This is a genomic window from Nonomuraea sp. NPDC048826 (assembly GCF_043198225.1).
Classification (GTDB): Bacteria; Actinomycetota; Actinomycetes; order Streptosporangiales; family Streptosporangiaceae; genus Nonomuraea.
On sequence record NZ_JBICUQ010000004.1, the window covers coordinates 389,745 to 446,576 of the forward strand.

The window sequence follows — 56,832 nt, forward strand, 5'->3', positions numbered from 1 at the left end:
GAGGGGACACCCACCCCGCGCAACACCCTCACCCGCCCGGGTCAGTCCCGGCCCGGGAAGAGCATCCCCTCGTGGCGCCCCCGGTCAGTCGAGGGCCCGGGAGGGGACACCCACCCCGCGCAACACCCTCACCCGCCCGGGTCAGTCCCGGCCCGGGAAGAGCATCCCCTCGTGGCGCCCCCGGTCAGTCGAGGGCTTGGGAGAGGGTGTCGTAGATGGGGAAGAGGGGGGCCAGGTTGGTGCGGCGGAGGCGGCGCAGGACCTGGCCGTCCTGTGCCACCAGTGCCATGGTGCCGTCGCGTTCGCGCAGGTCGGCGAGCTGGCGCACCAGCACGCCCAGCCCTGTGGTGTCGATGAAGGTCAGCCGGCTCAGATCGACGACCAGGCACGGCCCGTGTGTCCGCACCGCCTCGGCGAGGCAGCGGCGGACGTCGGCCACGTTGTCCACGTCGACCTCTCCTGCCAGGCTGACCACGATCCGCTCGCCGTGCTGCCGGCGAGTCATCTGCAGCAGTTCCAACGCCATGCTCCTCACGCCCCGTGACAAGGCGGCCCGCGATCGAAGCTACACCGCCAACCGATTTGTCACCGACTGTTTTACGGAGAACGCGGTGCGTGATATTACTTCGGACGGTAGCTTCGGGGTCACGCTGCGGTAGGGAGCCTCTCGTGGTCCGCGTCACCGGCTCAGCCACCGACCCCGAGCTGGGCGATCATGTCTGCCTGCCGTTCCTGGGCGACCGGGAGCGGCGTGACACGACGCGGCTGTTCGCGCTCAACGGGCTCCGCCGCCGGACGAAAGTGCTGATCATCACGCACACCGACTCCCCCGACCGCACCCGGGCCTGGCTGACCCCGCTGGTGCCGGGGTTCGACGAGGCCGAGTCGGCCGGCCGCATCGAGATCGTCGGCAGCGCCGCCACCCATCTGACCGGCGGCAGGCTGGATCCCGGACGGGCGCTCGACGGCCTGGCGAGCGCCCGCGAGCGGGCCCGCGCCCAGGGGCATCGGGGGCTGTACGCGCTGGTCGACGCCTCGTGGGGGGTGCACGACCCGCCGGGGCAGGCGGCGTTCGAGTCGGCGGTGAACGCGCTGTTCGGGCAGGGCGGGCTGGCCGCGGTCTGCCAGTACGACCGCGCGCTGTTCCCGCGTGAGGCGCTCGACCGGGTGACCGCGGCGCACCCGATCTCGCCCGAGCAGGCCCTGCTGCGCCACATCACTCTGTCGTCGCCGCCGGGAGTGCGGCTGTGGGGCGACGTCGACCTGACCAACCGCCAGGCCTTCGCCTCGATCCTGGCGCCGCTGCGGGAGGAGCCGGAGGACGTGGTGATCGACGCCACCGGGCTCGACTTCATCGACGCCGGCTCGGCGCAGCTGCTGGTGGCGACGGCCCTGGCCCGGGGGCCCGGCCGGACCGTGGTGGCCTGCGGGAGCCCGCTGGCGCGGCTGCTGCACCTGTTGAAGGCGGGCGACGCGCTGGGCGTGCGCCTGACGGGTGATGTGTAGACAGGTGCTCTCGGCGACGTTCGCGCGCGGTGGGATCACGCTGCTGCGCAGGACGGTCATGTCCTGCGTCGCCGAGGAGGGGCTGGCGGGCCGGCGCCTGGAGGACTTCGTGGTGGTGGTCAACGAGATCACCACGAACGCGGTCCTGCACGGCGGGGGCGGCGGGCGGCTGCGCCTGTGGTGGCGGCACGGGCGGCTGTGGTGCGAGGTCTCCGACGACGGGCCTGGCCTGCCGCCCGGCTGGACCACCGCGACGCCGCCGCCCACGGGGTTCGAGGCGGGCGGGCGCGGCCTGTGGCTGGCGCGGCTGCTCTGCGACCAGCTCACGATCGTGTCGGGACCGGCGGGCACGACCGTGACCTTCGCGGCCCCGCCGGCTTCCCCCCGAAGCGGCCCGTGAGCCGGTCAGGAGCGGGCGGCGGAGATCCAGGAGGCGTGCAGGTCGGCGTACACGCCCGGCTCACGCACCAGTTCGGCGTGCGGGCCGCGCTGGACGAGCCGGCCGCCGTCGAACACGAGGACCTCATCGGCGTTCTCGGCCGTCGACAGGCGGTGCGCGATGGAGACGGCGGTGCGGCCCCGGGTGACGCCTTCCAGGGCGCGGGCCAGGCGCACCTCGGTGGCCGGGTCGACGGCCGAGGTGGCCTCGTCGAGCAGCAGCAGGTCGGGGTCGGCCAGGTAGGCGCGGGCCAGCGCGACGAGCTGGCGCTCGCCCGCCGACAGCGACTCGCCGCGCTGGCCGACGGGGGTGTCGAGCCCGGCGGGCAGCCCTTCGAGCCAGTCGGCCAGGCCCAGCTCGGTGAGGGCGAGCGTGATCTCCTCCCGGGTGGCCGACGGCTTGCCGTACCGGATGTTCTCCTCCAGCGTGCCGTCGAACAGGAAGCCGTCCTGCGGCACCATGACGATGCGCCGGCGCAGCGAGGAGAAGCGGATGTCGCGCAGGTCGTGCCCGTCGACGAGGACGCGTCCCGAGACCGGGTCCATGAGGCGGGTGAGCAGCTTGGCGAAGGTGGTCTTGCCGGACCCGGTCTCGCCCACGACGGCGACCCGGGAGCGCGGCGGGATGTCCACGGTGACCTCGCGCAGCACGGGCGGGCCGCCGGGATAGGCGAAGCCGACGTCCTCGAAGGAGACGGAGATGGGGCCGCGCGGCGGCGTGGCCCCCTCGTCGCCGGGGTCGGCCACGTCGGCGGGCGTGTCGATCACGCCGAGCACCCGCCGCCAGCCGGCGATGGCGTTCTGCGCCTCGTTGAGCACCTCGGTGGCGGTCTGCATCGGCGACACGAACAGCGTGATGAGGAACAGGAACGCGACCAGCTCCCCGGCCGTGATGGTGCCGGACAGGCCGAGCCGGACGCCGAGCAGGACGATCCCGGCGATGGCCAGGGCCGCGACGATCTCGGTCAGCGGGAACACGAACCCGACGATGGTCTGCGCCTTGACCTGGGCGGCCTTGTTGGCGTCCACGGCCTCGTCGATGCGCTCGGCGGTGCGCCGCTCGGTGGCGTAGGCGCGGATGACGGCGGCGCCGACGACGGACTCGCTGACCGCGGCGAGCATGTCGCCGGTACGCTCGCGCACCCGGGTGTAGGCGGCCGACAGCCAGCGCTGGAAGCGCGGCAGCGCGATCATCAGCGGCACGAAGCAGGCCCAGACCAGCAGCGTGAGCTGCCAGGAGTAGACGAACATGAGCACGGTGGCGATGAGCAGCTGCCCGAACGCCATGATGATCATCAGCCCGCCCCACTGCATGAACGTGCTGATCTGGTCGATGTCATTGGTGACGCGGGAGACCAGGGCGCCGCGCCGCTCGGTGTTCTGGGTGAGCACGGACAGGTCGTGCACGTGCCGGAAGCCGCGCACCCGCAGCGTGGCCAGCGACGACTCGGTGGCCTTGTAGAGCCGGACGTTCATCAGGTAAGCGGCCAGCGCGGTCAGCAGCACCGCGGCGGCGCACACCACGACCATGCGGGTGATGTACGACAGGTCCGGGCTGCCGGCGGCGATGCCGGTGTCGATGGTCTGCTGCACGGCCAGCGGCACGATGATCTTGCCGCTGGTGGCGATGACGGCCAGCAGCAGCGTGACGCCCAGGCCCTTGCGGAACTCGGGGGTCAGCGACAGGCCGTACCGGACCACCGCCCAGGCGGACCTCTCGCCGCCGGCGCCGATGCGCCCGCTGTCGACGGTCATGCGCTGACTTCCTCCTCTTCGAGGCCTGCCGGCCTGTCCTTGTCCACACCCGGACCGGGTTCCGCGTCCGCGTCGAGTGCGGAGCGTTCCAGCTCCTCGCGCTCGTAGGCGGTCACCAGGTCGCGGTAGCCGTCGCAGCGGGCCAGCAGCTCCTCGTGGGTGCCGCGGTCGGTGACCCGGCCCCGGTCGAGGAAGACGACCTCGTCGGCGAGCGCGATGGTGGCCATCCGGTAAGCGATGACCACGACGGTCGACGCCTCGGCCCGGTCCCGCAGCCCGTACAGGATCCTGGCCTCGACCTGCGGGTCGACGCTGGACGTGGCGTCGTCGAGTATGAGCAGGCGGGGCGCGCGGACGACGGCGCGGGCCAGCGCGAGGCGCTGGCGCTGGCCGCCGGACAGGGTGGCGCCGCGTTCGCCGACGCGGGTGCCGAGGCCGTCGCCGAGCCGGGCGACGAAGCCGTCGGCCTGCGCGACGCGCAGCGCCTCCCACACCCGCTCGTCCGCGACGGGCAGGTCGAGCGCGATGTTGCCGCGTACGGTGTCGTCGAACAGGAACGTCTGCTGGGGCACCAGCGCGACGGACTCGGCGATCGCCCCGTAGGGCAGGTCGCGCAGGTCCACGCCGTCGAGCCGGACCTGGCCGCGGTCGGGGTCGACGAGGCGGCCCAGGAGCTGCACCAGCGTCGACTTGCCCGCGCCGGTGGGCCCGACCAGGGCGACGGTGCGCCCGGCGGGCACGTCGAAGGTGACGTCGTGCAGCACCTCGGCGTCGCCGTAGGCGTAGGAGACGCCCTTGACCTCCAGCGAGGCGGGGCCGTCGGACCGGGCCGCGGCCTCGCCGTAGGTCATGGAGCCCTCGGCCTCCAGCACGGCCTGCACCCGGTTCCAGCCGACGACGCTGCGCGGCAGCTCCGCCAGCACCCAGCCGAGCGCCCTGATCGGGAACGACAGCAGGGTGAACAGGTAGGCGACCTGGACGAGCTGCCCGGAGTCGATCGCGCCGGTGGACATCCGCAGCGTGCCGACGGCCAGGACGGCGAGCACGCCGAGCGTGGGCAGCGCCTCCAGCATCGGGTCGAACAGGCCGCGCACCTTGCCGACGGCGATGTTGGCGTCGCGCAGCTCGTGGGCGCGGCGGCGGAACCGGTCGGTCTCCAGGTCCTCCCTGCCGAGCGTCTTGACGACGAGCGCGCCGTCGAAGCTCTCGTGGGCGATCTCGCTCACCTCGGCCCGCAGCTGCTGCGCGCGGGTGACGAGCGGGCTGAGCCGGCGCTGGTAGACGAGGTTCAGCAGGGCGATCGCCGGGAAGATCAGGAAGCCGACCAGGGCGAGCACGAGGTCGGTGAGCAGGATGCCGACCGCCGCGGTGAAGAGCATGACGACGACGCCGACGGCCATGGGCAGCGGCGCGAGCGGCGCCCACGCGGCCTCGGCGTCGGCGCTGGCGTTCGACAGCAGCTGGCCGGTCGGGTGGCGGTGGTGCCAGGCGAGCGGCAGGCGAAGGTACTGCTTGGTGACGTCGCGGCGGGAGCGGGCCTGCATGCGGTACTGCATGAGGCCGGCCAGGATGCGGCGCCCGGCCACGCCCAGGGCCTTGAGCAGGGCGGTGCCCATGATGAGCAGCACGCCTGTCCAGAGGGTGCCGGTCGCGACCTCGCCACGCTCGAACGCGGCGAGCACGACGTTCTGGGTGGCCCAGCCGAGCGCCCAGGCCGAGGCGACGGTCATCCCTCCATAGACGGCGCTCGCCAGCACCGCGGAGGTGAACACCACCTTCTCGGTGCGGATGGCCACCCCAAGGACGCGCAGCCCCTGGCGCATGACGGCCGAGGTGACCTTGTTCGCCACTCGGAAAGATCCTTTCAGCGCCCGACATTTCTACGTAAGTCCCTATCACGTCTGATCGCCTCGTTATTCCCACAGGTAGGGTTGGCGCTGTGACTCACGCCCGTAGCGAACGCGCCGCACTCTGCGACCTGCTGGACCGGCTCGGCCCCGGAGAGCCGACGCTCTGCGAGGGCTGGGACACCTACGACCTGGCCGCCCACCTGGTGCTGCGCGAGCGCCGGCCGGACGCGCTGCCGGGCATCGCGCTGCCCGCCATGGCCGGCCGCACCGCCTCCGTGCAGCGGGCGCTGAAGGCCAAGCACCCGTTCCCGCAACTGGTGGACCTGGTCCGCAAGCCGGGCGGCGTGTACGGGCTGCTGCCGTTCCTGGACTCCGCCGTCAACACGATGGAGTACTTCGTCCACCACGAGGACGTGCGGCGCGCCCAGCCAGGCTGGGCGCCGCGCGAGCTGCCCGCCGACTTCGAGGACCTGATCTGGAAGCGGGTGTCGGGGATGGCGAAGCTGATGCTGCGCCGCTCCCCCGTCGGCGTGGTGCTGCACCGCCGCGGCGGCGGCGCCCGGTCCGTGGTGCTGGGCGGCGCCCAGCAGGGCCCCAAGGTCGAGGTGAGCGGCACGGCCAGCGAGCTGCTGCTGTTCTGCTTCGGCCGGCAGGCTCACTCCCGGGCCGAGATGACCGGCGACGCCGAGGCGGTCGAGCGATTGAAGGGCTCCCGGCTGGGCATGTGACCGGCGGCCGCGGCGTGGTGACCATTGTCACGATGCCCGCTCACCTGCGATGCCCGAAAACCCCTGCGCATAAGGCGCTCCCGTGACGCCGGCAGGCCGTAGCATGGGCCATGAACGAGCCCCCCGGTTAGGATCATGAACATCTTCACAGAAGATGCAAGGTGATCGCCCAGATCCGGGTATATACGGCTGGGAACGGACTGCAGGAGGCCCCCCATGCAGGTCAAGAAGGTGCTCACGTACGTCTTGGTAGCGTTCGTGGTCTTCTACCTGTTCACCCGGCCGGCCGACGCCGCCGCCGCGGTCAACGGAGTGTTCGACGGGATCATCAATGGAGCCAATCAGTTGGCTGTCTTCTTTACCAACGTCTTGACCTGATAGTCGGTCCTGTCTGCGGGAGGTGCTTCCCCGCGCCGCCGAGTCGTGTTACGCAGGCAGGATGACAGATCGTCCAGGCGCCACCACGCTCCACCAGCCCGACCCCGCGGTCAGGCGCATCCTCGAGCGAGCGGAGCTCGAAGGCGTGGAGTTGATCCGCTTCATGTACGCCGACCACGGCGGCGTCATCCGCGGCAAGGCCACGTCCCGGTCGCGGCTCGCGGAGCGGCTCACGTCCGGCATCGGGCACACGGTGGCCATGATGGCGATGAACATGCTCGACCAGTTGCAGGAGGTCGAGCACCTGGGTCCGGTCGGCGAGGTGCGCATCGTCCCCGACCCGTCCACCTATGTCACCCTTCCCCACGCGCCCGGCGCGGCCGCGATGCTGTCGGACCTGCGCCTGCCCGACGGCTCCCCGTGGGCGGCCTGCTCGCGCTCCTTCCTCAAGGACGCGGTGGCCGCCCTCTCGGCCGAGGGCTATCTGCTGCAGGCGGCGTTCGAGCCGGAGTTCACGCTCGGCCGCCGGCTGCCCGACCCGTCCGGCGGGCCCGACCGGCTGGTGCCGCTCGACGACTCGCTCTGCTATGCCGGCACCGGCTTCGACACCGCCCACGACTACACGATCAAGCTGATCCGCGCCCTGGAGACCCAGGGGCTGCGCGTCGAGCACTGCCATCCCGAGCTCGGCCCCGGCCAGCAGGAGCTGTCGGTGCGCCACGCCGACGCGCTGCGCGCCGCCGACAACCACATGATCTACCGCGAGACCGTGCGCGGGGTCGCGATGCGGATGGCGATGTGGGCCTCGCTCGCCCCCAAGCCGCTGGCCGACCAGGCCGGCAACGGCGCGCACCTCCATCTGTCGCTGTGGAAGGACGGCGTCAACGTGTTCGGCGACGACGGCGACGTGCGGGCCGGGTTCATCGGCGGCCTGATCGCCCACCTGCCCGCGCTGACCGCGCTGACCTGCGGCAGCGTCAACAGCTTCCGCCGGCTGGCGCCGCGCATGTGGTCGAGCGCGTACGCCGTGTACGGCCCCGACAACAGGGAGGCGGCGATCCGCGTCTGCTCGCCGCTGGGCGAGCTCGGCGAGCCCAACCTGGAGCTGAAGCCGTCCGACTCCTCCGCCAACCCCTACCTGTCGCTGGGCGCGGTCATCCACGCCGGGCTGGACGGCGTCCGACGCAAGCTCGACCCGGGCGAGCCGGTCGAGATCGATCCCGACACCGTCCCCGGCCGCTACCCGCGCCTGCCCGCCTCCCTGGAGGAGGCGCTGGACGCGCTGGAGGCGGACGAGGTGCTGATGGAGGCGCTCGGCGCGCTGCGGCGCGACGCCTACCTCACGGTCAAGCGCTCGGAGGCGGCCGCGTTCGCCGGGCGGGACGCCTCCTACGAGTGCTTCCAGCACCTGCGGGTGTTCTAGCGGACCCCTCTAGCGGACGGCGTGGCCCGCCTGGCGAAGGGTGTCCTTCACCTCGGCGATCTTCAGCGTGCCGAAGTGGAACACGCTGGCGGCCAGCACCGCGTCGGCGCCGGCCGCGACGGCGGGCGGGAAGTCCTCCAGGCGGCCGGCGCCGCCGCTGGCGATCACCGGCACCCGCACGACGGCCCGGACCGCCCGCAGCATCTCCAGGTCGTAGCCGTCGAGGGTGCCGTCGCCGTCCATCGAGTTGAGCAGGATCTCGCCCGCGCCCAGCTCCTCGCCCCGGGCCGCCCACTCCACCGCGTCGATGCCGGTGCCGCGCCGGCCGCCGTGGGTGGTGACCTCGAAGCCGCTCGGCGTGCCCGGGGCCCGCCTGGCGTCCACCGACAGCACCACGCACTGCGCGCCGAACCGGCGCGACGCCTCGGTGAGCAGCTCCGGCCTGGCGATCGCGGCGGTGTTGAGCGACACCTTGTCGGCGCCGGCGCGCAGCAGCCGGTCGACGTCGTCCGCCGACCGCACGCCGCCGCCCACGGTGAGCGGGATGAACACCTGCTCGGCCGTCCTGCGCACGACGTCCAGCATGGTGTCGCGCTCGCCGGACGAGGCGGTGATGTCGAGGAAGGTCAGCTCGTCGGCGCCCTCCTCGTCATAGCGCCTGGCCAGCTCCACCGGGTCGCCCGCGTCACGCAGGTTCTCGAAGTTGACGCCCTTGACCACCCGCCCGGCGTCGACGTCCAGGCAGGGGATCACCCTGACGGCTACGGTCATGCTCGTTGTGCCTCTATCTCGATCTCTACCAGCATCCGCGGGTCGACCAGGCCGGCCACCCGTACTCCGGTGCAGGCCGGCCGGACCGTGCCGAACACCTCTGCGATGGCCTTGCCGACCTGGTCGAAGTGGCGCTGCTCCACCACGTAGTAGCGCACCATGACGACGTCCTCGCGGGTCAGCCCGCCCTTGACCACGGCTTCGAGCGCGATCTCCATCGCGGTGAGCGCCTGGCGGTAGGCGTCGCCCACGTGGCGGACCTCCCCCTCGACGGTCGAGGTGCAGCCCGACACGATGACCCGATCTCCGGCGATGACCGCTCGCGCGTATCCGTACTTCTCCTCCCAGATGCCGCCCGAAAACACCCGTATGCCGGTGCTTTCCATGCTCATGGCACCCATCACGCCCCCTCCCGACAGGGATCTAACTCCGGACCGTGGCCAGTGCGCTCTCCAGCGTGAACGCCTGGGCGTACAGGGCTCTGCCCACGATGGCTCCTTCCACGCCGACAGGGACGAGAGAAGCGAGTGCGGCCAGGTCATCGAGGGAGGAAATGCCGCCGCTGGCCACGACGGGCTTGTCGGTGCGGGCGCAGACCTGCTTGAGCAGGTCGAGGTTGGGGCCCTTGAGTGTGCCGTCCTTGGTCACGTCGGTCACCACGTAGCGGGGGCAGCCGTCGGCCTCCAGCCGGTCGAGCACCTCCCACAGGTCGCCGGCGTCCTCGGTCCAGCCGCGGGCGGCGAGCGTGGTGCCGCGCACGTCCAGGCCGACCGCGATCTTGTCACCGTGCTCGGCGATGATCTTGCGGCACCACTCGGGGTTCTCCAGCGCGGCCGTGCCGATGTTGACCCGGCGGCAGCCGGTGGCCAGGGCCGCCGCCAGCGACTCGTCGTCGCGGATGCCGCCCGACAGCTCCACGTTCACGTCCAGCCGGCCGATCAGGTCGGTGATCAGCTCACGGTTGGAGCCGCGGCCGAAGGCCGCGTCCAGGTCGACCAGATGGATCCACTCCGCGCCCGCCGCCTGCCAGGCCAGCGCGGCGTCCAGCGGCTCGCCGTAGCCGGTCTCGGTCCCGGCCTCACCCTGGACGAGCCGTACGGCCTGGCCGTACGCGACGTCCACGGCGGGGAGCAAAACGAGCGACATCAGGTCCTCCGGTCGAAAGCGAGAGTCACGAGCACGGGCAGCAGGAGCAGGGAGAAGACGAGCACGGCGAAGCTCAGCAGCGGCGAGCCCCACAGCAGCCAGGCCAGGAACTGCACGATGAGGAAGGCCAGCGCGACGGCGGCGTTCTGGGCGCGTTGGCGGCGGGCCAGCAGCCCGCCCTGCCGCGCCACCCGGACCGGGCGCGGCACCAGACGGCCCAGCGCCGCCCTGCGGCGGGCGGCGCGGGCCTGACGTTCCTCGTTGCGGCGGGCGGCCAGCGCCCGCTCCGCCTCGCGCTCGGCGCGGCGGCGCGCCCGCTCCTTACTCAAGGGTGCCGAGCCAGTTGCTCAGCAGCGCGGCGCCGGCGTCGCCGGACTTCTCCGGGTGGAACTGGGTGGCCATGAGCGGGCCGTTCTCGACCGCGGCCACGAACGGCACGCCGTGCTCGGCCCAGGTGACCACGGGCTCGGCGAAACCGTCACCGGTGCGCAGCTCCCACTCGCGCACCCCGTAGGAGTGGACGAAGTAGAAGCGGGTGGCGGGGTCGATGCCGTCGAACAGCACGCTGCCCGCCGGGGTCTTGACGGTGTTCCAGCCCATGTGCGGCAGCACCGGCGCGTCGAGCCGCTCGACCGTGCCGGGCCACTCGCCGCATCCGGTGGTCTCCACGCCGTGCTCGACGCCGCGGGCGAACAGGATCTGCATGCCGACGCAGATGCCCAGCACCGGCCGGCCGCCGGACAGCCGCCTGCCGACGATCTGGTCGCCGCGCACGCCGGTGAGGCCGGCCATGCACGCGGCGAACGCGCCGACGCCCGGCACCACCAGGCCGTCGCACTCCAGCGCGGTGTCGAAGTCGGCCGTGACGGTCACGTCGGCCCCGACCCGGGCCAGCGCCCGCTCGGCCGAGCGCAGGTTGCCCGACCCGTAGTCGAGCACCACGACGTTCTTGCTCACCACCACATCACCCCCGCGAACAGCGCCATCGCCGCGCCCAGCCCGCACACCGCGGCCCCGGCCTTCATGCCCTGCCTGAGCAGCGAGACCACGCCGCCGATGAGGAACAGGCCGAGGAACACCATGATGACGGCGATCACGTTCTCCGTCATAGCACGCCCTTGGTGCTCGGCACGCCGGTCGCCCGGGGGTCGAGCTCCGACGCCGCGCGCAGCGCCCTGGCCAGGGCCTTGAACTGCGCCTCCACGATGTGGTGCGCGTTGCGTCCGTACGGGACGCGGACGTGCAGGCAGATGGCCGCCTGGGCGACGATCGACTCCAGGATGTGGCGCGTCATCGTGGTGTCGTAGTCGGGGCCGATCATCGGGGCCATGCCCTCCGGCTCCGAGTGGACCAGGTAGGGGCGGCCGGACAGGTCGACGGTGACCTCGGCGAGCGACTCGTCCAGCGGGCACGATGCGCTGCCGAACCGCCTGATGCCCGACTTGTCGCCCAGCGCCTCGCGGAACGCGGCGCCCAGCGCGAGCGCGGTGTCCTCGATCGTGTGGTGGGAGTCGATGTGCAGGTCGCCCTCGGTCTTGACGGTCAGGTCGAACAGCCCGTGCTTGCCGAGCTGCGCCAGCATGTGGTCGAAGAAGCCGACCCCGGTGGACACCTCGACCGCGCCCGTGCCGTCGAGGTTGACCTCGACCAGGACGGACGTCTCCTTCGTCGTGCGCTCGACGCGGCCTACGCGACTCACAGAACTCCCTCCAGGGCGGCGCGGAAGGCCGCCATCTCCTCACCGGTGCCGATCGACACCCGAAGCCATTCGGGCGGGCCCACCTCGCGGATGAGCACACCTCTCTCCAGCAGGCCCTCCCACACCGCCCGCCGGTCGGGGAAGCGCCCGAACAGCACGAAGTTGGCGTCGGAGTCGGCGACCGCCAGACCCTTGGACCGCAGCCAGCCGACCGTGGCGTCGCGCTCGCGGCGCAGCGCGTCGACCGTGCCCAGCAGCTCGGCGCGGTGCTTCAGCGCCACCAGCGCCGCCGTCTGGGTGAGCGTCGACAGATGGTAGGGCAGCCGCACCAGCAGCAGCGCCTCCACCACGGCCGGGTGGGCGGCGAGGTAGCCCAGCCGGGTGCCGGCCATGGCGAACGCCTTCGACATGGTGCGGGTCACGATCAGCCGCGGGTGACGCGGCAGCAGGGTCAGCGCCGACGGCGTGCCCTCGCGGGCGAACTCGGCGTAGGCCTCGTCGACCACCACCATGCCGGGCGCCGACTCCAGGATCGCCTCGATCGTCTCCAGCGGCTGGGCGGTGCCGGTCGGGTTGTTGGGCGAGGCCACGAACACGACGTCGGGCCGGTGCTCCTCGATCGCCGCCACGACCTTGCCCGGGTCGAGCGAGAAGTCTTCCTCGCGGGCGGCGTGGATCCACTCGGTGCTGGTGCCGGTCGTGATGATCGGGTGCATCGAGTAGGAAGGCTCGAACCCGAGCGCGCTGCGGCCGTGGCCGCCGAACGCCTGCAGGATCTGCTGGATGATCTCGTTGGAGCCGTTGGCCGCCCACACCTGCTCGGTGGTCAGCCCGTGACCGAGGTAGGCGGCCAGCCCGGCGCGCAGCTCGACGGCGTCCCTGTCGGGATAGCGGTTGAGCTCGCCGGAGACCCTGCCGACCGCCTCGGCCAGGTCGGCGACGAGCGCCGGGGACGGCGGGTGCGGGTTCTCGTTGGTGTTGAGCCGGACCGGGACGTCGATCTGCGGCGCCCCGTAGGGGCTCTTGCCGCGCAGGTCGTCGCGGATGGGCAGGTCGTCGAGCCTCATGACGGCACCTGCCAGTCGAAGCGGGCGCGGATCGCGGCGCCGTGGGCGGGCAGGTCTTCGGCGTCGGCCAGCACCGACACGTGGGCGGCCGCCTCGGCCAGGGCCTCGCGGCTGTAGTCGACGACGTGGACGCCGCGCAGGAACGTCTGCACCGACAGCCCGCCGGAGTGGCAGGCGCAGCCGCCGGTGGGCAGCACGTGGTTGGAGCCGGCGAGGTAGTCGCCCAGCGAGACCGGTGCGTACGGGCCGACGAAGACCGCCCCGGCGTTGCGCACCCGCGCGGCCACCGCGGCGGCGTCGGCGGTCTGGATCTCCAGGTGCTCGGCCGCGTAGGCGTCGACCACCTTCAGACCGGCGTCGAGGTCGTCGACGAGGACGATCGCGGACTGGCGGCCGCCCAGCGCCTCGGCGATGCGCTCGCTGTGGCGGGTGGCGGCCACCTGGGCGGGCAGCTCCTTCTCCACGCCCTCGGCGAGCTCCTCGCTGTCGGTGACCAGGACGGCTGCGGCGATGACGTCGTGCTCGGCCTGGCTGATCAGGTCGGCGGCGACGTGCACCGGGTCGGCGGTGGCGTCGGCCAGGATCGCGATCTCGGTCGGGCCGGCCTCGCTGTCGATGCCGATGCGGCCCTTGAGCAGCCGCTTGGCCGCGGCCACCCAGATGTTGCCGGGACCGGTGACCATGGTGGCGGCCGGGCACTCCTCGGTGCCGTAGGCGAACATGGCCACCGCCTGGGCGCCGCCCGCCGAGTAGACCTCGTCGACGCCGAGCAGCGCGCACGCGGCCAGGATCGACGGGTGCGGCAGGCCGCCGAACTCCCGCTGGGCGGGGCTGGTCACGGCCAGCGAGGGCACCCCGGCCTCCTGGGCGGGGACGACGTTCATGACCACCGACGACGGGTAGACCGCCCGGCCGCCGGGGACGTAGAGGCCCACGCGGTCGACCGGAACCCACCGCTCGGTGACGGTGCCGCCGGGCACGACCTGGGTGGTGACGTCGGCGCGGCGCTGGTCGCGGTGGACCAGCCTGGCGCGGCGGATGGACTCCTCCAGCGCGGCCCTGACCTTCGGGTCCAGCTCGTCGAGTGCCCTGGCGATCGCCTCGGCGGGCACCCTCGTGGTGGAGATCTCGACACCGTCGAACCTGGCGGTCAGCTCCCGTACGGCTGCCGCCCCGCGATGGCGCACGTCCTCGCAGATGGGCCGCACCTTCTCCAGGGCGGCCTCGACGTCGAGCTCGGCGCGGGGCAGCACGTCACGCAGGTCCGGTGGAAGGGACCCGCGCATGTCGATACGGGAAATCACCCTCCCAGTCTACGGAGTCCGACCCCTGAATCCGCTTCCGTCCACCATGCGGACACCTCGGGCGTGCCCCCCGGTGGGGAGGGTGGGCCGTGAGGCTGCCGCGGGGGACAGCCTCACGGCCGCTCGCCCTGACCCGGGCCGAGTGTCAGGGCGAGGCGCCGTGGAGGTGGAGACCACGGCTCAGAAGAGCTCGGCGCTGATGCTTCCCCACATCGGGGAGAATTAACACGCGTCTTTGGACGATCTTTTCCTCGATCCGCCACACTTTGTGCGTACTTTGTCATTACTTGTCTTTTACCTAGGTCTTTGTACGATTCGTGCATGGCAATCTGGCGCGCCCCCGGCGGCATCGTGGTGGAAGCCATCGTGCTCGACGACCGGCCGCTCCTGCGCATCTCCCACGACATCGGCGGCCGCCTCTACCTGCAGGGATACTGCGCCAGCGTGACCGAACTGGCCGGCCACGGCGTCGACCTCGGCCAACTCGTCGAGGACGAGCTCCCCACCGGCTGACCGAAACCGGCCGGGCGACCGGTGTTACTTCCACGACCCGGCCGGGGTATGCCACGGGTCATGGCGCCGCTGCCCACCTACGCGCCGATGCTGGCCCAGCCCGGATCGCTGCCCTCCGTCCACCAGGACGAATGGGCCGTGGAGATGAAATGGGACGGCGTCCGCGCGATCGCCTACATCGCCGACGGCACCGTGCGGCTCATGTCGCGCAACGCCAAGGACATCACCGCCGCCTACCCCGAGCTGCAGCTCATGGCCGGCGCCACCGGGCGCCGGCCGGCCGTCGTCGACGGCGAGATCGTCGCCTTCGACGAGGCGGGCCGGCCCAGCTTCGGCGCGCTCCAGCCGCGCATGCACCAGCGCAACCCGGTCAGCGCCGCCGAGCTCGCCCGCGCCGTGCCGGTGACGTTCATGGCCTTCGACCTCCTCCACCTCGGCGACGACCCGGCCATCCAGCTGCCCTACACCGAACGGCGCGAGCTGCTGGAGGACGTCTTCACCCCCGGCTACCGCTGGCAGGTGCCCGTCCGCTTCCACGACCACGCCGAGGAGGCCTTCGCCTCCTCCCGCCGCCTCGGCCTCGAAGGCGTCGTCTGCAAGCGGCTCACCTCCCCCTACCGTCCGGGCAAGCGGACCGGCGAATGGACCAAGGTCAAGAACGTCAGCGCCGTCGAGGTCGTCATCGGCGGCTGGAAGCCCGGCGCCGGGCGCCGCGCCGGCACCATCGGCTCCCTGCTGCTCGGCTCGTACGACGACGAAGGCCGGCTGCTGTTCGTCGGGCACGTCGGCACCGGCTTCACCCAGGCGATGCTGCGCGACCTGCACCGGCGCCTGGCCCCGCTGGAGCGGCCCGACCCGCCCTTCGCCGAGCCGGTGCCCCGCGAGCACGCCCGCGACGCCCACTGGGTGCAGCCCGTCATGGTCGGCGAGGTGCAGTACGCCGAGGTGACCGGTGAGCACCGGCTGCGCCACCCGTCGTGGCGCGGCCTGCGGCCCGACCGGCAGCCCGGCGAGGTCCGCCACGGCGGCCCCGGCTCCGGAGGCGCCTCCGCCGTCAGCTGACCGCCGCCCTCAGCCCTCGCGGGCCGTGGCGGGCCAGGCCGGCTCCGTCAGGGTGCGCGACAGCAGCCAGGCCGGCACCGCGACCACCGCCAGGCAGCCCAGCGCCACCCGCAGCGAGGCCGTCTCCGCCACCCAGCCGACCAGCGGGCTGGCCAGCCCGCCCGCGCTCACCGCCAGCCCCAGCGTGACCCCGCCCGCCGTGCCCACCCGCCGCGGCAGGTAGTCCTGCCCCAGCGTCACGTGGAGCGAGAACGGCGCGTACAGGGTGATCGCCGCCGCCGCGACGAACACGTACATCAGCGGCCCCGGCGCCAGCACCACCCCGGCCACCGCCGGGACGCTCGCCGCGTACGCCGCCCGCATCGCCCGCACCCGCCCCCACCGCGCCGCCAGCCTGCCGCCCAGCACCGTGCCCACGGCCCCGCCCGCGAACAGCACGAACAGCGCCACCGCCCCAGCCGCCCCGCCCCCGGCGTACAGGGCGACGAACGCGCTCAGCCCCACGTACACCACGGACCGGAAGACGATCACCAGCGTCAGCCGGGAGAACGACGCCCAGTCGTCCCGCCCCGACGCCTCCGCCGCCGCACCCCGCGCCGCGCCGCACCCCGACAGCGCCCGGATCACCGGCAGCGTCACCAGCGCGCCCACCACCCCCGGCACCACCAGCCACGGCGAGGCGCCCAGCCCGCCCACCGCCAGCAGCGGCGTCACCAGCACCGGCGCCGAGGCGAACCCCAGCGTCCCGCCCAGCGAGAACCAGCTCATCCGCACGTGGCTGCCCGCGCTGGCGATCCTCGCCAGCCGCGCCGACTCCGGGTGGTAGGCCGCCACGCCCAGCCCCGACAGCGCCACCGCCAGCCAGGTCAGCGCGTACGAGTCCGTCACCCCGCTCAGCGCCACCCCGAGCCCCGCCGTCACCATGCTGGCCGGGATGAGCCACGGCATCCGCCACCGGTCCGCCATCGCCCCGAACACCGGCTGCACCACCGACGACAGCAGCGTCGCGGCCAGCACCACCCCCGAGACCGCCACGTACCCGTAACCGCGCTCGGCCACCAGGAACGGCACCAGCGCCGGCACCGCGCCCTGATAGACGTCCACCCCGGCGTGACCGGCCGCCAGCATCCCCACCCTGTTCGCCCGCACGTGCCCGATCATCGCCGGGCAACCGGATGGCGCGCTTCCGATAAAGTGCCAATCCATCATGGAAATCCGCCATCTGGCCCAGGCGCCCACCGGCCGCCGCCCGCTGGCGCCCGGCGGCGGCATCGACGCCCATCGGCACGACACCCACCAGATCGTGTACGCCCGGCACGGCGTCCTCTCCGTCACCACCGACGCCGGCACCTGGGTCGCCCCGGCCAACCGGGCCATCTGGATCCCGGCCGGCACCGTCCACGAGCACCGCGCCCACGGCGCCACCGAGGTGCGGCTGATCGGCCTCGACGCCAACCCGCTCGGCCTCGGCCGCCCCGCCGTCCTCGCCGTCGACCCGCTGCTCCGCGAGCTGATCATCGCCTACAGCGGCGAGCCGGACCTCCCGGAGAAACCCGGCGGGGAGCGGGAGCGGCTGCTCGCCGTGCTGCTCGACCGGCTGCGCCGCTCCCCCGAGCAGCCGCTGCACCTGCCGACGCCGCGCGACCCGCGACTGGCCGCCGTGTGCGCGGCGCTGCACGCCGACCCGGCGGACCCGCGGACGCTCGCCCGGCTCGCCGCCGACGCCGGGACCAGCGACCGGACCCTGGCCAGGCTGTGCCGCGCGGAGCTCGGCATGACGTTCCCGCAGTGGCGCACCCAGCTCAGGCTGCACCGGGCACTCCTCCTGCTGGCCGAGGGCGGCACGGTGACCCAGGTGGCGCACCGGTGCGGCTGGTCGTCGGCGAGCGCGTTCATCGACGCGTTCCGGCGGGCGCTCGGGTACACCCCCGGCCGCGCCTTTACATTGTAGATTCGCTACACTCGTTCAGGTGGGCAAGTCGAAGACCAAGGGCGGCACCCCCGCCACCGTGGCGCTGGAGAAGGCCAAGGCCGAGTTCACGCTCCACCCCTACGATCATGATCCCGCCGCGCAGGCGTACGGCGAGGAGGCCGCCGACGCGCTCGGCGTCCCGTACGAACGGATCTTCAAGACCCTGGTGGCCGAGACCGAGGGCGGCCTGGCCGTCGCCGTGGTGCCGGTGGCGGGCAAGCTCGACCTCAAGGCGCTGGCCTCGGCGCTCGGCGGCAAGCGGGCGGCGATGGCCGACGCCGCCAAGGTGGAGCGGGTGACGGGCTACGTGGTGGGCGGCATCAGCCCGCTCGGCCAGCGCAAGCGGCTGCCGACCGTGGTCGACGCCTCGGCGCTGGAGTTCGGGACGATCTACTTCTCGGCCGGCAAGCGCGGGCTGCAGATCGAGACCGCCCCGGCCTGCCTGATCGAGCTGACCGGGGCCGTGACGGCGCCCATCGGCAAACCGGCCTGACCTCTCACCAGTCGCGCGGCGGACGCCGGCGTTCGCCGAGCAGCCATTCGATCATCTGGCGGTGGCGCCTGGCGATCGGGCGGTGCCTGCCGGGGCGCTCGCGCCGCCCGCGGGCCTGCGTCTGCCCTTCCTCCGCGTCCTCCTCCTCCAGGCCCGGGGTGTGACCGCCGCCGAAGCGCGACATGTCGGGGCGGTGGAAACGCCGGGGCTCCTCGTCCCGCAGCGCCCGCCGCATCGACTCCACCCAGATCGGCCCGGGCAGCGAGGCGCCCTGCACCGAGCCGTAGTACTGGTCGCCGATCCGCACGCCTCTGAGCGGGTGCCGGTAGGAGCCGCGGATGTCGCCGACGCTGACGGCGGCGGCGAGGTGCGGCGTGTACCCGGCGAACCAGGCCGAGGTGTAGCCGTTGTTGGTGCCGGTCTTCCCGGCGGCGGGCCGGCCGGGGTCCTGGCCGCGCATCGTGCCCTTGTCGAACACGCCGGTCAGCACATGGCTGACCGCGTCGGCGATCGGCGGGTCGATCGCCTTGCGGCAGCTCGGCCGCACCCGGGTGCGCCGGTCGTTCCTGTCGACGATCTCCACGATGGCGAGCGGGCGGCAGTACTGGCCGCGGGCCGCGAACGTGGCGAACGAGGCGGCGACCGTGAGCGGGTCCATCTCGTTGACGCCCAGCGTGAACGTCGGCACCTCGCGCAGCGGCAGGCCGTCGGCCCTGGTGACGCCGAGCTTCTTGGCGGTCTTGACCACGTCGCAGAGGCCGACCTTGCGTTCCAGCATCATGTAGAAGATGTTGACCGACTTCCAGGTGCCGGTCTCCAGGCTGTGCGGGCCGCCGCCGCTGCCCTCGCCGCTGGCGTTGTACACCTCGGTCGACGGGTCGTTGACCGGCTGGCCGGCGCAGTTGCGGTAGCCCTCCGACGGCACCAGCGAGCCGGGGGTGTCGAACCCGTCGCCGAACCGCCACCCCTCCTTGAGCGCGGTGGCCAGCGTGAACACCTTGAACGTGGAGCCGGCCTGCAGCCCCTGCCCGCCGCCGTGCCGGATGTCGGCGACCAGGTTGTAGGTGGTGCGCGGGCCGCCCTTCTTGCCCGGGCCGACCTTCTTGCTGGCGGCCATCGCCCGGATCCAGCCGGTGCCGGGCTCCACCATCGCCTCGGCGGCCACCTCGGTGTCGGCGGGGTCCACCCGCTCCCTGATGGCCTGCTCGGCGGCCTTCTGCGCCCTCGGGTCCAGGCTGGTCCTGATCACCAGGCCGCCGCGCTCCATGCGGGCCCGCCGGATCGCCGCCGTGCTGCCGAAGACCTCGTTGGTGAGCAGCTCGCGGTGCACGTACAGGCAGAAGTACGGATGCTCGCTCTGCGAGCAGCCGCCGGGCTCGGGCCGCAGCCGCAGCCCGAGCGGGCTCGCCTTGGCCTCGGACGCCGTCTGCGGGGTGATCAGCTTCAGCCCCGCCATCCGGTCGAGCACCAGGTCGCGGCGCTCCTTGAGCCGCGCGCGGTGCGCCCGGCCGATCGACGGGTCGGTCGAGTACGGGGTGCGCACGGCTCCGGCCAGCGTGGCCGCCTCCGTCAGGGTCAGCTCCCTGGCCGTGGTGGAGAAGAACCGCCTGGCCGCCGCCTCGACGCCGTGCGCGCCGGCGCCGAAATAGGCGATGTTCAGGTACTTCTCCAGGATCTGGTCCTTGCGGTACTTGCGTTCGAGCGCCAGCGCCAGCCGCAGCTCGTGCACCTTGCGGGAGATGCTGGGGGCGCGGGCCCGGTCCCGCTCCTGGTCGGTCTCGGCGCGCTCCACCAGGATGTTCTTCACCAGCTGCTGGGTCAGCGAGGAGCCGCCCTGGCGGATCGCGCCGGCCCGGGTGTTGGCGATGAGCGCGCGCAGCGTGCCGATGACGTCCATGCCGCCGTGCTCGTAGAAGCGGGCGTCCTCGATCGCCACGATCGCCCGGCGCATCACCGGCGCCACCCGCGACAGCGGCACCGCGGTCCGGTTGGCCTGGTAGAACTGGGCGAACGTGCGGCCGCTCACGTCCACCAGCCGCGTCACCTCACTGAGCGGCTCCTCGCGCGGGGCGGGCGGCAGGTGGGTGAAGGTGTCGGCGGTGCCTTTCGCGGCCAGGCCCGCCCCGGCGACCACGGGGGCGGCCAGCGCCGCCACCAGCACTCCGCCGAGAGCGCCCACCAGGCCGAGCGTGGCGATGGATGTGCGGACAGTCACGACGTTGATGTACGACCGCCCGATCCCTGGCAAACGCCCGGTTCCTGACTCTTTACTATCCTCTGCTGATGTTCAGACCGAGTGACTGGAACTGCTCGAACGGCCGGTGGTAGCCGCGCTCGATGTGGTGCACGCCGCGCAGCGTCGAGCGCCCGTCGGCCACGGCGGCGGCCAGCACCGCGGAGAACCCGGCCCGGATGTCGGGCAGCGTCACGTCCGCGCCGCGCAGCCGCGACACCCCGCGCACCACGGCCGAGTGGCGGGCGTTGGTGTCGTGGTAGCGGCAGGCCGGGCCGCCGAGGCACTGGTCGAACACCTCGATCTCACAGCCCATGCTCTTCAGCGCCGGCACGTACACCAGGCGGTTCTCGAAGACCGTCTCGTGCAGCACCGACATGCCCTGGCTCTGCGTGAACAGCACCATGAGCGGCGTCTGCCAGTCGGTCATGAACCCGGGATGGGTGTCGGTCTGCACGGCCGCCGCCCGCAGCCCCTCCGGCGGCGCGGTGGCGCACAGGTACTCGTCGTTGATGTCGAACCGGGCGCCCATCCGGGCCAGCGTGGTGATCGCGGTGACCAGGCGGTCCTGCGGGCAGCCGTGCACGCGCACCTCGCCGCCGGTGATCAGGCCCGCCGCCAGGTACGAGAACGCCTCGATGCGGTCGCCCGCCAGCCAGGTCGAGGCGCCGCGCAGCCGCTCCACGCCCTCGATGACGATCCGGCGATCCGGCGACAGCTCGATCCTGGCGCCCATCCGCTGCAGGAACAGCGCCAGCTCCACCACTTCGGGCTCGGTGGCCGCGTTCTTCAGCACGGTCTTGCCCTCGGCCAGCACCGCGGACATGAGGATGGTCTCGGTCGCCCCGACGCTCGGGTACGGCAGCTCCAGGCGGGTGCCGTTGAGCCGTTTGGCCTTGGCGAACACGCCGCCGTCGCCCACCTCGACCTCGGCGCCCATCGCGCGCAGCGCCTCCACGTGGAAGTTGATCGGCCGCCGCCCGATCGGGTCGCCGCCCACCAGCGGCACGAACGCCTCCCCCGCCAGGTGCAGCAGCGGGCCCAGCATGAGGATCGGGATACGGTTCAGCCCGGTGAAAGCGTCGGGCACCCGCGGCCTGATCTCCGGGCCCCGCTCGATGCGGATCTCCGTCCCGCCGATCTCGACGTGGATGCCGAGCGCCTCCAGCATGGCGGCGGTGATGCCGACCTCGCCCACCTCGGGGGCGTTGTGGATGCTGCTCTCACCGCTGCCGAGCATGGCGGCGACCATGTGCTTGGAGACGCCGTTCTTGGACCCGCGGACCACGACATCGCCGCGAAGGGGGCCAGAGGGTTCTATCAACCAGACCTTCTCTTCAATCACGAAGCGAGCCTAACCGGGAGATACCATCGGTCTGGTCCTGCCGGCGATTGAAGGGACGTGGCGTGGCGAGGGAAGTACGCGCGTTCGCGATCACTGCTCTCACACTCGCCGCACTCGGGCTTCCCGCCGGCCTCCTGTGGTCCGCCCTGTCGCCGCGGCCGCCGTACCGCATCATCGACCAGACGCCGACCCTGGCGGACCCCTCCACGCAGGCCCTCATCGCCGCCGACGGCTGGTTCGCCGCGGTCACCGGCGGGCTGGGGCTGGCGTGCGGGGCGCTGGCGTGGTTCCTCAGCCGCCGCGTCCAGCTCCCGGTCGTGCTGGGGCTCTGCCTGGGCGGGATGGCCGGCGCCTTCGTCGCCCTCTGGGCCGGGACGACCTTCACCGTGGGCGTGGTCGCCGTCGAGGCCTCGGCGGCCCCGGGCGTCACCTTCACCCCAGGGCCGCTGGCGCTGACGGCCAAGGGCGTGCTGGTCTCATGGCCGCTGCTCGCGGTCGGGCTGTTCGGCTTCCTGGAAGGCATGCACGGCTACCGCGAATCCCCTCTCCGCAAGCCCCACCCACCCGGCGACACCCACCTCGACGAGACACGTCCCGGCTGACGCCTCGGCGAGGTGTGCCCCGTCAGAGCGGGGGGCGGTGGGTGGCGTGGCCGGTGGCCTGTTCGAAGGCCCTGGCCACGCGGAGGACCCGGGCGTCGGCGAACGGGCGGCCGATGATCTGGACCCCCACCGGCAGCCCCGACGGCGTGAACCCGGCCGGGACGGACGCGGCGGGCGCGTGCAGGACGCTCACCCAGTAGGCCGACCGCATCCACGTCAGGTAGTCGGGCAGCTCCACCCCGTTGATCGCCCGCACGTACGGCTCCTCCACCGGGAACGGAGGCACCTGGCTGACCGGGGCGATGAGCACGTCGTAGGTGTCGAAGAAGGCCGCCATCCGCTGGTAGAGCCTGCTGCGGGCGGTCTCGGCCCGGGCCAGGTCGGCGCCGGTGACCTGGCGGCCCTGCTCGACGTTCCAGGCCGTGTTGGCCCCGAGCCCGTCGAGCCCGCCGTAGGCCAGCGCGTAGAACCACGCCCGGTACGTACGGAAGGCCACCTCGGCGTCGGCCAGGTCCAGCTCGACCTGCTCCACCCGGGCGCCGAGCCGCTCGAACACCGCGGGCGCCGTCGCGGTGACCGCCGCCGTCTCGGCGTCGACCGGCAGGCCGCCGAGGTCGGGGCTCCACGCCACGCGCAGCCCCGCCACCCCCTCCTCCGGCTCGGGCGCGTACGTCTCCTTGATCGCGTACGGCGAGCGCGGGTCGAACCCGGAGATGACCGAGAGCATCAGGCTCAGGTCGTCGACGCTCCTGGCCATCGGCCCCTGGACGGACAGCGTGTACCAGGCCGCGATCTCGGAGACGGCCGGCACCCGCCCCGGCGTCGGCCGCAGCCCCACCACGTTGCAGAACGACGCCGGGTTGCGCAGCGACCCGCCCATGTCGGAGCCGTCGGCCAGCGGCACCATCCCGGTGGCCAGCGCCGCCGCCGCGCCGCCACTGCTGCCGCCGGCGGACTTCGTCAGGTCGTACGGGTTGCGGGTGATACCGAAGACCTCGTTGACGGTGTGGGAACCGGTGCCGAACTCGGGCGTGTTGGTCTTGCCGACGGTGATCGCGCCCGCCGCCCTCAGCCGCCGCACGACCAGGTCGTCCCGCTCCGGCACGTGGTCGGCGAAGAGCGGCGAGCCGTACGTGGTGCGGATCCCGGCGGTGTCGGTGAGGTCCTTGTGCGCGACCGGCACCCCGTGCAGCGGGCCGGTCGGCTCGGCGGCGTCGGCGGCCCGGGCGGCGTCCATCGCCCGCTCGGCGGCGAGCGTGACGATGGCGTTGACGCTCGGGTTGACCTGCTCGATGCGGTCGAGGTGGGCCCGCAGCACCTCGACCGCGCTCACCTGGCGGGTACGGATCAGACGGCTGAGCTCGGTGGCGCTCAGGTAGTGCAGCTCGTTCACCCCGTGATCCTCCCCCACCGGGGGCCGGGCCACGACGGCGAGGTCTGCCCAGGCGACCCGCTCAGCCTGGTGGAACTCCGCCACCGGACACGGTCTCAGGCGCCCAGGCAGGCCGGGCCGAGCAGTTGCTTCAGGTCGCCCATGAGCGCCGGCGACGGCGCCACCCGCAGCCGGTCGTCGACCCGCAGGACCGTCGTCTTGGGGCCGTTGTGGACCTGGAGGTGCACCTCGGACGTGCCGGGGTGGGTGGTCAGGATCTCCTTGAGCCTGGTCACCACGGGGGCGGTGCAGCGGTTGAGCGGCAGGCTCACCAGCAGCGGCCCGCCGGCCTCCTGGGTGAGGTCGGGCGCCGTCACCTCCATCGCGATGATCTTGGCGACGTCCTCGCGCTTGTCGATGCGGCCCTTGACGAAGACGATCGCGTCCTCGGCCAGGATCGTCGAGCAGAGCTGGTAGGCCGACGGGAAGATCATCACCTCGATGGCGCCTTCCAGGTCCTCCAGCTGGGTGAGCACCCAGGTGTCGCCCTTCTTGGTGACCTTGCGCTGGACGCCCGACAGGATGCCGCCGACCGTGACCACCTGGCCGTCGGGGCGGCTGTCGTCCTGCAGCGCCGCGATCGAGCAGTCGGCCCCGGCGGCGAGGATGTGCTCGACGCCGAACAGGGGGTGGTCGGACACGTACAGACCGAGCATCTCGCGCTCGAACTGCAGCAGCGTGGTCTTGTCCCACTCGCCCACCGGGATCTGCACGTCGAAGGTCTGGTCCTCGCCGCCCTCGATCGCGCCGAACAGCGAATCCTGGCCGATGGCCTCGTTCTTCTTGATGTCGATGATCGCGTCGACGGCCTGCTCGTGCACCATGACCAGGCCCTTGCGGACGTGGCCGAGCGAGTCGAAGGCGCCCGCCTTGATCAGCGACTCGATGACGCGCTTGTTGCACACCAGCGCAGGCACCTTGCGCAGGAAGTCCTTGAAGTCGGCGAAGCGGCCCTTCTCCTTGCGCGCGTTGATGATGCCGTCGACGACGTTGGCGCCGACGTTGCGGATGGCCGACAGGCCGAAGCGGATGTCGGTGCCGCGCGGGGTGAAGTCGAAGTCGGAGTCGTTGACGTCCGGCGGGAACACCTTGATGCCCATCCGGCGGCACTCGTTGAGGTAGAGGGCCGACTTGTCCTTGTCGTCCTTGACCGAGGACAGCAGCGCGGCCATGTAGGCGGCGGGGTGGTTGGCCTTGAGGTAGGCCGTCCAGTAGGACACCAGGCCGTAGCCGGCCGTGTGGGCCTTGTTGAAGGCGTAGTCGGAGAACGGCAGCAGGATGTCCCACAGGGCCTTGACGGCGGCGTCGGAGAAGCCGTTGTCCTTCATGCCCTGCTCGAAGGTCACGAACTGCTTGTCGAGCTCGGACTTCTTCTTCTTGCCCATCGCGCGCCGCAGCAGGTCGGCGCCGCCCAGCGAGTAGTTGGCGACCTTCTGGGCGATGGCCATGACCTGCTCCTGATAGACGATCAGGCCGTGGGTCGTGGACAGGATCTCCTGGAGCGGCTCCTCCAGCTCCGGGTGGATCGGGGTGATCTCCTGCTGGCCGTTCTTGCGCAGCGCGTAGTTGGTGTGGGAGTTGGCGCCCATCGGGCCGGGGCGGTAGAGCGCGAGGGCGGCGGAGATGTCTTCGAAGTTGTCGGGGCGCATCAGCCGCAGCAGCGAGCGCATGCCGCCGCCGTCGAGCTGGAAGATGCCCAGGGTGTCGCCGCGGGCCAGCAGCTCGTAGGCCTTGCGGTCGTCGAGCGGGAGCTGCAGCAGGTCGATCTGCTCGCCGGTGGTGGCCTCGATCATCTTCAGGCAGTCGTCGATGATCGTGAGGTTGCGCAGGCCCAAGAAGTCCATCTTCAGCAGGCCGAGCGTCTCGCAGGTCGGGTAGTCGAACTGCGTGATGATCGCACCGTCGGAGTCGCGGCGCATGATCGGGATGTGGTCGGTCAGCACCTCGGCCGACATGATCACGCCGGCGGCGTGCACGCCGGTCTGCCGGATCAGGCCCTCCAGGCCCTTGCCGAGGTCGATCGTCGCCTTGACGTCGACGTCCTCCTCATAGAGCCTGCGCAGCTCGCCCGCCTCGGCGTGGCGGGGGTGCTCGGGGTCGAAGATGCCCGCCAGCGGGATGTCCTTGCCCATCACCGCGGGCGGGAACGCCTTGGAGACCTTGTCGCCGAGCGCGTACGGGTAGCCCAGGACGCGGCCGGCGTCCTTGATGGCGGCCTTGGCCTTGATGGTGCCGAACGTGGCGATCATCGCGACCTTGTCGGCGCCCCACTTCTCGGTGACGTAGCGGATCACGTCGCCGCGCCTGCGCTCGTCGAAGTCGATGTCGACGTCGGGCATGGACACGCGCTCGGGGTTGAGGAAGCGCTCGAAGATCAGGCCGTGCGGGATCGGGTCGAGGTCGGTGATGCCCAGCGCGTAGGCCACCAGCGAGCCGGCCGCGGACCCTCGGCCGGGGCCGACGCGGATGCCGTTGTTCTTCGCCCACATGATGAAGTCGGCGACCACGAGGAAGTAGCTCGGGAAGCCCATCTGGAGGATGACCCGCAGCTCGTTCTCCACCCAGGTGCGGTGCTCCTCGTCGACGCCCTCGGGGAAGCGGCGCTCCAGGCCCTTCCAGACCTCCTGGCGGAAGAACTCCTCCTCGGTCATGCCGTCGGGGACGGGGAAGGTCGGCATGAGGTTCTTGTGCTCGAAGAACCCGGCGGGGTCGACCTTCTCGGCCACCAGGAGGGTGTTGCGGCAGCCCTCGGCCCACAGGTCGGAGGAGTCGACGGCGCGCATCTCGTCGGCGGACTTGATGTAGTAGCCGCTGCCGTCGAAGCGGAACCGGTCGGGGTCGGACAGCTGCTTGCCGGTCTGGATGCAGAGCAGGGCGTCGTGGGAGGCGGCGTCGGACTCGTAGGTGTAGTGGGAGTCGTTGGTGACCAGCGGCGGGATGTCGAGCTCCCGGCTGATGCGGGTCAGCCCGTCGCGGACGCGGCGCTCGATGTCGAGGCCGTGGTCCATGATCTCCAGGAAGAAGTTGTCCTTGCCGAAGATGTCCTGGAACCTGGCGGCGGCCTTGAGCGCCTCGTCGTACTGACCGAGCCTGAGCCTGGTCTGCACCTCGCCGGAGGGGCAGCCGGTGGTGGCCATCAGCCCGTCGGCGTGCTCGGCGAGGATTTCGGCGTCCATTCGCGCCCACTTGCGCACGAAGCCCTCGGTGTAGGCGCGCGAGGACAGCCGCATCAGGTTGTGCAGGCCGGTCCTGTTGCGCGCCCAGATCGTCATGTGGGTGTAGTAGCCGCCCGCGGAGACGTCGTCCTTCTTCTGGTGCGGCTCGCCCCACAGCACGGGCTTCTTGTTGAAGCGCGAGGCGGGCGCGACGTACGCCTCGATGCCGATGATCGGCTTGACGCCCGCGCCGGTCGCCTGCCGGTAGAAGTCGTAGGCGCCGTGCATGTTGCCGTGGTCGGTGATGGCGATCGCCGGCATGCCCAGCTCGCCGACCTGTTTGAACATCTGCTTGAGCCGCGCGGCGCCGTCGAGCATGGAGTATTCGGTGTGCACGTGCAGATGGACGAACGAGTCGCTGGACGACATGGAGCGGCGCCTCCCGGTCTGAACGTGTGGTGTGCGCTCCGACTCTAGTGGTCCGCACCGACACTCCGGGCGTGGTACGGAACGGCGTGCCGGATCCCTCTCCCACGATCGGCGCGGATATCTTCTCAGTGACGGAAAGTCACGAAGGAGACACACCGTGCACATGGAGTCGGACGAGGGCTACCGGCCAGCGCTGGGGAACCGCCAGGTGCAGATGATCGCCATCGGCGGGGCGATCGGCGTGGGCCTGTTCCTCGGCGCCGGGGGGCGGCTGGCGGCCGCGGGACCGGCCCTGGTGCTGTCGTTCGCGGCCGCGGGCGTGGCGGCGTTCTTCGTCATGCGGGCGCTCGGCGAGCTGGTGCTCTACCGCCCCGCTTCGGGCTCCTTCGTGGTGTACGCGGGCGAGTTCATCGGGCCGTGGGCCGCCTTCGCCAGCGGCTGGATGTACTGGCTCAACTGGGCGTTCACCGGCATCGCCGAACTGACCGCGATCGCGGCCTACGTCCACTACTGGGCCCCTGCGTTCCCGCAGTGGGTCACGGCGCTGCTCGCGCTGGCCTTCGTGCTGGTGGTCAACCTGCTGTCGGTGAAGCTCTTCGGCGAGCTGGAGTTCTGGTTCGCGCTGCTGAAGGTGCTGGCCATCGTCACCTTCCTGGTGGTGGGGCTGGTGCTGGTGGTGTTCACGGTCGGGCAGGCGGCGCCGGCCAACCTGGTGTCCCACGGCGGGTTCTTCCCGGCCGGGTTCCCGATGGTGCTGATGAGCCTGCAGTCGGTGGTCTTCGCGTACGCCTCCATCGAGCTGGTCGGCATCACCTCGGGCGAGACGGCCCGGCCGGAGAAGGTGATGCCCAAGGCGATCAACGGCGTGGTCTGGCGGATCGCGCTCTTCTACGTGGGCTCGGTGCTGCTGCTGTCGATGGTCCTGCCGTGGACCTCCTACGAGGCCGGGACGTCCCCGTTCGTCACGGTGTTCGCCGGACTGGGGGTGCCGTGGGCGGCCGACGCCATGAACCTCATCGTGATCACCGCCGCGCTCTCCTCGTGCAACTCGGGCCTGTACGCGACCGGCCGCATCGTCCGGTCGATGGGCCGCAAGGGCGAGGCCCCCGGCTTCACCGCCGGGCTCAGCCGCCGCCACATCCCGATCGGCGGGGTGCTCTTCACGGCGTCGATGTTCCTGGCGGGCGTCGCCCTGTTCTACTTCGTCCCGGAACGCGCCTTCAACATCGCCACCGCGTGCGCCTCCCTGGGCGTGGTCACGACCTGGGGCACGCTGGTCTACTGCCAGCTCCGCCTGCGCCGCACCGGGCACCGCTCCGCCTTCCCGATGCCCGGCACCCCCTACACCAACTGGCTCACCCTGGGCTTCCTGGCCCTGGTGGTGGTCCTGATGCCGTTCGCCGACGAGGACCAGCGGATCGCCTTCTACCTGCTCCCGATCGTCGCCGCGGCCATCGCCGGCGGATGGCTCCTGCTCGGCCTGCGCAGGAGGCGCCTGGCGGCCCTGACCGATCCGGCGGCCGCCCCGGCGGTCAATCCCGCCGAGTGACGTCCGTCCCGCCTTCGAGGCGGGCCAGGTCCTCGCCGGTGAGCCGCAGCGCCCCCGCGGCCACGTTCTCGGCCAGGTGGCCCGGGTCGCCGGTGCCGGGGATGACCAGCACGTGCGGCCCCTGCCGGAGCGTCCAGGCCAGCCGGACCTGCGCGGGCGTCGCGCCGTGGGCACGCGCCACGGCGCGCACGGACTCCGGCTCGGCGGCGACCGCCCCCCGCTCGCGCCCGGCGCCCGCGATCGTGAAGAACGGCACGTACGCGATGCCCTGCTCGCCGCAGGCCCGCAGGAACTCCTGCTCGCCGGCCGGCGCCCCGACCGTGTACGCGTTCTGCACACAGACCACCGGCGCGATCTCCTGGGCCTCCGCCAGGTGGGCGGGCGTGGCGTTGGACAGGCCCAGGTGGCGGACCAGCCCGGCCTCGCGCAGGCCGGCCAGCGCGCCGAAGTGCTCGGCGATCGAGCCGGTGGCGCGGCTCGGCGGGATGCGCAGGTTCACCACGTCCAGGTGGTCGCGGCCGAGCTGGCGCAGGTTCTCCTCGACCTGGCCGCGCAGCTGTCCCGGCGCGGCCCAGGCCCACTCCCCCGACGGGTCCCTGCCCGCCCACACCTTGGTGGCGATGACCAGGTCGTCCGGATAGGGGGACAGTGCGCGGTTGATCAGCTCGTTGGCGGACAGCAGCCGGGAGAAGTAGTACGACGCGGTGTCGACGTGGTTGACCCCGAGCTCGACCGCGCGGCGCAGCACGGCGACCGAACGCTCGCGGTCACGCGACGCGCCGAGATCGAAGGCGGCGCTGCCGGTCAGGCGCATCGCGCCGAATCCGACGCGGTTGACGGTCAGGTCGCCGAGCTTCCAGGTGCCGGCGTGCGTCTGCGTGGTCATGGTGGGCCTCACGTCCTCGAGGGAATCTGGACATGAAAAAGCCTCCCCGGGCGGCCATGGGGCCGTGGGAAGGCTCAGGCGTGCATTCGAGCAGGGCCGGCGGGGCCGCTCGGGAAACGCCGTGGCCGCGGGCGGGGAGGTGATCTACCCTCGAAGGCGGGTTCCGCGAGGTCTCGGGGAGGGCGCGCTGGGCGGGGTGTGGAAGGGCGCCGGGGCAGCACCGGCCGGGACGAGGAAGGCGGCCCGGGTCGCGGTGGCGGCGCTGCTGGGCGCGTCACTGGCCGTGGCGGCGGTGCCGGCGGGCGTGCACGCCGGGCTCGCGTGCGCGTTCCTGGACGCCGGCTGCCCGGTGACGGAGGAGCCCGCGGGGCGGCTCCCCCAGGTGACCAGGCTGACCGCCGCCGAGGTCACGTTCGGCGGCGCGTACGTGGCGCTGGGCGACTCCTACTCGTCCGGCGAGGGCGTCTACCGTCCCGAGGACGCGCGGGTGGACGACGGTGCGGGCCGGTGTCACCGGGCCGTCGGCTCGTACGCGCCGCTCGTGGCGGGCGCCCATCCGTTCGGCGGCGGGACCGGGTTCTGGGCGTGCAGCGGCGCGACCACCGGTCAGCTCCTGCGCGGCCAGCACGGCCAGCGGCCGCAGGTCGAGCGGGTCGGCGCCGGCACGAGCCTGGTGACGTTGAGCATCGGAGGCAACGACGCGGGGTTCGCGCCGGTGCTCACCGGGTGCATCATCAAGCTGCCGTGGTCGTCGGCCTGCGTCGACCAGGACGCGGAGGTGCGGCGGCGGATCGGCGAACTGCGCGCCGGCATGCGGGCCGTGCTGTCGGAGATCAGGGTGCGCGCCCCCGAGGCCAGGATCGTGCTGCTCGGCTACCCGCGCCCGTTCCCCGCCTCCCCCTCGGGGAGCGTGAACAACCTCGGGGTCGCCGACCAGCGGTGGCTCAACGACATGACCCGGCGGCTGAACGACGTGGTGCGCGAGGTGGCCGGCGAGTTCGACCGTGCGATCGTCGCCTTCGGCGGGCCGGGCAGCGTCGAGTACGTGGACGCGTACGAGGCCTTCGACGGCCACGAGGTGGGCCGGCCTCACCCGTACCTCAACGGGCTGATCCTCGACGTGCAGGAGCTGACGGTGGACCCGCGCAGCTTCCATCCGACGGCCGCGGGCTACCGCCGCTTCGCGGAACTGATCAACGAACGCATCGCGGCCGGTCCCGGCCGCCCCATGAACAACGTCCTCGTCAGCACGCGCTGAGGCACGACGCCCGGTCCCGGTGGTCCGGAGCGCCCGTACGGCACTCACGCGTCCGATCGCGGACCAGGAGCGGGCGTCAGCCGAGCGCGTTCTCCTCCGCCAGGTGCAGGCCCGCCTCGATGACCGCGTTCATCACCGGCGCCAGCCGGGCCTCGCCCAGTGTGGGGGCGCGCTCGGCCATGCGGGCCACCAGGGCGCGCTCGCGGCTCAGGTCGCGGCCCGCGAAGCCGCCGATCGGCTTGAGCCGCTGGACGCGTCCCGCCAGGGCGGCGCGGCGCTCCAGGAGGGTGGCCAGCGCGGCGTCCACGCGGTCGATCGCCTGGCGGCACTCCGCCAGCGTGGCCGGGGCCTCCGGCCGGAGCAGGGCGCCGACGAGGGTGACCGCCTCCTCCGCCTCGTCGGCCCCGGCCGGGGACACGATCAGGCCGTCGGCTCCGGCCGCGACGGCGGCAGCCGACAGACCGGGGTCCGCGGTCACGTCCGCCAGCACCGGACGGCCCGACACCGCCCGCGCCTCGCGCAGCAGCCCCAGGTCGGCGTGCTCGCACAGGATCACCTGGCTGCCGGCCTCGGCCGCGCAGTAGTCGGCCACGCCCAGCCACTCCTCCAGGGTGGCCGAGCGGCGGCGCTCCACCACCACCGGCAGCCCCAGGCTCGCCACGGCGCGCACCAGCGGGATGTCCCTGGTCCACGCGCCGCCGACGACCACCCCCCGTGCCCGGGCGGCGATGGCGGGCAGGTCCTCGGCGCTCGCGGGCTCGGCCAGCGTGACGGCGGCGGGCAGGACGGCCCCGGGTTCACGCAGGCTGACCCGGTCGCTGATCACCACGGCGGGCCCTTCGCCCACGGCGTGGCCGCCCAGCGCGACCACATGGCGTTCCAACGTCGATGACATCTCGGCTCCCCATTCGGCCGGCTCACCGGGAGCCGGCAAGAAAACACGAAAGGCAGAGACGAGGCGTCTCTGCCTTTGCTGCCGGCTCCAGGTGGTCGCTAGCTGACGACCGGCTCGCCCGGAGCCGGCTCGGTAAACGCGTAGCGACAAGTCATGAGCACACTTTACACCCTCTCACTCCATCCAGTGGGACGCGCTTCTCGAATAGCGGACTGTCCTTCCGGCGAGTCGCCGTTGATCCCTCGCTATGGGAGTATTTCTTGGCCTAGAGGGAGGGTTTGAGGCCGTTGATGTCGGATCGCAAGCGGGACGGACGCCGCATCGCCGGTCGGTACCACCTGCAGGAACCCATCGGCAAGGGTGGCATGGGCATCGTCTGGCGAGCCCATGACGAACTCCTCGACCGCACCGTCGCGGTCAAGGAAGTCAGATACGCCGCCGCTCTGGGCGACGAGGTGCAGCTGCTGAACCGGCGGACGATGCGCGAGGCGAGGGCTGCCGCCAGGTTCGAGCACCCCAACGTGATCGTCGTGCACGACGTGATCGAGGAGGACGGGCGGCCCTGGATCGTCATGCAGCTCGTCCAGTCCCGTTCCCTCGGCGCGGTGATCAAGCAGGACGGGCCGTTGCAGCCGAAACGGGTGGCGGAGATCGGCCTGGCGGTGCTCGACGCGCTCTACCGCGCCCACGAGTCGGGCGTGCTGCACCGCGACGTCAAACCGGAGAACGTGCTGCTGGCCGACGACGGCCGGGTGGTGCTGACCGACTTCGGCATCGCCACGCTGGAGACGGAGACCCAGCTGACGGTGACCGGCCTGGCCGGCACGCCCGCGTTCATCGCGCCTGAACGGCTGAAGGGGCTGCCCGCGCGGCGCGAGTCCGACCTGTGGTCGCTCGGCGCGACGCTCTACACGGCCGTCGAGGGCCGTTCGCCGCACGAGCGCGGCAACGCGCTGGCCACCATGCACGCCGTCCTCACCGACGAGCCCGACCCCGCCAGGCGCGCCGGCCCGCTCGCGCCGGTGATCGCCGGGCTGCTGTCGAAGGAGCCGGTGCAGCGCCTGACGTACGAGGAGGCGGAGCGGCTGCTGCGGCAGGTCATCGCCGCGGCGAGCGAGCCACCGACGGTGCGCACGGCGAAGATGCCCCGGGTGGCGCCCGCCGAGGACGACATGCCCACCGACCCCAACCTGATGCCGGTGCCCCCGCCGCGCCCGGCGCCTCGGCCCCAGCCCAAGCCCACGTCGCGTCCCTCGACGCCGCCCAGGTCGCCCATCCCGCCTGTCTCCGCCAGGCCGTCCGCGTCGCCCGCGTCGCCCGCGTCGTCCGGGCCGCCGGAGACCGGCGCGCTGTTCACGCCGGCGACGGCCCGCCCGCCGTCGCCACCGCCATCGGACGAGTCCACGATGGACGCCGGCTCAGGCGGCAGACGCCAGGCGCTGCCGGTGATCGCGGCCGTGACCGCCGTGCTCCTGGTCGCGGGCGTCGGCGGCTACCTCGGACTGAGGTCCGAACCCGGAGACTCGCCCACCGACGACCGCGGCACCACGGCGGCCAGCACCGCCCCCGCCGACCCTACCGCCGGGCCCACTGCCGGGCCGACCGACAGCTCGGCGACCGAGCCCACCTCCGCGCCGACCTCGGGCGGGGCGGAGCCGTCCGGGAGCCCGTCCGCCTCGGCCGAGGAGTCAGGGTCGCCCTCGCCCTCCGCCACGCCCACGACGGAGGAGGCCACCCTGCCCAAGGGGTGGAAGTGGCACAAGGACAAGGAGCTCGACTTCACCATGGCCCTGCCGAAGGGCTGGGACGTCTTCAAGCGCGAAGGGTCCCAGGTCTTCTTCCGCGGTCCCGGCGCGGGCTCGAACGCGTTCGTGTCGGTCGACCGGGCCAGGAAGCCCGGCAGCGACCCGGTCAAGGACTGGCGCAAGCAGGAGAAGACGGCCAAGTACGGTTTCGGCGGCTACCAGCTGATCGACATCAAGGCGGTCGACTACCAGAAGGCCGCCGCCGACTGGGACTTCACCTGGAACACCAACACCGGGAAGACGAGGGTCCGCAACCGGGGATTCATCACCGAGAACGGCCGCGGCTACGCCATTTACTGGCATAACCTGGCAAGTCGCTGGAAGAAGGATTACCACTTCTTCGAGACGTTCTGCGCGACCTTCAAACCCGACCAGTAGGCTGCCCTGCGTGGACAGGCAGGTGGGCAACCGCTACCGCCTCGTCGAGTCGCTCGGTGAGGGCGGCATGGGCGTCGTGTGGCGTGCCTACGACGAGCTGCTCGACCGTACGGTCGCGATCAAGGAGGTCCGCTACAGCGGGGTCGGCGAGGCGCAGCGGGCCGAGCTCAACCGCCGGACCATCCGCGAGGCCAGGGCCGCGGGGCGCCTGGACCACCCCTCGGTGGTGGTGATCCACGACGTCGTCGAGGAGGACGGGCGGCCGTGGATCGTCATGCAGCTCGTCCGGTCCCGTTCCCTGGCCGAGGTGATCCGCGACGACGGCCCGCTGCCGGCGCCGCGGGCCGCGATGATCGGCGCGCGGGTGCTCGACGCGCTCCGCGCCGCGCACGCGACCGGGGTGCTGCACCGGGACGTCAAGCCGGAGAACGTGCTGCTGGCCGACGACGGGCGGGTGGTGCTGACGGACTTCGGCATCGCCACGCTGGAGTCCGAGTCGGGGCTGACGGCGACCGGGAGCCTCGTGGGCACACCCGCCTACATGCCTCCCGAGCGGCTGAACGGCGAGCCTGCCAGGCCCGAGTCCGACCTGTGGTCGCTGGGGGCGACCCTGTACGCGGCGGTGGAGGGCGCGCCGCCGTTCCGGCGCGAATCGTGGGCGGCGACGGTGGCGGCGGTGCTCCGCGACGCGGTCGAGCCGCCCCGACGGGCCGGTGCGCTGACTCCGGTGATCATGGGCTGGCTCCAGCGCGATCCAGGCGCCCGCATGCCCGCCGACCAGGCCGCCCACCTCCTCGGCGCCGCCTCCACCGGCGGCCCGCCGTACGGCTTCCAGGGGCCGCAGGGAGCGCCGCAGCAGGACCCCGGCGGCCCGTACGCGCTTCCCGGCAGTTCCGGACCACCCGGAACGTCCCCGCAAGGGCCTGGCACCCCACCCCAGGGCAGCCCGTACGGAACCGCGCCGCAAGGCGGCCCGTACGCCGTCCCGGGCGCGCAAGGGACGGCGCCGCAAGGCGGTTCGCCGCAGGGGCCCGGCGGGTCGCACGGGAGGCCGGGGGCGTTCGGGACGGTGCCCGGGGGCGCGCGGCAGGGCGGGAAGCGGTGGGTCGTGGCGGTGGCGGCCGCGGCCGTGATCGCGGTGGTCGGCGCGGGCGGCGCGGTGCTGCTCACCCGGTCGGGCGACGACCGGGAACTCGGCGTGGAGGTCCGGACGACCTCGGCCGGGGACGCCACCGGCCGCCCGGGCGCCACCGGGGAGCCGGACGAGGACGGGACCCCGGCGCAGAGCGACCGGACCGGAGGCGCCACCCCCGGGCCGACGAACCCGGCGGGGAACGCGACCCCTGACCCGGTGAACCAGACCGGTGACCCGACTCTCGGCCCGACGAACCCGACCGGCGACTCAACCGCCGGCCCGACGTACCCGGCCGGGGACGCCACCCCCGACCCCGGCACCAGCGCGGGCGCGCAGGATCCCGCGGGACGGCGGGTTCCCGCCGGTTGGCGGGTGTACCGGAGCCCCGGCGGCGGGTTCTCCGTCGCGATGCCGCGCGGCTGGCGGGTGGTGAAGAACCCGCGGCGCGACAGCATCACCTTCAGCGGCCCCGGCTCCCCCGGCATGATGATCGTCGAATGGACCGTCCCCGAAGGCGACCATGCCACCCCGGCCGCCCACTGGCGGGCGCTGGAGCGGGAGATCCTGGCCAAGGGCGAGTTCCCCGGCTACGCGCGCATCCGCATCCGCTCGCTCACCTACCAGGGGCGTCCCGCCGCCGACTGGGAGTTCACCCGGCCGCGCGACGGCGCCCGGATCCGGGTGGTCAACCGCGGGTTCACCACCGCCGACGGCCGGCCGTTCGCGCTCTACTGGGAGACGACCGCCGCCCGCTGGGAGCGCGACAGGCGCTTCTTCGAGACGTTCGCGCGCACGTTCCGGCCGACGCCATGACCGGTCAGCCGCAGGAACGCGCCCGCTTCTGGCGCCATCCGGCCGTGCCGGAGGTGGATCTGCTCAAGGCCCGCTACGTCACCCATCGCTTCTCCCGCCACGTGCACGAGGGGTACGCGATCGGGATCATCATCGACGGCGTGGAGGAGTTCGACTACCGCGGCACCCTGCACCGGGCGGCGGCGGGCGAGCTGGTGCTGGTCAACCCGGACTCGGTGCACACCGGCCAGGCCGGGATGGCCGACGGGTGGGCGTACCGGATGCTCTACCCGTCGGTGGCCGCGGTCGGGGAGGTGGCGGGCGAGCTGGGCCTGCCGTACGGCACTCCCTACTTCCCCGAGCAGGTGGTGCGGGACCCGGAGGTGGCGGCGCTGATGGCGCGGGCGCACCAGGCGACCGAGCGCGGCGACGGCCTGGCGGCCTCGACGCTGACGCGCACGCTGTTCGCGCGGCTGCTGACCCGGTACGCGGCCCCGCGACCGGCGGTGACGCTGTCGCCGGAGGGACGCCGGGCGGTGCGGCAGGCGATGGAGGTGCTGCACGAGCGGCTGATCGACCCGCCGTCGCTGGACGACCTGGCGGGGCTGGTGGGCGCCCGGCCGTTCCCGCTGCTGCGGGCGTTCAAGGCGGCGACCGGGCTGCCGCCGCACGCGTACCTGAACTCGCTGCGGGTGCGGCACGCCAGGCGGCTGCTGCGCTCGGGCGTGCGGCCCGCGGACGTGGCGGCCGAGGTGGGCTTCACCGACCAGGCTCACCTGAACCGCCACTTCAAACGCGCCGTCGGGGTTCCCCCGGCCGCCTACCAACGCACCGCAGGAACGTACAAGAAACTGTCCTGACCTGCACATACCCTCGTATTCCATGGAACAGACGACACTCCGTTCCGCCGCCATACGGGACGGTCTGGGTGTGGGTCTGGCCGTCGGGCTGTCCGGGGTCGCCTTCGGCGCCGCGGCGGTCACGGCCGGGCTCACCGTGCCGCAGGCGTGCGTGCTCAGCCTGCTGGCGTTCACGGGGGCCTCGCAGTTCGCGTTCGCGGGCGCGGTGGGGGCGGGCGGCGACCTGCTCTCGGCCGCGTCAGGAGCGCTGCTGCTCGGCGCCAGGAACACGCTGTACGGGCTGCGCATGGCCGACGTGCTCCAGGTGCGCGGGGCGCGGAAGCTGGCCACCGCCCAAGGGGTGATCGACGAGACGACCGCCGTCGCCCTGGCCCAGCCGACTCCCGAGGCGGCCAGGGCGGGCTTCTTCACCACGTTCGCCGCGGTCTACGCCGGCTGGAACCTGACGACGTTCCTCGGGGCCGTCGGCACGAGCTCACTGGGCGACCCGGGGATGCTGGGGCTGGACGTGGTGGGGCCGGCCACGTTCCTGGCGATCCTGTGGCCGCGGCTGAAGGAGAGCGCCGAGCTGCGCTGGCTGGCCGCGGGCGGCATGGCGATCGCGCTGGCGGCCACCCCGTTCTTCCCGCCGGGGGTGCCGGTGCTGCTGGCGGCCGTGGCGGTCCTGGTGGTGATGCTGCGATGACCGCGCTGTGGTGGGCGATCGCCGGGGTGTGCCTGGGCTGCTACGCGCTCAAACTGGCCGGGCTGGCCGCGCCGCGCCAGGTACTCGACCATCCGGTGGTGCGCCGGTTCGCCGAGCTGGTGCCGGTGGCACTGCTGGCGGCGCTGATCGGGGTGCAGATGTTCACGCAGGAAGGCGCGCTCGCGTTCGACGCGGCCCGCACGGCCGGGCTGGGGGCGGCCATCGTCGCTCTGCTGCTGCGGGCTCCGTTCCTGGTCATTCTGGCGGCGGCCGCGGTCGTCACAGCGGTTGCCCGGGTCTTTCTGGGGTAGTCGCCCCGCATGTCCGATTCTGCGGGGATTGTTGGGGGCCGTTACCGGCTGGTCAGAACGATCGGCCGTGGCGGCATGGGCACCGTATGGCAGGCCCACGACGAGGTGCTCGGCCGGGACGTGGCCGTCAAGGAGGTCCTCCCGCCCCCTGATCTCACCGGACCGGAACGCGACGTGTTCACCGTGCGCACCTTCCGGGAGGCGCGGGCCGCCGGGCGGGTGGCCCACCCGTGCGTGGCCGCCGTGTACGACGTGGTGGAGGAGCACGGGCACCCGTGGATCGTCATGCAGCTCGTCCGGTCGCGGACGCTGGGCGAGCTGGTGCGCGAGGACGGGCCGATGCGGCCCGCCGAGGCCGCGAACGTCGGGCTGCAGCTGCTGGAGGCGCTGCGCGCGGCGCACGCGGCCGGGGTGCTGCACCGGGACGTCAAGCCGGACAACGTGCTGCTGACGGACGACGGCCGGGCCGTGCTGACCGACTTCGGCATCGCCACCACCGAGGACGAGGCACCCGTCACCAGGACCGGGATCCTGATCGGCACCCCGGCCTTCATGGCGCCGGAGCGGGCGGCGGGCGGTCCCGCCGAGGCCGCCTCGGACCTGTGGGCGCTGGGCGTGACCCTGTACGTGGCGGTGGAGGGGCACTCGCCCTTCCACCGGTCCAACGCGCTGGCCACGCTCGGCGCGGTCATGCACGCCGAGCCCGCCCCGCTCTGCCGGGCGGGCGTGCTGGCTCCGGTGCTGCTGGGGCTGCTGCGGAAGAACCCTGCCGACCGGATGACGGCCGAGGAGGCCGGTCAGCGGCTCGCCGCGATCATCAGGGGCGTCGGGGCCGAGCCGACCGGGCCGGTGCCGATCGCCGAGATGCCCGGTGCCGGCGACACGGCGCCGGAGAGCAGGCCGGCCGCGGTGCGGGTGGCGCCCGAGGGCCGGCGCAGGCTGCCGCTGCTCGCCCTGGGCGTCGGCGCGCTCGTCACGGCCCTGGTGACGGGGGGCGCGGCCTGGTGGTCGCACCGGCCGGCCGAGTCGACGGGCCCACCGGCCGGACCGCCGGCGGTGGTGCACACTCCGGAGAAGACCAAGAGCGTGTCCGACGCGCCCACCAAGACGGGGTCCGCGCGCGACGGCCGGACTCCGGCCACCCGGTCGAACGCCGCGCGCCCCGACGGCACGCCGCCTGCCTCCTACGAGCCCACCCGCCGGGCGCGGGACACGGGTCCTGACCGCGGGCCGGACAAGCGGGACAACCCCACCCCGAGGAACAAGAAGAAGGACGTCCCGTCGGCCGAGCCCACCCGGCCGGCCGAGCGGAAGCAGCCCAGCGAGGACGCCCCCGGCCGGGTGGAGCCCTCCAACGAGGGCGGCGCCCAGGCCCACCGCCACGGTCACGGCAGGCGATGAGCCGCCGGGGCCGCCTTCAGGATTCGGCGCGTACGAGGTCGAGGGCCTTCTGCAGGTCCTCGGGATAGTCGGTGCTGAACGACACCCACTCCCCGGTCGAGGGGTGCTCGAAGGCGAGCGAGACCGCGTGCAGCCACTGCCGGGTGACGCCCAGCCGGGCGGCGAGCGTCGGGTCGGCCCCGTACAGCATGTCTCCCACGCACGGGTGGCGCAGCGCGGACATGTGGACCCGGATCTGGTGGGTGCGGCCCGTCTCCAGCTTGATGTCGAGCAGCGACGCCGCCCGGAACGCCTCGATCGTGTCGTAGTGGGTGACGGACGGCTTGCCGCCCGCGACCACGGCGAACTTGCCGTCGCCCGACGGGTGACGGTCGATGGGCGCGTCGACCGTACCCCTGAACGGGTCGGGGTGGCCCTGCACGAGCGCGTGGTAGCGCTTGTCGACGGTGCGCTCCTTGAAGGCGCGCTTGAGGTGGGAGTAGGCGTGCTCGCTCTTGGCCACGGCCATCGCGCCGGTGGTGTTGGCGTCGAGCCGGTGCACGATGCCCTGCCGCTCGGCTGCGCCGCTGGTGGCGATCGTGTGGCCGGCGCCGAGCAGCCCGCCGATCACGGTGGGGCCGGTCCAGCCGACGGTCGGGTGGGCGGCCACCCCGATGGGCTTGTCGACGACGAGGATGTCGTCGTCCTCGTAGATCACCCGCATGCCGGGCACCGGCTCGGCGACCGGCATCGGCGTGGTGACCGGCGGCGGGAGCGTCACCTCCAGCCACGATCCGCCGCGCACCCGGTCGGACTTGATCGGGTGCTCGCCGTCGACCCGCACGTCACCCGCGGCGATCAGCTCCGCCGCGCGGGTGCGCGAGAATCCGAACAGCCGGGAGAGCGCGGCGTCGAGCCGCTCGCCCTCCAGCCCGTCGGGCACGGGCAGGCTACGCTGCTCGGCCACTCTTGACCTCCCTCGTTCCGTCGATCTGGTAGCCACGCCAGGCCAGGATCACCGCCAGGATTCCGCCGCACACGATGGCCGAGTCGGCCACGTTGAACACCGGGAAGTAGTCGATGACCGGGAAGTTGCCCGGCAGCACCTCGACGAAGTCGACCACGTGGCCCTGCAACTGGGTCGGCCGGCCGAACCCGGACGGGTAGCGCAGCAGCCGGTCGGTGAGGTTGCCCAGCGCGCCGCCCAGCAGCAGCCCCAGCGTGACCGCCCACGGCATGCCGGCCAGCTTGCGCGCGGTCCGGATGATGGCGGCCACCACGCCCGCGGCTATCAGGGTGAAGATGAACGTCATCCCGGTGCCGATGCTGAAGGCGGCACCGGAGTTGAAGATCACCCTGAACTGGAGGACGCCGGGGATCACCACCAGCGGCGGCTCTCCTTCCAGCGTCTCCAGCGCCACGGTCTTGGTGACGAGGTCGGCCACGTAGAGGAAGGCCGCGAGGGAGACGAGGACGGCGAGGACCCGCCCCCGGCGCCCGCCCGCCGCTACCGGCGCTCCTCCCTCTGCTTGCACGTCACGCACAGCGTCGCCCGCGGGAACGCCTGAAGGCGTTCCTTGCCGATCGGCTTGTGGCACGATTCGCACACTCCATAGGTCCCTGCGTCGATCCTGGCGATCGCTCGTTCGTTCTGCGCGACCAGGTCGCGTGCATTCAGGGTAAGGGCGATCTCGCGTTCCCGCTCGTACGTCTTCGCGCCGGCATCCGCCGTATCGTCGCCCGCGCCCTGCGTGACGTCGCCTGAGGCGATCTCGCTCTCGTGGCGCAGGATGTCGGCGTTGAGCTCGTCGATCTCGGTCTGCAGCCTGCCGCGTACCTCGGCCAGCTCTTGTTCCGACCACATCGACGGGGTCGCGGTCTGCGTGACTGCCGCCATGGTTGCCTCCATGCTGATTGGCAAGGCTGATCTCAGGCTGATCAAGGCCGTGAATGGTGCGGGCAGCTTAGGTTCCGGATAACAGAACGGCAAACGACCCGCCGGACGGATTACCTCTCCCGTACTATCCCGCCTCGCGCATTCAACTCCTGCGCAGGCGACTCCATTCCCACAAATTTGTCGCTTCCAGAGCTTCTCCCCCTTGCCGGTGCCGCCACCCCGAAACCTGGAAGCTTCAGCCCCCGCTCTGCGTTATGGTGTGAACCTGCAAGGCGTTGATGGGGCCCTCCTGCCGAGGGGCATCACCCCGGAGCCGCCGGAAGAACGGCTCGACCGAGCTCATTAGACCCGGCAGCAGATCGAAAAGAAGAGGGTCTCGCCCACCGCGAGGCCAAGAAGGGTGGTACCGCGGGGCCGGTCTCGGCTTCGTCCCTTCACGCACTGTCTGCCGATTCAGAGACGCGTGGAGGTCCCGCCCGACATGTCTTCACCATCGTTCCGCTCCCTTCCCGCGCAGGTCGACCTGCCCGCGCTCGAGCGTGAGGTCCTGGACCGCTGGAGCGACGGGAAGATTTTCGAGCGCTCCGTCCAGCAGAACGAGGGCAACCCCGCGTGGGTGTTCTACGAGGGCCCGCCCACCGCCAACGGCCTGCCCGGTGTGCACCACGTCGAGGCCCGCGTCTTCAAGGACATCTTCCCCCGCTACAAGTCGATGAACGGCTACAGCGTGCCGCGCAAGGCCGGCTGGGACTGCCACGGCCTGCCCGTCGAGGTCGGGGTGGAGAAGGAGCTGGGCCTCTCCGGCAAGCGCGACATCGAGTCCTACGGCATCGCCGAGTTCAACGCCCGCTGCCGTGAGTCCGTGCTGCGCCACGTCGACGCGTTCGAGCAGCTCACCGAGCGGATGGGCTACTGGATCGACCTGTCGACCGCCTACCGGACGATGGACCCCGAGTACGTCGAGGCCGTCTGGTGGTCGCTGAAGGTCATCTTCGACAAGGGGCTGCTGTTCCGCGACTTCCGGATCACGCCCTACTGCCCCCGCTGCGGCACCGGCCTGTCCGACCACGAGCTGGGCCAGCCTGGCGGCTACGAGACGGTGTCCAGCCCGTCGGTGTTCGTCCGGATGCCGGTGACCTCAGGGCCGCTGGCCGAGCTCGGCGCCAAGCTGCTCATCTGGACGACCACGCCGTGGACGCTGGTGTCCAACACCGCCGTGGCGGTCCACCCGGACGTGACGTACGTCGCCGCGCGCACCGCCGAGGGCGAGGTGCTGGTGGTGGCCGAGCCGCTGCTGGCCGGCGTGCTGGGCGAGGACGTCACCGAGGTCGCCCGCCTCACCGGGCGCGAGCTGGAGCACACCGCCTACGAGCGCCCGTTCGAGCTGGTCGACATCCCCGGCGCCCACTACGTGGTGCTCGGCGACTACGTCACCGTCGAGGACGGCACCGGGCTGGTCCACCAGGCGCCCGCGTTCGGCGCCGACGACATGGTCGTGATCAGGAAGTACGGTATGCCGGTCGTCAACCCGATCGGCCCCGACGGCCGTTTCCTGGACGACGTGCCCCTGGTCGGCGGCATGTTCTTCAAGGACGCCGACGAGCCGCTCACCGACGACCTGCGCGGCCGCGGGCTGCTGTTCCGCGGCGGCCACTTCGACCACAGCTACCCCCACTGCTGGCGCTGCCACACGCCGCTGCTCTACTACGCGCTCCCGTCGTGGTACATCCGCACCACCGCGGTCAAGGACCAGCTGCTGGAGGAGAACTCCCGGACCAACTGGTTCCCCGACACGATCAAGTGGGGCCGCTACGGCGAGTGGCTGCGCAACAACGTCGACTGGTCGCTGTCGCGCTCCCGCTACTGGGGCACGCCGCTGCCGCTCTGGGTCTGCTCGGCCGACGAGTCCCACGTGACGTGCGTGGGCTCGCTGGCGGAGCTGGGTGAGCTGGCCGGCCAGAACCTCTCCTCGCTCGACCCGCACCGGCCGTTCGTGGACGACGTGGCCTTCCCCTGCCCCACCTGCTCGGCCGAGGCGCGCCGGGTGCCCGACGTGATCGACGCCTGGTACGACTCGGGCTCGATGCCGTTCGCCCAGTGGGGCAAGCCGGGCAAGCCGGAGGGCGTCTACCCCGCGCAGTTCATCTGCGAGGCGACCGACCAGACGCGTGGCTGGTTCTACTCGCTGATGGCCGTGGGCACGCTCGTGTTCGGGCAGTCCTCGTACGAGAACGTGCTCTGCCTCGGGCTGATCCTGGCCGAGGACGGCCGCAAGATGAGCAAGCACCTGGGCAACGTGCTGGAGCCGCTGCCGCTGATGGACCAGCACGGCGCCGACGCGCTGCGCTGGTTCATGGCCTGCGCGGGCTCGCCGTGGTCGGCCCGCCGGGTGGGTCACGGCGCGCTGGAGGAGATCGTCCGCAAGGTCCTGCTGACCTACTGGAACACCGCCTCCTTCTTCACCCTGTACGCCAACGCCGAGGAGTGGTCGCCGGCCGACCTGGAGTCGGCGCCGCCCGCGGCCGAGCGGCCGCTGCTGGACCGGTGGGCGCTGGCCGAGCTGCACCGCACGGTCGCCGAGGTGACGGCCGCGCTGGACGTCTACGACACCCAGCGGGCCGGGCGCAGGCTGGCCGACTTCCTCGACGACCTGTCCAACTGGTACGTGCGCCGCTCGCGCCGCCGGTTCTGGCAGGGGTCGCGGGAGGCGTTCGCCACCCTGTACGAGTGCCTGGAGACGGTGACGCGGCTGATGTCGCCGATCACCCCGTTCGTCACCGACTACGTGTGGGACGTCCTGCGCGCCGAGGGCCAGCCGTCCTCGGTGCACCTGACCTCCTGGCCGCAGGTGCGCGAGGACCTGCTCGACCCGGCGCTGTCGGAGCGGATGGCGCTGGTGCGGCGACTGGTGGAGCTGGGCCGCTCGGCCCGCGCCTCCTCCGGCGTGAAGACCCGCCAGCCGCTGCGCCGCGCGCTGGTCGGGGCGCACGGGTGGCCGGCGCTGCCGGCCGAGCTGCGTGACCTCATCGCGGACGAGCTGAACGTCCAGACCCTGGAGGACATGTCGGGTTTCAGCGCCGATCTGGTCTCGTACACGGTCAAGCCGAACTTCCGGGCGCTGGGCAAGCGGTTCGGGTCGCAGACGAAGCTGGTGGCCGCCGCGGTCGGCGCGGCCGACGCCACGTCGGTGGCGCGCACGCTCCGCTCGGGCGCGGCCGTGACGCTTCCGGCGGGCGAGCTGGGCGAGGTGACGCTCGGCCCCGACGAGGTGATCGTCACCGAGCAGCCGCGCTCCGGCTGGGCGGTGGAGACGGGCGCGTTCGACACCGGCACCGGCGAGACGGTGGCGCTCGACCTGGAGCTGACCGACGAGCTGCGCCGGGCCGGGCTGCTGCGCGAGGTGATCCGCCTGGTGCAGGAGGCCCGCAAGGCGACCGGCCTGTCGATCACCGACCGGATCGGCCTGTGGTGGCGCACGTCCAACGCCGACCTCGCCGAGGCGCTGCGCGCCGCCGGCCAGACGGTCGCGGACGAGGTGCTGGCCACGTCGGTCACGGAGGGCGCGGAGCCGGGTCTTCCCGAGCACGCCGACGCCGACCTGGGCCTCACCTTCCAGCTCCGCCGCGCCTGACCGACCACGTGCGGCCGCCCCGCCCCTGAGCCATCCGGGACGGGGCGGCCCACGTCAGCGGCGTGCCGGCAGCCGCTCACCCGGGCGGCGGTCACACCTCGGCGGAACCCCCTGCGGGCAGCCTCCTGAACTCGGCGCCCAGGCGGTCACCCTCGCTGTCCAGCACGCTGTCGAGGACCTTGAGCCCCCACTCGTTGAGCAGCCCGTCGTGGATCGCGTACGCCCGGCGCGGCCGCACCGCCCGCAGATAGCGGATCAGATCCGGCACCGTCATCCACGGCGCCTGCCCCGGCGCCAGCAGCGTCGGAACCTCCACCACCGTCAGCGCGTCGCCCGGATGGAACACCTCCCCGTCGACCAGGAACCCCACATTGTCGACCGGCGGCACGTCGGGATGGCTGACGTGGTGCTTCTCCCCCACCACCGTCACCCGGAACCCGGCCACGTCCAGCACATCCCCGTCCTGCACCACGTGGACCCGTTCCCCCAGGTCCGCCAACTGCCGCGCCACCCCCGGACAGGTGTAGACGGGCAGCCCAGGATGCTCACGCAGCCGGTCGGCGTCGAAGTGGTCGAAGTGCTCGTGAGTGATCAGCACCGCCTCGACGCCCCGCAACGCCTCGGGCTCGGGAGTCATCAACCCCGGGTCGACGACCAGGGCCCGGGAGTCCTTCTCCAGCCGTACGCAGGCGTGACCGTACTTGGTGATCCTCATCGCGCCATCCTGCCGCCGACCCCGCCATCGGCCCCCGGCCGATCGCGCAGGGCAGAACCGTCCTGCGGTCACCCCAGCCGGTGACCGGCTTACGGTCGCGCAGTCGTCCTGACAGACGGAGCAAACCGTGATCAACCGACAGTCCCACAGCCACGCCCGGCAGACCCAGATCCACCCAGCAGACCGCCACGCAGCCACACCGCCGCACCGTCACGCAGCCGCACCGCACCGCACCGCCACGTAGTCACGCAGCTGCACCGTCACGCAGCTGCACCGCCGCACCGTCAGGCCCCCACGCCCCGGCGCTGACAAATACCGCAGGCCGCAGGCCGTGACAAAGTCTCATGGCGCTGGCCGTCGGCGCGCGGGATGTGACTAGCTGACGGTCTCGCGGTCGTGCTGGCAGACGGAGCAGGCGGTCAGACCGGCGGTCTCCGCCTGGTGGCGGGTCATGGTCTCGACGCCCGAGTCGCCCGCGCCTCTGACCAGCGGGCAGTCGGTGCTGTGGTAGCGCCGGGTGCCGACGATGACCTTGACCGTCGTGGACCGGCGGGCCTCGGCGTCACCCTCGGGACGGGCAGGCTGCTCGTCAGGCTGGCGCTTCGTCGCGTCGGCGTCCTCGCTCCCACCAGGCTCGCCCGGACGACCGGACGCCGCCTTCCCGCCTTCCGGCTTCGCGCCGGACGGGCCGGAGTCGCTCGGAGTGCCCTTGGGAAGCGGTCCTTGGGCCTTGGCGGACTCGGCCGACGACGGCGGCCGTCGCGCACCGGCAGGCGACGCGGGCTCGAAGAGGGAACGCGTCCTGACGGTCTTCTCGGCCTCTTCCGCCGGATCCTCAGCGGGTGTGGGAGCTGAGCCCCGTTCGTCACGCGCTGCCGGACCACCCTTGCCGGGAGCCGCCACGGGCGCGGAGCCGGAAGTCTGGGAGCCGGAAGTCTGTTCGCCACGAGCGGCGGACCGCTCGGCGCCGGACGAGCCGGCCGCGGACGACGGCCCACTGGCCGGGTCCTCTTCACGCGACGTGGCCTTGCGCCCCTCGGCAGGTACGGCACCACCTGCCCGGGGTGTGCCGGAGTCGCCCGTCTGGGGTTGGCCGGAGTCGCCCGTCCGAGCCCGCCCGGAGTCGCCCGTCCGGGGCCGATCGGAGCCGCCCTTCGCCGAGGCCGGCGGCTGAGACACCGGGGTGCCGTCGGCGGTCACGCGCGGTTGCGGGCGGGTGTCGGGACCGGAGTCGAGGTCCGGCTCGTCCGCGGGAGACGCGTACGGCCGCTTGCCCTGCTCCTGTCCCCGCCCGGCCCCTTGAGCACCGGGCCGCTGCGACGAGCGACCGGATCCCTGAGCATCCCGCTCCGAACCCTGCGAAGCACCGCCGGAATCCTGAGCATCGCGCCCGAGCCCCTGCGGCGCACGGACAGAATCCTGCCCCTCACGGTCCGAACGACCAGTGCCGTGCCCACCAGTGCCGTGCCCACCAGTGCCGTGCCCACCACGTTCCGACGCCTGCGGAGAGCGGCCGGAGTCCTGCCCACCACGCTCGGAACCTTGCGGCGCGCGGCCGGGGTCCTGCGCAGCGCGCTCCGACCCCTGCGGCGCGCGGCCGGAGGCCGGCGTGGGGTGGCTCGGGGGCTGGGATCCGGTGCCGGGGGGCTCCTGGGTCTGCCCAGACTCTCGCGGACCGCGACCGGCCCCCTGGTCACTGCTCCGCTCGGCCGACGGCCGGTCCTGTGAACCAGGACGGCCTTCGGCGGGACGGCCCTGGACCTGGCGGGGCTGCTCGGCGAAGGAGGTGGTGGCGCGGGAAGCCTTGGGGTCGGGCGCGTCGGCGGCGGGCGAGGACGGCTCGCCCTTGCCCACGGACGGCGGAGCGCCTTCCGGGCGGCCGGGCGGCGGAGCGCCTTCGGGACGGCCGGGCGCCGACGGGCCCTCGGACTGAGAGGTGCGGCCGAACCAGCCCGATTCGGGCGAGGCGCCAGGCTCCGGAGCGGGGGTGGAAGCCTGAGCCGCGGGCTTCGGCTGGACGACCGGCGGCCGGAGGTCGCGGGTCGGCTCGGAGGGTTCGGCCAGATGGGCGGCGGGGACCGCGGGGTCCGCGTCGTCGACGGGAGGCAGTTGCCGCCCGCCGAGCGCGGCGTCGGGCAGGCAGGCGGTGCAGGGGGTGAACCCCTCCTCGCGTGCCTCCTCGTAGGTGAGCTCCTCGTGATCCCGCCCGGTCAGCTGGCGGCACGCCTGGACGTGGTATCGCTTGCGCCCGGGGATCACCAGCACGATCGCGTCGGGGGAGATGCCCCCGGCGGCGGCGGACCGGTGCGGCGTGGGGACGCCGGGCGCGGGCGACGGCACAGGTGACGGCACAGGTGACGGCATCGTCGCCGTCCGCGGGTAGGGATGCGGACGGGGCGACGGCTGGGCCCCCATGGGGCCGGTCTGGGGGTACGGCGGCACGCCAGGAGGCACGACCCCGGCCGGAGGCGGGGTGGTCGGCACAGCGGCCTGCCCACCACCGGGGAACAGCTCGTGACGCCGCAGCAGCGCTCCGATCACGAGGAACAGCGCGGACAGCACGCTGACCACGATGGACCACATGATCAGGAACGGCTTCGCCAGTACGAAGCCCGCGATCAGCAGGATCACTGCCGCGAGCACCAAACCAGCACTGATAAGGATCACTAGGGGCTCTTTCGAGTGACGGGTCCTTGGCCCGTTACCTTACCGCCGCTCGTTGTGGGGGCCGTCACCACCGGGGAACGCGCCCTGCGGGGGCTCGCCGCCGAACGGGTTGGGGCCGCCGGGCAGAGGCTGCTGACCGCCCTGGGGCACCGCGTGCATGGCCGGCGCACCCGAGGGGCCGCCCGACATGACCGGGAACCCGCCGCTGCCCTCCGCCGAGACGTTCAGCTCGGCGAGCTGGTTCTCCAGGTAGAGCTTGAGACGGCTGCGGTATTCGCGCTCGAAGCTGCGCAGCTCCTCGACCTTGCGCTCGAGCTCGTCACGGGTCTGGACGAGGGAGCCCATCGCCTGGCGGTGCCGCTCCTGGGCGTCGCGCTCCAGCGTCTCGGCGCGGGCCCGGGCGTCACCGATGACCTGCTCGGCCTGGCGGCGGGCCTTGGTGAGGATCTCGTCGGCCTCGCGGCGGGCGCGGGTCACGGTCTCGTCCGCCTCCCGGCGGGCGTCCGCGATGGCCTGGTCGGCCGTCTGCTGGGCGAGGGCGAGCACGCGGGCCGCGGTGTCCATGTTGTCTTCGGCGGGCGGCATGTTCATGCCCACCGGGACCGGCTGCGGCTGCTGGTGCGGCTGGTGAGGCTGCTGGTGAGGCTGCTGGTGAGGCGGCTCGGGCGCGCGCATGGGCTCCGGCTGGGGCGCCATCATCTCGGGCTTGGGCTGCTCCTGCACCGGCGCGGAGGCCATGGGCATGTTCATGCCACCGGGCACCTTGCCGCGCATGCACTCGGATAGCTTGGCGCGCAGCTCTTCGTTCTCTTGGATCAAGCGGTCAAGCTCAGCCTCGACTTCGTCAAGGAAGGCGTCGACCTCTTCCTCGTCGTAACCCGGTCGAAGCCGGGTCGTACTGAACTGCTTGTTCCGCACATCAGCGGGCGTAAGCGGCATTTTTGGTCTCCTTGGCGCGCTTGCAGTCTGTCCGGAGGGACGGTAACCCGAATCACTTCAGCGCGGACACGAGTTGGATCATGACCGGTGCCCCGCGGGCCCCGTCAAGGACCGAAGGATCTCGCGATGTTCAGCAAGATCACTACGACGATGAAGAGGACGGTGAAGCTTAGGTCAAAGGCCACCGTACCCAACCGGAGCGGGGGAATGAAACGGCGGAGGAACTTGAGAGGCGGGTCGGTCGCGGTGTACATGACCTCCGCCAGCACGAGCACGACCCCCTGGGGCCGCCACGAGCGGGAGAACGCCTGCACCATCTCGAAGACCATCCTGCCGATGAGAAGCAGCATGTAGAGAGACAGGGCTACGACCAAGATCTGGCTGACTATCCCCACGGTCCGGCCGCGCCTCCACTTCTGCTGTGCTTCCCCGGTCTCTGTGGGACCTGGGTGAGTCCGAATGACATACAGAGACTCTAACTCTGGTTGAAGAACCCGCGTTCCGCGATTCGAGCCTTGTCCTCGGCGGTCACCTCGACATTGGCAGGGGACAACAGGAACACCTTGTTGGTAACACGTTCAATGCTTCCATGTAGGCCAAAGACCAGACCTGCCGCGAAATCGACGAGCCGTTTTGCGTCGCTGTCGACCATCTCGGTCAGATTCATGATGACGGGGGTGCCGTCACGGAAGTGCTCGCCGATGGTTCGGGCCTCATTGTACGTGCGCGGGTGGAGGGTGGTGATCCGGGCCAGGTCGGTGGTACGACGCTCCAGGACGGTGGTGGCCGGCCTCGGCGCCGGGACGGACGGGTCGGCGTCCTCGTCCCGGTCCTGCACCGTCACGGGACGATCGTCGCCGGTGCGCTGCACGTCGTCGTCGTACGGGTAGTCGTCAGGGTAGGTCTCGTACCTCTCGTAGCGGTCGTCCTCCACGAGACCGAGGTAGACCGCCATCTTGCGCATCGCGCCGGCCATCGCTACGTCGTCCTCCTGCTCATGGTCGCACTCGCTCGGGCCTGTCGCCGGGTCCGAGGCGGTAGCCGTACCCCCTTGGAGCTCACCGCTGATCGACCTCTACCGGATCATGGGCCTGAAGACCCACTTGAGGGGACATTACCTGACGAAGAGCTTCCGACGGCCGAGCAACGCCGTACCGACCCGTACGTGTGTCGCGCCGCAGGCGATGGCCTCGGCCAGATCGTCGCTCATGCCCGCCGAAATCATCGTGGCACGCGGGTGCCTCTCCTGTACGGCCACCGCGACATCACGCAGCCGCGCGAACGCCTTGGCCGGATCCTCGCCCAGCGGCGCCACCGCCATGACGCCGCCGAGCCGCAGCCCGGGAGCCTCGGCGATCAGGTCGGCCAGCGCCGGGACGTCGGCCGGCACGACTCCGCCGCGCCCCGGGTCGTCGTCCAGGGCCACCTGCACCAGGCAGCCGACCTCCCGGCCCTGCTTGACCGCTTCCTTGCTGACGGCCTCGGCCAGCCGGGGCCGGTCGACCGAGTGGATCACGTCGGCGTACCGCACCACCGAGCGGACCTTGTTGGTCTGCAGCTGGCCGACGAAGTGCCAGGTGAGCGGCAGGTCGGCGCACGCCTCGGCCTTGGGCGCGGCCTCCTGGTCGCGGTTCTCCCCCACGTCGCGCACGCCCAGCCCGGACAGGATCCGGACGTCGTCGGCCGGGTAGGTCTTGGTCACCGCGATCAGCGTCACCTCGTCGCGGCCCCGCCCGGCCGCGCGGCACGCCTCGGCGATCCGCTCGTCCACCTCGGCCAGGCGCGAGGCGATCTCGTCCTTCCGCACGCCTCTCCCTCCCGTCAACTCATTCTCCCCCCGTACGCCCCGGGCCCGGGGCCACAGGCCGGGCGCGGGCGCGACTTTCGCTCACACAACGCGCCCCGACGGGCGCTCCCGCTCCGCTCTGGGCGAAGGGGCCCCGACATGGCGGCGCCGCTCCCCGTACCCGCGCGGAAGGCGCGGAGGCGGAGGGAGCGGCGGTCGGGTGGGGCGTTACTTGAGGAAGTCGGGGACGTCCAGCTCCTCCTCCTGCTCCTCGAAGACGACCGGACGACGTTTGCCGGGCTCCGACATGCGGGAGGTGATGGGCGTGGGCGGGTTCGTGGGCTCCGGAGTGGGGCGCGGGATGGAGACGGGGCCGGAGGGCCCGTCAGCGGGCGTCTCGCCGGCCACGGAGGCGGCGGACGACGGGGCGGGGTCCTGGACGGTCTCCGCGGGGCGCACCGGCTCGGGCCGGGGCTCCGGTGCCGGCTCGGGGCGCGGCTCCGGACGCGCCTCGACCCGCGGCTCCGGACGCGGCTCGGGCCGGAAGTCCGGGCGCGGCTCCGGCCGGGCCTCCTGGCGGAAGTCCGAGCGCGGCTCCTGGCGGAAATCGGAGCGCGGCTCCGTACGCGGCTCCTGGCGGAAGTCGGAGCGCGGCTCGGCGCGCGCGGGCTCCGGCTTGGGCGGGGTCGGCGCGCTGGAGCGCAGCCCCGACGGCGGCACGCTCGACGCGCCCGTGCCGGTGGCGGGCCGGGTCTGCGGGCGCGGCGGCGCCTGCTTGTCGTTCTGCGGCACGTCGTCGAAGCCGGCCGCGATCACGGTGACCCGCACCTCGTCGCCGAGCGCGTCGTCGATGACCGTGCCGAAGATGATGTTGGCGTCGGGCGCGGCCGCCATGGAGACGAGCTGCGCCGCCTCGTTGATCTCGAACAGGCCGAGGTCGGAGCCGCCCGCGATCGACAGCAGCACGCCGTGGGCGCCGTCGATGCTGGCCTCCAGCAGCGGGCTGGAGACCGCCATCTCGGCCGCCGCCACCGAGCGGTCGTCGCCGCGCGCGTGGCCGATGCCCATGAGCGCCGAGCCGGCGCCGGACATGACGGACTTCACGTCGGCGAAGTCGAGGTTGATCAGACCGGGCGTGGTGATCAGGTCGGTGATGCCCTGCACACCGGAGAGCAGCACCTGGTCGGCGGCCTTGAAGGCGTCGAGCACGCTGACCTGCCGGTCGGAGATCGACAGCAGCCGGTCGTTGGGGATCACGATGAGGGTGTCGACCTCGTCGCGCAGGGTCTCGATGCCGGCCTCGGCCTGCATCGCCCTGCGGCGGCCTTCGAAGCTGAAGGGCCGGGTGACCACACCGATGGTGAGGGCGCCCAGGGAGCGGGCGATGTTGGCCACCACGGGCGCGCCGCCCGTGCCGGTGCCGCCGCCCTCGCCGGCCGTGACGAAGACCATGTCGGCCCCCTTGAGGACCTCCTCGATCTCCTCGCGGTGGTCTTCGGCGGCCTTGCGGCCGACGTCGGGGTTGGCCCCCGCGCCGAGTCCGCGCGTGAGCTCGCGGCCCACGTCCAGTTTGACGTCGGCGTCACTCATCAGCAGCGCCTGGGCGTCGGTGTTTATCGCGATGAACTCGACGCCCTTGAGTCCCTCCTCGATCATCCGGTTGACGGCGTTGACTCCGCCGCCGCCGATGCCGACGACCTTGATGACCGCGAGGTAGTTCTGCGGTGCTGCCACGACGAGGGGCCTTTCCGCTCGTTGACTTGCCATTTCGGTGCGGATTGTCTCCGCGTCTTGTCAGTTCGGGTAACTCTCAACCTCAAGTTGAGATTTAGATTTATGTCAACCTGAGGATTGATACGGACAGTAGGAGTTACGCTCCGGGCGGGTCAACTAACCGCGCCGCAAGCACGTCCGGCGTGTCGCGGGCTGTCCGATTCGCTCTGCCGTCTTGCCTGGTGGGGCACTCCCTGCCGCACTTCCCGATCTACAGGCTCTCACGTCGGACGGGCTGCCCGGCACAGGCTCGGCGACGCGCCGGACGGGAAGTCGCCGCCTTTCCCGGGTACGCGTGATGCTTCGCGGGGTCTTATCCGGAATGAGATCACTTGAGGGTCACCACGTCCGGAGAGCTCACGTCGTACACCTCGGCCTCGCGCTTCAACAGGCTCTGCAGGATGCGCGCCTTGGCCTCGGGACGGTCGGGGCCGCCCCAGATGACGGTGCGCCCGTCGGACAGGCCCAGCGTGACGTCCTCCCCCGTCGTCGCGCTGACCTTGCGGACCCGCCCGGACAGGCCGGCGGGCAGGCCGCGGACCACGTCCAGCGCCGCCATGGTGGCCGGGTCGCGGGCGGCGGGCCTGGCCACCTCCAGCACCGGCAGCATGGGCGGCGCGACGTCGCGCAGCTCGATGACCACGCCGGTCTTGTCGATCACCGCGATCTTGCCGCCGGCCTGGATCTGCGCGACCGGCTCGCGCTCCACCACCTCGATCCGGAGGGTGGCGGGCCAGACGCGGTCGACCTTGGCGGAGGCGACCTGGCGGATGCCGCGGACGCGGCCCTCGACGTGGGCCAGGTCGACCGTGGCGAGCGGATGCAGCTCCGGCACCGCCGCGGCCTTCCGGATCACCTCGGGGGCTAGTGTGACATTTCCCACGATCTCCACGTTCCGGACACCGAGCACCGGCGAGAAGAACACCAGCCAGGCCGCCGTGCCCACCACGCCGGCGGTGAGCAGGACCAGGAAGATCTTGCGAGCGGTCACCGCGCCCCCGGCTCAGCGCGCCAGCGCGGCGACGATCCGCGGCCCCAGCTCGGTGACGTCGCCCGCGCCCATGGTGAGCACGAGGTCACCCGGCCTGGCCCGCCCGGCCACGAGGTCGGGCACCGCGGCCCGGTCGGGCACGAACGCCACGCGCTCGGCGGGCAGCGGGACCTGACCCGCCACCAGCGCCCCGGACACGCCGGGCTCGGGATCCTCCCGCGCCCCGTACACGTCCAGCACGATCGCCTCGTCGGCCAGCCCCAGCGCCGCGCCGAACTCCCCGGCGAAGTAGCGGGTGCGCGAGTAGAGGTGCGGCTGGAAGATCGCGATGACCCGGCCGTCGCCGGAGTAGGAGGCGACCACGTCACGCGCGGCCCGCAGGTCGGCGGCCAGCTCGGTCGGATGGTGGGCGTAGCTGTCGAACACCACGACCCCGCCGGCCTCGCCCTTGGCCTCGAAGCGCCGCTTGGCCCCGGTGAAGGCCGCCAGACCGTCTCTGATCTCCTCGAACGGCAGACCCAGCTCGTCGGCCACGGCGATCACCGCGGTCGCGTTGAGCGCGTTGTGGGCCCCGGGGACGGCCAGGCGGACCTCGCCCTTGCTGGAGCCGGGCCCCTCGACCGTGAACACGGTGCCGAACCCGTCGGGTCTGACGCCGGTGACGCGGTAGTCGCCTTCGGCGCCGTACGTGATCACACGCTTGCCCCGGCGGCGCGCCACCTCGGCCACCTCGGCCGCGCCCGGGTCGTCGGCGCAGACCACGAGGAGCTCGCCGACCCGGTCGACGAACCGGGCGAAGCTGTCGTGCACGGCCCGGGGGTCGCCGTAGTTGTCGAGGTGGTCGGCCTCCACGTTGGTCACCACGGCGATCTCCGGGGCCAGCATCAGGAAGGAGCCGTCGCTCTCGTCGGCCTCGGCCACGAACACCTCCCCGGAGCCCTCGTCGGCGCCCAGCCCGGTCGTGACGAGCTGGCCGCCCACGCAGTAGGACGGGTCGGCGCCGCACTTCTGCAGGGCGACGGTGAGCATCGAGGTCGTGGTGGTCTTGCCGTGGGTGCCGGCGATCGCCACGCCGGTGCGGCCGGACATCACGGAGGCGAGCGCGGCGGCCCGCGGGATGACCCGCAGCCGCTGCTTGAGCGCCTCGCCCAGCTCCGGGTTGGAGTCGCGGATGGCGGTGGACACGACCACGGTGTCGACGTCCTTGATGTGCGAGGCGGCATGGCCGATGTGCACGGTGGCGCCCAGCTCGCGCAGCTCGGTCACCAGGTCGCTGCTGCGGGCGTCGCTCCCGGACACGCGCACCCCGCGCTTGAGCAGGATGCGCGCGATGCCGGACATGCCCGCCCCGCCGATGCCGATGAAGTGGACCCGGCCCAGTTGTCCGGCGGCGACGGGATCGACCAGCTTGACGAGACTCATCGGACTATCTCCAACACTTTCCTGGCTAGCGTGATGTCCGCGTCCTTCATGCCCAGCGCCGAGGCGGCCTCAGACATGACGGCCACCCGTTCGGGGTCGTGCAGGAGGGGCAGAACGTGATCAATGATCCAATCAGATGACAGCTGGGCGTCGTCCACCAGCATGCCGCCTCCGCCCGCGCTGACGCGCTCGGCGTTCATCCGCTGCTCGCCGTTGCCGTGCGGGAGCGGGACGTACGCGGCGGGCAGGCCGACGGCGGTCAGCTCGGCGCAGGTGACCGCGCCGCTGCGGCACAGCGCCACGTCGGCGGCGGCGTAGGCGAGGTCCATCCGGTCGAGGTAGGGCAGCAGGACGTACTGGGGGTCGCCGGGCGGCGGCTCGTGCTCCACCGTGTTCTTGGCGCCCACCACGTGCAGCACCTGCACCCCGGCGGCGCGCAGGGCGGGGGCGGCGGCCAGCGCGGCGTCGTTGATCGACCGGGCGCCCTGGGAGCCGCCGAACACCAGCAGGGTCGGCCGGTCGGTCTGGAGACCGAACCAGGAGCGGGCCTTGTCGCCCATGGACAGCCGGTCGAGCTCGACGATCTCGCGGCGCAGCGGGGTGCCGATGTAGGCGGCCCTGGGGATCGCGGCGCCGGGGAAGCCGGTGAAGACGTGGTCGGTGAGCTTGGCGCCGAGCCGGTTGGCCAGGCCCGGCTTGGGGTTGGCCTCGTGCACCACGATGGGCACGCCGCGACGCTTGGCGGCGAGGTAGGCGGGGGTGGCGACGTAGCCGCCGAAGCCGACCAGGACGTCGGCCCGCACCCGGTCGAGGACGGCGGCGACCGCGTTGACCGCCCCGGCCAGGCGGCCCGGGACCGTCAGCAGCTGCGGCGTGAGGGCTCTGGGCAGCGGCACGGCGGGCACCAGCTCCAGGTCGTAGCCCCGGGCCGGGACGAGCCGGGTCTCCAGCCCGCGCTCGGTGCCGACACAGGTGACGCCGATGCCGCCGTCGAGGCGGCGCAGCGCGTCGGCAAGGGCGAGCGCCGGCTCGATGTGTCCGGCCGTCCCACCACCGGCGAGGACCACCCTCATGTCGGTCACTCCCTAACGTCTTCCTCGGCCTCTGGTCATACCCCCCAGGCCAAGCCAGCTTAGGGCCCGGACGGCCGGTCCGGGGCCACGCGCGGCGAGAGCTTCACGCGCTCCCGGCTCCCGCTTGGCGAACGACAGCAGCATGCCGAGCGCGGCGAGGGTGGGCAGCAGCGCGGACCCGCCGTAGGAGACCAGCGGCAGCGGGATGCCGGTGATCGGCAGGACCCCGAGCACGGCCCCCATGTTGACGATCGCCTGGCCGACGATCCAGGCCACGACCGCGGTGGAGACCAGCCGGACGAACGCGTCGTTCACCCGGGACGCCACCCGCAGCCCCGCGTACCCCAGCAGCCCGAACAGCGCGACCACCAGCAGCGTGCCCATCAGCCCGAGCTCCTCGCCGAGCACGGCGAAGATGAAGTCGCTCTCACCGTGCGGCAGCCAGTCCCACTTCTGCCTGCTGCTGCCGAGCCCGAGCCCGAACCAGCCGCCGGAGCCCATCGCGATCTGCCCCTGCACGGCCTGGTAGCCGGCCCCCTGAGCGTCGGCCCACGGGTCGAGGAAGGCCCCGACGCGGGCCAGCCGGTACGGCTCCACGGTGATCATGATCACGGCGGCCAGCACGGCTAGCGACAGGATGCCGCCGAACAGCTTGACCGGCGCCCCCACCACCCACAGCAGCGCCAGGAAGATCAGGAACAGC

At 72.4% G+C, this 56,832-nt stretch carries 52 protein-coding genes (1 of these 52 cut by a window edge); 19 read left to right on the forward strand and 33 right to left on the reverse strand.

Annotation, left to right across the window (positions count from 1 at the left end):
* Positions 1-184: 184 nt before the first annotated feature.
* On the reverse strand, positions 185-526 hold the full coding sequence (locus tag ACGFI7_RS16300) for an STAS domain-containing protein (protein WP_393404805.1): 342 nt from the start codon (positions 524-526) through the stop codon (positions 185-187).
* 143 nt (positions 527-669) lie between these two features.
* On the opposite strand from ACGFI7_RS16300, the gene ACGFI7_RS16305 reads away from it, so the two are divergent.
* A complete protein-coding gene (locus tag ACGFI7_RS16305) occupies positions 670-1,506 on the forward strand; it encodes an MEDS domain-containing protein (RefSeq protein WP_393404807.1) in 837 nt (278 codons plus the stop codon).
* 4 nt (positions 1,507-1,510) lie between these two features.
* Complete coding sequence (locus ACGFI7_RS16310; protein WP_393404809.1) at positions 1,511-1,906, forward strand: ATP-binding protein; 396 nt, start codon at positions 1,511-1,513, stop codon at positions 1,904-1,906.
* Between the two features lie 5 nt (positions 1,907-1,911).
* Here ACGFI7_RS16310 and ACGFI7_RS16315 read toward each other — a convergent pair whose 3' ends face one another.
* Positions 1,912-3,699 carry an ABC transporter ATP-binding protein gene (locus tag ACGFI7_RS16315; RefSeq protein ID WP_393404812.1) on the reverse strand — a complete coding sequence of 596 codons (1,788 nt, stop codon included), beginning with the start codon at positions 3,697-3,699 and terminating at the stop codon, positions 1,912-1,914.
* Positions 3,696-5,522: an ABC transporter ATP-binding protein gene (locus ACGFI7_RS16320; protein WP_393405681.1), complete on the reverse strand. Its 1,827-nt coding sequence runs from the start codon at positions 5,520-5,522 to the stop codon at positions 3,696-3,698. The genes ACGFI7_RS16315 and ACGFI7_RS16320 overlap by 4 nt, the downstream gene beginning before the upstream one ends.
* A 116-nt stretch (positions 5,523-5,638) precedes the next feature.
* Here ACGFI7_RS16320 and ACGFI7_RS16325 point away from each other — a divergent pair, with 116 nt between their 5' ends.
* The 3 genes from ACGFI7_RS16325 (at position 5,639) to ACGFI7_RS16335 (ending at position 8,078) form a co-directional block, all read left to right on the forward strand.
* Entirely contained in the window at positions 5,639-6,277 is a 639-nt protein-coding gene (locus tag ACGFI7_RS16325; protein ID WP_393404815.1) for a TIGR03085 family metal-binding protein, read from the forward strand.
* Positions 6,278-6,493: 216 nt separating this feature from the next.
* Positions 6,494-6,655 (forward strand): hypothetical protein, encoded by a 162-nt coding sequence (locus ACGFI7_RS16330; protein ID WP_270157156.1) that lies wholly within the window; start codon positions 6,494-6,496, stop codon positions 6,653-6,655.
* Between the two features lie 61 nt (positions 6,656-6,716).
* The gene (locus ACGFI7_RS16335; RefSeq protein ID WP_393404818.1) at positions 6,717-8,078 is read left to right on the forward strand and encodes a glutamine synthetase family protein; all 1,362 of its coding nucleotides are present in this window, start codon (positions 6,717-6,719) and stop codon (positions 8,076-8,078) included.
* A gap of 9 nt (positions 8,079-8,087) precedes the next feature.
* Here the strand turns inward: ACGFI7_RS16335 and hisF are convergent, their stop codons facing one another.
* Genes hisF through hisD form a run of 9 tightly spaced genes read right to left on the reverse strand, consistent with a single transcriptional unit; the run spans position 8,088 to position 14,065 of the window.
* Positions 8,088-8,849, reverse strand: coding sequence for an imidazole glycerol phosphate synthase subunit HisF (gene hisF / locus ACGFI7_RS16340; RefSeq protein ID WP_393404820.1), 762 nt, complete (start codon positions 8,847-8,849; stop codon positions 8,088-8,090).
* Positions 8,846-9,241, reverse strand: coding sequence for a Rid family hydrolase (locus tag ACGFI7_RS16345; protein WP_393404823.1), 396 nt, complete (start codon positions 9,239-9,241; stop codon positions 8,846-8,848). Before ACGFI7_RS16345 ends, hisF begins: the two co-directional genes overlap by 4 nt.
* A gap of 31 nt (positions 9,242-9,272) precedes the next feature.
* On the reverse strand, positions 9,273-9,995 hold the full coding sequence (priA, locus tag ACGFI7_RS16350; RefSeq protein WP_393404825.1) for a bifunctional 1-(5-phosphoribosyl)-5-((5-phosphoribosylamino)methylideneamino)imidazole-4-carboxamide isomerase/phosphoribosylanthranilate isomerase PriA: 723 nt from the start codon (positions 9,993-9,995) through the stop codon (positions 9,273-9,275).
* Positions 9,995-10,324 carry a hypothetical protein gene (locus ACGFI7_RS16355; RefSeq protein ID WP_393404828.1) on the reverse strand — a complete coding sequence of 110 codons (330 nt, stop codon included), beginning with the start codon at positions 10,322-10,324 and terminating at the stop codon, positions 9,995-9,997. Before ACGFI7_RS16355 ends, priA begins: the two co-directional genes overlap by 1 nt.
* Positions 10,317-10,952 carry an imidazole glycerol phosphate synthase subunit HisH gene (gene hisH / locus ACGFI7_RS16360; protein WP_393404831.1) on the reverse strand — a complete coding sequence of 212 codons (636 nt, stop codon included), beginning with the start codon at positions 10,950-10,952 and terminating at the stop codon, positions 10,317-10,319. The genes ACGFI7_RS16355 and hisH overlap by 8 nt, the downstream gene beginning before the upstream one ends.
* Positions 10,949-11,104 (reverse strand): hypothetical protein, encoded by a 156-nt coding sequence (locus ACGFI7_RS16365; RefSeq protein WP_393404834.1) that lies wholly within the window; start codon positions 11,102-11,104, stop codon positions 10,949-10,951. Before ACGFI7_RS16365 ends, hisH begins: the two co-directional genes overlap by 4 nt.
* Positions 11,101-11,694, reverse strand: a complete 594-nt coding sequence (gene hisB / locus ACGFI7_RS16370; RefSeq protein WP_393404836.1) for an imidazoleglycerol-phosphate dehydratase HisB — start codon at positions 11,692-11,694, stop codon at positions 11,101-11,103. The genes ACGFI7_RS16365 and hisB overlap by 4 nt, the downstream gene beginning before the upstream one ends.
* Positions 11,691-12,761: a histidinol-phosphate transaminase gene (locus tag ACGFI7_RS16375; protein WP_393404838.1), complete on the reverse strand. Its 1,071-nt coding sequence runs from the start codon at positions 12,759-12,761 to the stop codon at positions 11,691-11,693. The genes hisB and ACGFI7_RS16375 overlap by 4 nt, the downstream gene beginning before the upstream one ends.
* Entirely contained in the window at positions 12,758-14,065 is a 1,308-nt protein-coding gene (gene hisD, locus ACGFI7_RS16380) for a histidinol dehydrogenase (RefSeq protein WP_393404841.1), read from the reverse strand. The genes ACGFI7_RS16375 and hisD overlap by 4 nt, the downstream gene beginning before the upstream one ends.
* A gap of 321 nt (positions 14,066-14,386) precedes the next feature.
* Between hisD and ACGFI7_RS16385 the strand changes: the two genes are divergently transcribed.
* Together ACGFI7_RS16385 and ligD are read left to right on the forward strand one after the other, a co-directional pair.
* Positions 14,387-14,578: a hypothetical protein gene (locus tag ACGFI7_RS16385; RefSeq protein ID WP_393404842.1), complete on the forward strand. Its 192-nt coding sequence runs from the start codon at positions 14,387-14,389 to the stop codon at positions 14,576-14,578.
* Positions 14,579-14,638: 60 nt separating this feature from the next.
* On the forward strand, positions 14,639-15,640 hold the full coding sequence (ligD, locus tag ACGFI7_RS16390; RefSeq protein WP_393404844.1) for a non-homologous end-joining DNA ligase: 1,002 nt from the start codon (positions 14,639-14,641) through the stop codon (positions 15,638-15,640).
* Positions 15,641-15,649: 9 nt separating this feature from the next.
* On the opposite strand, the gene ACGFI7_RS16395 is transcribed toward ligD, so the two are convergent.
* Positions 15,650-16,789 (reverse strand): MFS transporter, encoded by a 1,140-nt coding sequence (locus tag ACGFI7_RS16395; RefSeq protein WP_393404846.1) that lies wholly within the window; start codon positions 16,787-16,789, stop codon positions 15,650-15,652.
* Between the two features lie 58 nt (positions 16,790-16,847).
* On the opposite strand from ACGFI7_RS16395, the gene ACGFI7_RS16400 reads away from it, so the two are divergent.
* Both ACGFI7_RS16400 and ybaK read left to right on the forward strand, forming a co-directional pair.
* Positions 16,848-17,591, forward strand: a complete 744-nt coding sequence (locus ACGFI7_RS16400; RefSeq protein WP_393404848.1) for a helix-turn-helix domain-containing protein — start codon at positions 16,848-16,850, stop codon at positions 17,589-17,591.
* Between the two features lie 19 nt (positions 17,592-17,610).
* Positions 17,611-18,105, forward strand: a complete 495-nt coding sequence (gene ybaK / locus ACGFI7_RS16405) for a Cys-tRNA(Pro) deacylase (RefSeq protein WP_393404851.1) — start codon at positions 17,611-17,613, stop codon at positions 18,103-18,105.
* 4 nt (positions 18,106-18,109) lie between these two features.
* Here the strand turns inward: ybaK and ACGFI7_RS16410 are convergent, their stop codons facing one another.
* Together ACGFI7_RS16410 and murA are read right to left on the reverse strand one after the other, a co-directional pair.
* Complete coding sequence (locus ACGFI7_RS16410; RefSeq protein ID WP_393404853.1) at positions 18,110-20,320, reverse strand: transglycosylase domain-containing protein; 2,211 nt, start codon at positions 20,318-20,320, stop codon at positions 18,110-18,112.
* 55 nt (positions 20,321-20,375) lie between these two features.
* On the reverse strand, positions 20,376-21,683 hold the full coding sequence (gene murA, locus ACGFI7_RS16415) for a UDP-N-acetylglucosamine 1-carboxyvinyltransferase (RefSeq protein WP_393404856.1): 1,308 nt from the start codon (positions 21,681-21,683) through the stop codon (positions 20,376-20,378).
* 62 nt (positions 21,684-21,745) lie between these two features.
* On the opposite strand from murA, the gene ACGFI7_RS16420 reads away from it, so the two are divergent.
* Positions 21,746-22,285: a hypothetical protein gene (locus ACGFI7_RS16420; RefSeq protein WP_393404858.1), complete on the forward strand. Its 540-nt coding sequence runs from the start codon at positions 21,746-21,748 to the stop codon at positions 22,283-22,285.
* Positions 22,286-22,307: 22 nt separating this feature from the next.
* Here ACGFI7_RS16420 and ACGFI7_RS16425 read toward each other — a convergent pair whose 3' ends face one another.
* Positions 22,308-23,678, reverse strand: coding sequence for an amidase (locus ACGFI7_RS16425; protein ID WP_393405683.1), 1,371 nt, complete (start codon positions 23,676-23,678; stop codon positions 22,308-22,310).
* A 95-nt stretch (positions 23,679-23,773) separates the two neighbouring features.
* The gene (gene dnaE, locus ACGFI7_RS16430) at positions 23,774-27,301 is read right to left on the reverse strand and encodes a DNA polymerase III subunit alpha (protein WP_393404860.1); all 3,528 of its coding nucleotides are present in this window, start codon (positions 27,299-27,301) and stop codon (positions 23,774-23,776) included.
* A gap of 163 nt (positions 27,302-27,464) precedes the next feature.
* Here dnaE and ACGFI7_RS16435 point away from each other — a divergent pair, with 163 nt between their 5' ends.
* On the forward strand, positions 27,465-28,850 hold the full coding sequence (locus tag ACGFI7_RS16435; protein ID WP_393405685.1) for an amino acid permease: 1,386 nt from the start codon (positions 27,465-27,467) through the stop codon (positions 28,848-28,850).
* Here the strand turns inward: ACGFI7_RS16435 and ACGFI7_RS16440 are convergent.
* Positions 28,834-29,736: an oxidoreductase gene (locus ACGFI7_RS16440; RefSeq protein WP_393404862.1), complete on the reverse strand. Its 903-nt coding sequence runs from the start codon at positions 29,734-29,736 to the stop codon at positions 28,834-28,836. The genes ACGFI7_RS16435 and ACGFI7_RS16440 overlap by 17 nt on opposite strands.
* Before the next feature lie 139 nt (positions 29,737-29,875).
* Here ACGFI7_RS16440 and ACGFI7_RS16445 point away from each other — a divergent pair, with 139 nt between their 5' ends.
* Positions 29,876-30,994 carry an SGNH/GDSL hydrolase family protein gene (locus tag ACGFI7_RS16445; RefSeq protein ID WP_393404864.1) on the forward strand — a complete coding sequence of 373 codons (1,119 nt, stop codon included), beginning with the start codon at positions 29,876-29,878 and terminating at the stop codon, positions 30,992-30,994.
* Between the two features lie 76 nt (positions 30,995-31,070).
* Here the strand turns inward: ACGFI7_RS16445 and ACGFI7_RS16450 are convergent, their stop codons facing one another.
* Entirely contained in the window at positions 31,071-31,889 is an 819-nt protein-coding gene (locus ACGFI7_RS16450; protein WP_393404866.1) for a chorismate mutase, read from the reverse strand.
* Between the two features lie 290 nt (positions 31,890-32,179).
* Here ACGFI7_RS16450 and ACGFI7_RS16455 point away from each other — a divergent pair, with 290 nt between their 5' ends.
* From ACGFI7_RS16455 to ACGFI7_RS16480, 6 genes are read left to right on the forward strand one after another with little or no spacing between them, the layout of a single operon-like run.
* Positions 32,180-34,072, forward strand: a complete 1,893-nt coding sequence (locus ACGFI7_RS16455) for a protein kinase (protein WP_393404868.1) — start codon at positions 32,180-32,182, stop codon at positions 34,070-34,072.
* A gap of 10 nt (positions 34,073-34,082) precedes the next feature.
* Positions 34,083-36,020: a protein kinase gene (locus ACGFI7_RS16460; protein ID WP_393404871.1), complete on the forward strand. Its 1,938-nt coding sequence runs from the start codon at positions 34,083-34,085 to the stop codon at positions 36,018-36,020.
* The gene (locus tag ACGFI7_RS16465; RefSeq protein WP_393404874.1) at positions 36,017-36,859 is read left to right on the forward strand and encodes an AraC family ligand binding domain-containing protein; all 843 of its coding nucleotides are present in this window, start codon (positions 36,017-36,019) and stop codon (positions 36,857-36,859) included. Before ACGFI7_RS16460 ends, ACGFI7_RS16465 begins: the two co-directional genes overlap by 4 nt.
* Positions 36,860-36,881: 22 nt before the next feature.
* Entirely contained in the window at positions 36,882-37,544 is a 663-nt protein-coding gene (locus tag ACGFI7_RS16470; RefSeq protein WP_393404877.1) for an AzlC family ABC transporter permease, read from the forward strand.
* Entirely contained in the window at positions 37,541-37,855 is a 315-nt protein-coding gene (locus ACGFI7_RS16475) for an AzlD domain-containing protein (protein WP_393404879.1), read from the forward strand. The genes ACGFI7_RS16470 and ACGFI7_RS16475 overlap by 4 nt, the downstream gene beginning before the upstream one ends.
* 9 nt (positions 37,856-37,864) lie before the next feature.
* Positions 37,865-39,256, forward strand: coding sequence for a protein kinase (locus ACGFI7_RS16480; RefSeq protein WP_393404882.1), 1,392 nt, complete (start codon positions 37,865-37,867; stop codon positions 39,254-39,256).
* Between the two features lie 16 nt (positions 39,257-39,272).
* On the opposite strand, the gene ACGFI7_RS16485 is transcribed toward ACGFI7_RS16480, so the two are convergent.
* The 3 genes from ACGFI7_RS16485 to ACGFI7_RS16495 are packed head-to-tail and all read right to left on the reverse strand — an operon-like array spanning position 39,273 to position 41,144.
* Positions 39,273-40,202 carry an RluA family pseudouridine synthase gene (locus ACGFI7_RS16485; protein WP_393404885.1) on the reverse strand — a complete coding sequence of 310 codons (930 nt, stop codon included), beginning with the start codon at positions 40,200-40,202 and terminating at the stop codon, positions 39,273-39,275.
* On the reverse strand, positions 40,186-40,770 hold the full coding sequence (locus tag ACGFI7_RS16490) for a signal peptidase II (protein WP_393404887.1): 585 nt from the start codon (positions 40,768-40,770) through the stop codon (positions 40,186-40,188). The genes ACGFI7_RS16485 and ACGFI7_RS16490 overlap by 17 nt, the downstream gene beginning before the upstream one ends.
* Positions 40,743-41,144: a TraR/DksA family transcriptional regulator gene (locus tag ACGFI7_RS16495; protein WP_393405687.1), complete on the reverse strand. Its 402-nt coding sequence runs from the start codon at positions 41,142-41,144 to the stop codon at positions 40,743-40,745. The genes ACGFI7_RS16490 and ACGFI7_RS16495 overlap by 28 nt, the downstream gene beginning before the upstream one ends.
* Before the next feature lie 469 nt (positions 41,145-41,613).
* Here ACGFI7_RS16495 and ileS point away from each other — a divergent pair, with 469 nt between their 5' ends.
* Positions 41,614-44,763: an isoleucine--tRNA ligase gene (ileS, locus tag ACGFI7_RS16500; RefSeq protein ID WP_393404889.1), complete on the forward strand. Its 3,150-nt coding sequence runs from the start codon at positions 41,614-41,616 to the stop codon at positions 44,761-44,763.
* A 91-nt stretch (positions 44,764-44,854) separates the two neighbouring features.
* Here ileS and ACGFI7_RS16505 read toward each other — a convergent pair whose 3' ends face one another.
* The 11 genes from ACGFI7_RS16505 to ftsW all read right to left on the reverse strand — a co-directional run.
* The gene (locus ACGFI7_RS16505; protein ID WP_393404891.1) at positions 44,855-45,478 is read right to left on the reverse strand and encodes an MBL fold metallo-hydrolase; all 624 of its coding nucleotides are present in this window, start codon (positions 45,476-45,478) and stop codon (positions 44,855-44,857) included.
* 375 nt (positions 45,479-45,853) lie between these two features.
* Complete coding sequence (locus ACGFI7_RS16510) at positions 45,854-48,121, reverse strand: hypothetical protein (RefSeq protein WP_393404894.1); 2,268 nt, start codon at positions 48,119-48,121, stop codon at positions 45,854-45,856.
* A gap of 63 nt (positions 48,122-48,184) precedes the next feature.
* Positions 48,185-49,084 (reverse strand): DivIVA domain-containing protein, encoded by a 900-nt coding sequence (locus ACGFI7_RS16515; RefSeq protein WP_393404896.1) that lies wholly within the window; start codon positions 49,082-49,084, stop codon positions 48,185-48,187.
* A gap of 104 nt (positions 49,085-49,188) precedes the next feature.
* The gene (locus ACGFI7_RS16520; protein WP_393404898.1) at positions 49,189-49,479 is read right to left on the reverse strand and encodes a YggT family protein; all 291 of its coding nucleotides are present in this window, start codon (positions 49,477-49,479) and stop codon (positions 49,189-49,191) included.
* Between the two features lie 80 nt (positions 49,480-49,559).
* Entirely contained in the window at positions 49,560-50,060 is a 501-nt protein-coding gene (locus tag ACGFI7_RS16525) for a cell division protein SepF (RefSeq protein ID WP_393404901.1), read from the reverse strand.
* 138 nt (positions 50,061-50,198) lie between these two features.
* The gene (locus ACGFI7_RS16530; protein ID WP_393404903.1) at positions 50,199-50,891 is read right to left on the reverse strand and encodes a YggS family pyridoxal phosphate-dependent enzyme; all 693 of its coding nucleotides are present in this window, start codon (positions 50,889-50,891) and stop codon (positions 50,199-50,201) included.
* 207 nt (positions 50,892-51,098) lie between these two features.
* Positions 51,099-52,604 carry a cell division protein FtsZ gene (gene ftsZ / locus ACGFI7_RS16535; RefSeq protein ID WP_393404906.1) on the reverse strand — a complete coding sequence of 502 codons (1,506 nt, stop codon included), beginning with the start codon at positions 52,602-52,604 and terminating at the stop codon, positions 51,099-51,101.
* Between the two features lie 367 nt (positions 52,605-52,971).
* On the reverse strand, positions 52,972-53,634 hold the full coding sequence (locus ACGFI7_RS16540; protein WP_393404907.1) for a cell division protein FtsQ/DivIB: 663 nt from the start codon (positions 53,632-53,634) through the stop codon (positions 52,972-52,974).
* 12 nt (positions 53,635-53,646) lie between these two features.
* Positions 53,647-55,056, reverse strand: a complete 1,410-nt coding sequence (murC, locus tag ACGFI7_RS16545) for a UDP-N-acetylmuramate--L-alanine ligase (protein WP_393404909.1) — start codon at positions 55,054-55,056, stop codon at positions 53,647-53,649.
* Positions 55,053-56,129 (reverse strand): undecaprenyldiphospho-muramoylpentapeptide beta-N-acetylglucosaminyltransferase, encoded by a 1,077-nt coding sequence (murG, locus tag ACGFI7_RS16550; protein ID WP_393404911.1) that lies wholly within the window; start codon positions 56,127-56,129, stop codon positions 55,053-55,055. Before murG ends, murC begins: the two co-directional genes overlap by 4 nt.
* Before the next feature lie 12 nt (positions 56,130-56,141).
* Positions 56,142-56,832: the 3' portion of a putative lipid II flippase FtsW gene (gene ftsW / locus ACGFI7_RS16555; protein ID WP_393404914.1), read on the reverse strand. It continues 611 nt past the right edge of the window; 691 of the gene's 1,302 nt are visible here — the last part of the coding sequence; its start codon lies beyond the right edge, outside the window; its stop codon occupies positions 56,142-56,144.

Coding starts and splice junctions, on each gene's coding strand:
- ligD (WP_393404844.1), top strand. CDS start 14,639: ATGGCGCCGCTGCCCACCTACGCGCCGATGCTGGCCCAGCCCGGATCG.
- ACGFI7_RS16440 (WP_393404862.1), bottom strand. CDS start 29,736: ATGACCACGCAGACGCACGCCGGCACCTGGAAGCTCGGCGACCTGACC.
- hisF (WP_393404820.1), bottom strand. CDS start 8,849: ATGACCGTAGCCGTCAGGGTGATCCCCTGCCTGGACGTCGACGCCGGG.
- ACGFI7_RS16505 (WP_393404891.1), bottom strand. CDS start 45,478: ATGAGGATCACCAAGTACGGTCACGCCTGCGTACGGCTGGAGAAGGAC.
- ACGFI7_RS16465 (WP_393404874.1), top strand. CDS start 36,017: ATGACCGGTCAGCCGCAGGAACGCGCCCGCTTCTGGCGCCATCCGGCC.
- ACGFI7_RS16300 (WP_393404805.1), bottom strand. CDS start 526: ATGGCGTTGGAACTGCTGCAGATGACTCGCCGGCAGCACGGCGAGCGG.
- ACGFI7_RS16375 (WP_393404838.1), bottom strand. CDS start 12,761: ATGAGGCTCGACGACCTGCCCATCCGCGACGACCTGCGCGGCAAGAGC.
- murC (WP_393404909.1), bottom strand. CDS start 55,056: ATGAGTCTCGTCAAGCTGGTCGATCCCGTCGCCGCCGGACAACTGGGC.
- ACGFI7_RS16345 (WP_393404823.1), bottom strand. CDS start 9,241: ATGAGCATGGAAAGCACCGGCATACGGGTGTTTTCGGGCGGCATCTGG.
- ACGFI7_RS16315 (WP_393404812.1), bottom strand. CDS start 3,699: ATGACCGTCGACAGCGGGCGCATCGGCGCCGGCGGCGAGAGGTCCGCC.
- priA (WP_393404825.1), bottom strand. CDS start 9,995: ATGTCGCTCGTTTTGCTCCCCGCCGTGGACGTCGCGTACGGCCAGGCC.
- ACGFI7_RS16400 (WP_393404848.1), top strand. CDS start 16,848: ATGGAAATCCGCCATCTGGCCCAGGCGCCCACCGGCCGCCGCCCGCTG.
- ACGFI7_RS16515 (WP_393404896.1), bottom strand. CDS start 49,084: ATGCCGCTTACGCCCGCTGATGTGCGGAACAAGCAGTTCAGTACGACC.
- ACGFI7_RS16480 (WP_393404882.1), top strand. CDS start 37,865: ATGTCCGATTCTGCGGGGATTGTTGGGGGCCGTTACCGGCTGGTCAGA.
- ACGFI7_RS16475 (WP_393404879.1), top strand. CDS start 37,541: ATGACCGCGCTGTGGTGGGCGATCGCCGGGGTGTGCCTGGGCTGCTAC.
- ACGFI7_RS16450 (WP_393404866.1), bottom strand. CDS start 31,889: ATGTCATCGACGTTGGAACGCCATGTGGTCGCGCTGGGCGGCCACGCC.
- ACGFI7_RS16495 (WP_393405687.1), bottom strand. CDS start 41,144: ATGGAGGCAACCATGGCGGCAGTCACGCAGACCGCGACCCCGTCGATG.
- dnaE (WP_393404860.1), bottom strand. CDS start 27,301: ATGTCGTCCAGCGACTCGTTCGTCCATCTGCACGTGCACACCGAATAC.
- ACGFI7_RS16335 (WP_393404818.1), top strand. CDS start 6,717: ATGACAGATCGTCCAGGCGCCACCACGCTCCACCAGCCCGACCCCGCG.
- ACGFI7_RS16455 (WP_393404868.1), top strand. CDS start 32,180: ATGTCGGATCGCAAGCGGGACGGACGCCGCATCGCCGGTCGGTACCAC.
- ACGFI7_RS16320 (WP_393405681.1), bottom strand. CDS start 5,522: ATGCGCCAGGGGCTGCGCGTCCTTGGGGTGGCCATCCGCACCGAGAAG.
- ACGFI7_RS16385 (WP_393404842.1), top strand. CDS start 14,387: ATGGCAATCTGGCGCGCCCCCGGCGGCATCGTGGTGGAAGCCATCGTG.
- murG (WP_393404911.1), bottom strand. CDS start 56,129: ATGAGGGTGGTCCTCGCCGGTGGTGGGACGGCCGGACACATCGAGCCG.
- ACGFI7_RS16525 (WP_393404901.1), bottom strand. CDS start 50,060: ATGGCCGGCGCGATGCGCAAGATGGCGGTCTACCTCGGTCTCGTGGAG.
- ACGFI7_RS16365 (WP_393404834.1), bottom strand. CDS start 11,104: ATGACGGAGAACGTGATCGCCGTCATCATGGTGTTCCTCGGCCTGTTC.
- ACGFI7_RS16435 (WP_393405685.1), top strand. CDS start 27,465: ATGGAGTCGGACGAGGGCTACCGGCCAGCGCTGGGGAACCGCCAGGTG.
- ileS (WP_393404889.1), top strand. CDS start 41,614: ATGTCTTCACCATCGTTCCGCTCCCTTCCCGCGCAGGTCGACCTGCCC.
- ACGFI7_RS16470 (WP_393404877.1), top strand. CDS start 36,882: ATGGAACAGACGACACTCCGTTCCGCCGCCATACGGGACGGTCTGGGT.
- ACGFI7_RS16330 (WP_270157156.1), top strand. CDS start 6,494: ATGCAGGTCAAGAAGGTGCTCACGTACGTCTTGGTAGCGTTCGTGGTC.